General features: G+C 72.0%; 57 protein-coding genes (2 of these 57 only partly in view). 33 read left to right on the top strand and 24 right to left on the bottom strand.

Features of this window, described 5'->3' with window-relative positions; genetic code table 11:
* The 8 genes from AB0B35_RS28210 to AB0B35_RS28175 form a co-directional block, all read left to right on the top strand.
* Positions 1-250: the 3' portion of a CTP synthase gene (locus AB0B35_RS28210; protein ID WP_360534992.1), read on the top strand. It extends 1,454 nt beyond the left edge of the window; only the last 250 of its 1,704 coding nucleotides appear in the window; the start codon falls outside the window, past its left edge; it ends in the stop codon at positions 248-250.
* 81 nt (positions 251-331) lie between these two features.
* On the top strand, positions 332-922 hold the full coding sequence (locus AB0B35_RS28205; RefSeq protein WP_361050681.1) for an NUDIX hydrolase: 591 nt from the start codon (positions 332-334) through the stop codon (positions 920-922).
* A gap of 235 nt (positions 923-1,157) precedes the next feature.
* Complete coding sequence (gene ald / locus AB0B35_RS28200) at positions 1,158-2,270, top strand: alanine dehydrogenase (RefSeq protein ID WP_360534988.1); 1,113 nt, start codon at positions 1,158-1,160, stop codon at positions 2,268-2,270.
* A 254-nt stretch (positions 2,271-2,524) separates the two neighbouring features.
* Positions 2,525-3,454 (top strand): AAA family ATPase, encoded by a 930-nt coding sequence (locus AB0B35_RS28195; protein WP_203697899.1) that lies wholly within the window; start codon positions 2,525-2,527, stop codon positions 3,452-3,454.
* A 64-nt stretch (positions 3,455-3,518) separates the two neighbouring features.
* Positions 3,519-4,550 carry a segregation/condensation protein A gene (locus tag AB0B35_RS28190; protein WP_361050720.1) on the top strand — a complete coding sequence of 344 codons (1,032 nt, stop codon included), beginning with the start codon at positions 3,519-3,521 and terminating at the stop codon, positions 4,548-4,550.
* A gap of 142 nt (positions 4,551-4,692) precedes the next feature.
* Complete coding sequence (gene scpB, locus AB0B35_RS28185) at positions 4,693-5,691, top strand: SMC-Scp complex subunit ScpB (RefSeq protein ID WP_361050678.1); 999 nt, start codon at positions 4,693-4,695, stop codon at positions 5,689-5,691.
* Positions 5,678-6,484 (top strand): pseudouridine synthase, encoded by an 807-nt coding sequence (locus AB0B35_RS28180; protein WP_360534984.1) that lies wholly within the window; start codon positions 5,678-5,680, stop codon positions 6,482-6,484. The genes scpB and AB0B35_RS28180 overlap by 14 nt, the downstream gene beginning before the upstream one ends.
* A gap of 79 nt (positions 6,485-6,563) precedes the next feature.
* Positions 6,564-7,337: a TIGR03089 family protein gene (locus tag AB0B35_RS28175; RefSeq protein WP_361050676.1), complete on the top strand. Its 774-nt coding sequence runs from the start codon at positions 6,564-6,566 to the stop codon at positions 7,335-7,337.
* A 4-nt stretch (positions 7,338-7,341) separates the two neighbouring features.
* On the opposite strand, the gene AB0B35_RS28170 is transcribed toward AB0B35_RS28175, so the two are convergent.
* Both AB0B35_RS28170 and AB0B35_RS28165 read right to left on the bottom strand, forming a co-directional pair.
* On the bottom strand, positions 7,342-7,707 hold the full coding sequence (locus tag AB0B35_RS28170) for a nuclear transport factor 2 family protein (protein ID WP_361050673.1): 366 nt from the start codon (positions 7,705-7,707) through the stop codon (positions 7,342-7,344).
* A gap of 133 nt (positions 7,708-7,840) precedes the next feature.
* Entirely contained in the window at positions 7,841-8,701 is an 861-nt protein-coding gene (locus AB0B35_RS28165) for a hypothetical protein (protein ID WP_361050670.1), read from the bottom strand.
* A gap of 208 nt (positions 8,702-8,909) precedes the next feature.
* On the opposite strand from AB0B35_RS28165, the gene AB0B35_RS28160 reads away from it, so the two are divergent.
* Positions 8,910-9,452: an NUDIX domain-containing protein gene (locus AB0B35_RS28160; RefSeq protein ID WP_360534976.1), complete on the top strand. Its 543-nt coding sequence runs from the start codon at positions 8,910-8,912 to the stop codon at positions 9,450-9,452.
* Positions 9,453-9,520: 68 nt separating this feature from the next.
* On the top strand, positions 9,521-10,141 hold the full coding sequence (locus tag AB0B35_RS28155) for an endonuclease V (RefSeq protein ID WP_361050718.1): 621 nt from the start codon (positions 9,521-9,523) through the stop codon (positions 10,139-10,141).
* 23 nt (positions 10,142-10,164) lie between these two features.
* On the opposite strand, the gene AB0B35_RS28150 is transcribed toward AB0B35_RS28155, so the two are convergent.
* Positions 10,165-10,326, bottom strand: coding sequence for a hypothetical protein (locus tag AB0B35_RS28150; protein ID WP_361050667.1), 162 nt, complete (start codon positions 10,324-10,326; stop codon positions 10,165-10,167).
* Between the two features lie 25 nt (positions 10,327-10,351).
* Between AB0B35_RS28150 and cmk the strand changes: the two genes are divergently transcribed.
* The 6 genes from cmk (at position 10,352) to mscL (ending at position 15,830) form a co-directional block, all read left to right on the top strand.
* Positions 10,352-11,020 (top strand): (d)CMP kinase, encoded by a 669-nt coding sequence (cmk, locus tag AB0B35_RS28145; RefSeq protein WP_361050664.1) that lies wholly within the window; start codon positions 10,352-10,354, stop codon positions 11,018-11,020.
* Entirely contained in the window at positions 11,017-12,441 is a 1,425-nt protein-coding gene (gene der / locus AB0B35_RS28140) for a ribosome biogenesis GTPase Der (RefSeq protein ID WP_361050662.1), read from the top strand. Before cmk ends, der begins: the two co-directional genes overlap by 4 nt.
* A 172-nt stretch (positions 12,442-12,613) precedes the next feature.
* Entirely contained in the window at positions 12,614-13,696 is a 1,083-nt protein-coding gene (locus tag AB0B35_RS28135) for a 3-oxoacyl-[acyl-carrier-protein] synthase III C-terminal domain-containing protein (RefSeq protein WP_361050659.1), read from the top strand.
* Between the two features lie 4 nt (positions 13,697-13,700).
* Positions 13,701-14,213: an isoprenylcysteine carboxyl methyltransferase family protein gene (locus tag AB0B35_RS28130; RefSeq protein ID WP_361050657.1), complete on the top strand. Its 513-nt coding sequence runs from the start codon at positions 13,701-13,703 to the stop codon at positions 14,211-14,213.
* Between the two features lie 87 nt (positions 14,214-14,300).
* Positions 14,301-15,332 (top strand): NAD(P)/FAD-dependent oxidoreductase, encoded by a 1,032-nt coding sequence (locus AB0B35_RS28125; protein WP_361050654.1) that lies wholly within the window; start codon positions 14,301-14,303, stop codon positions 15,330-15,332.
* Positions 15,333-15,392: 60 nt separating this feature from the next.
* Entirely contained in the window at positions 15,393-15,830 is a 438-nt protein-coding gene (gene mscL / locus AB0B35_RS28120; RefSeq protein ID WP_361050651.1) for a large conductance mechanosensitive channel protein MscL, read from the top strand.
* A 42-nt stretch (positions 15,831-15,872) separates the two neighbouring features.
* Here mscL and AB0B35_RS28115 read toward each other — a convergent pair whose 3' ends face one another.
* Positions 15,873-18,017, bottom strand: coding sequence for a protein kinase (locus tag AB0B35_RS28115; protein WP_361050648.1), 2,145 nt, complete (start codon positions 18,015-18,017; stop codon positions 15,873-15,875).
* 222 nt (positions 18,018-18,239) lie between these two features.
* Between AB0B35_RS28115 and AB0B35_RS28110 the strand changes: the two genes are divergently transcribed.
* Positions 18,240-18,872: an alpha-ketoglutarate-dependent dioxygenase AlkB gene (locus AB0B35_RS28110; protein ID WP_361050645.1), complete on the top strand. Its 633-nt coding sequence runs from the start codon at positions 18,240-18,242 to the stop codon at positions 18,870-18,872.
* 14 nt (positions 18,873-18,886) lie between these two features.
* Here AB0B35_RS28110 and AB0B35_RS28105 read toward each other — a convergent pair whose 3' ends face one another.
* Positions 18,887-19,126: a hypothetical protein gene (locus AB0B35_RS28105; protein WP_361050642.1), complete on the bottom strand. Its 240-nt coding sequence runs from the start codon at positions 19,124-19,126 to the stop codon at positions 18,887-18,889.
* Between the two features lie 317 nt (positions 19,127-19,443).
* Positions 19,444-20,235: an alpha/beta hydrolase gene (locus AB0B35_RS28100; protein WP_361050639.1), complete on the bottom strand. Its 792-nt coding sequence runs from the start codon at positions 20,233-20,235 to the stop codon at positions 19,444-19,446.
* 75 nt (positions 20,236-20,310) lie between these two features.
* Between AB0B35_RS28100 and AB0B35_RS28095 the strand changes: the two genes are divergently transcribed.
* Positions 20,311-21,540: a threonine/serine exporter family protein gene (locus AB0B35_RS28095; RefSeq protein ID WP_360535018.1), complete on the top strand. Its 1,230-nt coding sequence runs from the start codon at positions 20,311-20,313 to the stop codon at positions 21,538-21,540.
* A 31-nt stretch (positions 21,541-21,571) separates the two neighbouring features.
* Complete coding sequence (locus AB0B35_RS28090) at positions 21,572-21,958, top strand: RidA family protein (RefSeq protein WP_361050636.1); 387 nt, start codon at positions 21,572-21,574, stop codon at positions 21,956-21,958.
* Positions 21,959-21,964: 6 nt separating this feature from the next.
* On the opposite strand, the gene AB0B35_RS28085 is transcribed toward AB0B35_RS28090, so the two are convergent.
* The 5 genes from AB0B35_RS28085 to AB0B35_RS28065 all read right to left on the bottom strand — a co-directional run bounded on the left by AB0B35_RS28085 (position 21,965) and on the right by AB0B35_RS28065 (position 29,609).
* On the bottom strand, positions 21,965-24,445 hold the full coding sequence (locus AB0B35_RS28085) for a DUF3516 domain-containing protein (RefSeq protein ID WP_361050633.1): 2,481 nt from the start codon (positions 24,443-24,445) through the stop codon (positions 21,965-21,967).
* A gap of 394 nt (positions 24,446-24,839) precedes the next feature.
* A complete protein-coding gene (locus tag AB0B35_RS28080; protein ID WP_361050631.1) occupies positions 24,840-25,103 on the bottom strand; it encodes a hypothetical protein in 264 nt (87 codons plus the stop codon).
* Between the two features lie 123 nt (positions 25,104-25,226).
* Positions 25,227-25,799, bottom strand: a complete 573-nt coding sequence (locus tag AB0B35_RS28075) for a TIGR03086 family metal-binding protein (RefSeq protein ID WP_361050628.1) — start codon at positions 25,797-25,799, stop codon at positions 25,227-25,229.
* Positions 25,800-25,828: 29 nt separating this feature from the next.
* The gene (locus tag AB0B35_RS28070; RefSeq protein WP_361050625.1) at positions 25,829-27,844 is read right to left on the bottom strand and encodes a PIG-L family deacetylase; all 2,016 of its coding nucleotides are present in this window, start codon (positions 27,842-27,844) and stop codon (positions 25,829-25,831) included.
* Between the two features lies 1 nt (position 27,845).
* Positions 27,846-29,609: a stealth family protein gene (locus AB0B35_RS28065; RefSeq protein WP_361050623.1), complete on the bottom strand. Its 1,764-nt coding sequence runs from the start codon at positions 29,607-29,609 to the stop codon at positions 27,846-27,848.
* Between the two features lie 25 nt (positions 29,610-29,634).
* Between AB0B35_RS28065 and AB0B35_RS28060 the strand changes: the two genes are divergently transcribed.
* Positions 29,635-30,474, top strand: a complete 840-nt coding sequence (locus AB0B35_RS28060) for an inositol monophosphatase (protein WP_361050620.1) — start codon at positions 29,635-29,637, stop codon at positions 30,472-30,474.
* A 93-nt stretch (positions 30,475-30,567) separates the two neighbouring features.
* On the opposite strand, the gene AB0B35_RS28055 is transcribed toward AB0B35_RS28060, so the two are convergent.
* On the bottom strand, positions 30,568-31,737 hold the full coding sequence (locus tag AB0B35_RS28055) for a nucleoside 2-deoxyribosyltransferase domain-containing protein (protein WP_361050617.1): 1,170 nt from the start codon (positions 31,735-31,737) through the stop codon (positions 30,568-30,570).
* A gap of 56 nt (positions 31,738-31,793) precedes the next feature.
* On the opposite strand from AB0B35_RS28055, the gene AB0B35_RS28050 reads away from it, so the two are divergent.
* Positions 31,794-32,426, top strand: a complete 633-nt coding sequence (locus AB0B35_RS28050; protein WP_361050614.1) for a uridine kinase — start codon at positions 31,794-31,796, stop codon at positions 32,424-32,426.
* A gap of 64 nt (positions 32,427-32,490) precedes the next feature.
* Positions 32,491-32,922, top strand: a complete 432-nt coding sequence (locus AB0B35_RS28045) for a CBS domain-containing protein (RefSeq protein ID WP_203699204.1) — start codon at positions 32,491-32,493, stop codon at positions 32,920-32,922.
* A 51-nt stretch (positions 32,923-32,973) separates the two neighbouring features.
* Here the strand turns inward: AB0B35_RS28045 and AB0B35_RS28040 are convergent, their stop codons facing one another.
* From AB0B35_RS28040 to AB0B35_RS28030, 3 genes are all read right to left on the bottom strand, one after another.
* A complete protein-coding gene (locus AB0B35_RS28040) occupies positions 32,974-34,617 on the bottom strand; it encodes a cation acetate symporter (RefSeq protein WP_361050611.1) in 1,644 nt (547 codons plus the stop codon).
* Positions 34,614-34,970, bottom strand: a complete 357-nt coding sequence (locus AB0B35_RS28035) for a DUF485 domain-containing protein (RefSeq protein WP_203699202.1) — start codon at positions 34,968-34,970, stop codon at positions 34,614-34,616. Before AB0B35_RS28035 ends, AB0B35_RS28040 begins: the two co-directional genes overlap by 4 nt.
* Positions 34,971-35,201: 231 nt before the next feature.
* Positions 35,202-36,083 (bottom strand): LysR family transcriptional regulator, encoded by an 882-nt coding sequence (locus tag AB0B35_RS28030; protein WP_361050608.1) that lies wholly within the window; start codon positions 36,081-36,083, stop codon positions 35,202-35,204.
* Positions 36,084-36,263: 180 nt separating this feature from the next.
* Between AB0B35_RS28030 and AB0B35_RS28025 the strand changes: the two genes are divergently transcribed.
* The 4 genes from AB0B35_RS28025 (at position 36,264) to AB0B35_RS28010 (ending at position 39,379) form a co-directional block, all read left to right on the top strand.
* Positions 36,264-37,055, top strand: coding sequence for a GNAT family N-acetyltransferase (locus AB0B35_RS28025; RefSeq protein ID WP_361050605.1), 792 nt, complete (start codon positions 36,264-36,266; stop codon positions 37,053-37,055).
* Positions 37,056-37,269: 214 nt separating this feature from the next.
* The gene (locus AB0B35_RS28020; RefSeq protein ID WP_361050602.1) at positions 37,270-37,698 is read left to right on the top strand and encodes a hypothetical protein; all 429 of its coding nucleotides are present in this window, start codon (positions 37,270-37,272) and stop codon (positions 37,696-37,698) included.
* Positions 37,695-38,633 (top strand): ATP-binding cassette domain-containing protein, encoded by a 939-nt coding sequence (locus AB0B35_RS28015; RefSeq protein ID WP_361050599.1) that lies wholly within the window; start codon positions 37,695-37,697, stop codon positions 38,631-38,633. The genes AB0B35_RS28020 and AB0B35_RS28015 overlap by 4 nt, the downstream gene beginning before the upstream one ends.
* Positions 38,630-39,379 carry an ABC transporter permease gene (locus AB0B35_RS28010; RefSeq protein WP_361050596.1) on the top strand — a complete coding sequence of 250 codons (750 nt, stop codon included), beginning with the start codon at positions 38,630-38,632 and terminating at the stop codon, positions 39,377-39,379. Before AB0B35_RS28015 ends, AB0B35_RS28010 begins: the two co-directional genes overlap by 4 nt.
* Positions 39,380-39,511: 132 nt before the next feature.
* Here AB0B35_RS28010 and AB0B35_RS28005 read toward each other — a convergent pair whose 3' ends face one another.
* The 8 genes from AB0B35_RS28005 to AB0B35_RS27970 all read right to left on the bottom strand — a co-directional run bounded on the left by AB0B35_RS28005 (position 39,512) and on the right by AB0B35_RS27970 (position 47,699).
* Positions 39,512-39,853, bottom strand: a complete 342-nt coding sequence (locus AB0B35_RS28005; RefSeq protein ID WP_361050593.1) for a hypothetical protein — start codon at positions 39,851-39,853, stop codon at positions 39,512-39,514.
* Positions 39,854-39,914: 61 nt separating this feature from the next.
* Positions 39,915-40,487 (bottom strand): hypothetical protein, encoded by a 573-nt coding sequence (locus tag AB0B35_RS28000; protein WP_361050590.1) that lies wholly within the window; start codon positions 40,485-40,487, stop codon positions 39,915-39,917.
* Complete coding sequence (locus AB0B35_RS27995) at positions 40,484-42,295, bottom strand: M91 family zinc metallopeptidase (protein WP_361050587.1); 1,812 nt, start codon at positions 42,293-42,295, stop codon at positions 40,484-40,486. The genes AB0B35_RS28000 and AB0B35_RS27995 overlap by 4 nt, the downstream gene beginning before the upstream one ends.
* Positions 42,296-42,312: 17 nt before the next feature.
* Positions 42,313-42,642 (bottom strand): hypothetical protein, encoded by a 330-nt coding sequence (locus AB0B35_RS27990; RefSeq protein ID WP_361050584.1) that lies wholly within the window; start codon positions 42,640-42,642, stop codon positions 42,313-42,315.
* 221 nt (positions 42,643-42,863) lie between these two features.
* Positions 42,864-44,258: a hypothetical protein gene (locus tag AB0B35_RS27985; RefSeq protein ID WP_361050581.1), complete on the bottom strand. Its 1,395-nt coding sequence runs from the start codon at positions 44,256-44,258 to the stop codon at positions 42,864-42,866.
* Positions 44,248-45,525 (bottom strand): TerB family tellurite resistance protein, encoded by a 1,278-nt coding sequence (locus AB0B35_RS27980; protein WP_361050579.1) that lies wholly within the window; start codon positions 45,523-45,525, stop codon positions 44,248-44,250. The genes AB0B35_RS27985 and AB0B35_RS27980 overlap by 11 nt, the downstream gene beginning before the upstream one ends.
* A 153-nt stretch (positions 45,526-45,678) precedes the next feature.
* Complete coding sequence (locus AB0B35_RS27975) at positions 45,679-46,461, bottom strand: LytTR family DNA-binding domain-containing protein (protein WP_361050576.1); 783 nt, start codon at positions 46,459-46,461, stop codon at positions 45,679-45,681.
* On the bottom strand, positions 46,458-47,699 hold the full coding sequence (locus tag AB0B35_RS27970) for a histidine kinase (RefSeq protein WP_361050574.1): 1,242 nt from the start codon (positions 47,697-47,699) through the stop codon (positions 46,458-46,460). Before AB0B35_RS27970 ends, AB0B35_RS27975 begins: the two co-directional genes overlap by 4 nt.
* A 212-nt stretch (positions 47,700-47,911) precedes the next feature.
* On the opposite strand from AB0B35_RS27970, the gene AB0B35_RS27965 reads away from it, so the two are divergent.
* The 5 genes from AB0B35_RS27965 (at position 47,912) to AB0B35_RS27945 (ending at position 54,110) form a co-directional block, all read left to right on the top strand.
* Entirely contained in the window at positions 47,912-48,850 is a 939-nt protein-coding gene (locus tag AB0B35_RS27965) for an aminoglycoside phosphotransferase family protein (RefSeq protein ID WP_361050571.1), read from the top strand.
* 134 nt (positions 48,851-48,984) lie between these two features.
* Entirely contained in the window at positions 48,985-50,496 is a 1,512-nt protein-coding gene (locus AB0B35_RS27960) for a cation acetate symporter (RefSeq protein WP_361050568.1), read from the top strand.
* A 10-nt stretch (positions 50,497-50,506) separates the two neighbouring features.
* Positions 50,507-50,902 (top strand): hypothetical protein, encoded by a 396-nt coding sequence (locus AB0B35_RS27955; RefSeq protein WP_360534900.1) that lies wholly within the window; start codon positions 50,507-50,509, stop codon positions 50,900-50,902.
* A 74-nt stretch (positions 50,903-50,976) separates the two neighbouring features.
* Positions 50,977-52,539: an AMP-binding protein gene (locus AB0B35_RS27950; protein WP_361050565.1), complete on the top strand. Its 1,563-nt coding sequence runs from the start codon at positions 50,977-50,979 to the stop codon at positions 52,537-52,539.
* Complete coding sequence (locus AB0B35_RS27945; RefSeq protein ID WP_361050562.1) at positions 52,536-54,110, top strand: MFS transporter; 1,575 nt, start codon at positions 52,536-52,538, stop codon at positions 54,108-54,110. Before AB0B35_RS27950 ends, AB0B35_RS27945 begins: the two co-directional genes overlap by 4 nt.
* Here AB0B35_RS27945 and AB0B35_RS27940 read toward each other — a convergent pair.
* Positions 54,073-54,363: a hypothetical protein gene (locus AB0B35_RS27940; protein ID WP_361050559.1), complete on the bottom strand. Its 291-nt coding sequence runs from the start codon at positions 54,361-54,363 to the stop codon at positions 54,073-54,075. The genes AB0B35_RS27945 and AB0B35_RS27940 overlap by 38 nt on opposite strands.
* A 235-nt stretch (positions 54,364-54,598) precedes the next feature.
* Between AB0B35_RS27940 and AB0B35_RS27935 the strand changes: the two genes are divergently transcribed.
* Together AB0B35_RS27935 and AB0B35_RS27930 are read left to right on the top strand one after the other, a co-directional pair.
* The gene (locus tag AB0B35_RS27935; protein WP_360534892.1) at positions 54,599-54,820 is read left to right on the top strand and encodes a hypothetical protein; all 222 of its coding nucleotides are present in this window, start codon (positions 54,599-54,601) and stop codon (positions 54,818-54,820) included.
* A gap of 99 nt (positions 54,821-54,919) precedes the next feature.
* A protein-coding gene (locus AB0B35_RS27930; protein ID WP_361050556.1) for a Clp protease N-terminal domain-containing protein crosses the window boundary here: on the top strand, positions 54,920-56,083 show its 5' portion. Its footprint extends 90 nt past the window's final position; only the first 1,164 of its 1,254 coding nucleotides appear in the window; it begins with the start codon at positions 54,920-54,922; its stop codon lies beyond the right edge, outside the window.

Below are 56,083 nucleotides of genomic sequence, written 5' to 3'. Positions count from 1 at the left end.
GGCGCTGACCAAGGCCGGCCTGCACATCTCGGGCACCTCGCCGGACGGCAAGCTGGTCGAGTTCGTGGAGCTGGACCGGGAGCTGCACCCGTACTTCGTGGCCACGCAGGCGCACCCGGAGCTGAAGAGCCGCCCGACACACCCGCACCCGCTGTTCTCGGGTCTGGTGGGAGCGGCGATCGCCTATGCTCAGGCCGACCAGCTGCCCGGCGTGGCGGAGGCGGCCGAGCCGGTGGCCGCCAAGCGCTGACCCGGGCCGGACAACCGAACAAGCACGCTGGTCGCAGGCTCTTTGCCTGCGACCAGCGTCGTTTGAAGGACAGGAGCCCGTGTGTACGAGGTCGTCGGCAGCACCGAGCGGTTCAAGGGGCACATCTTCCGGGTGGTCACCGACCAGGTGACCATGCCCGGGGGAGCGGTCGCGGGGCGGGACGTGGTGCGCCACGTCGGCGCGGTGGGCGTGGTCGCGCTGGACGATGCCGGCCGGGTGGTCCTGGTCCGCCAGTACCGGCACCCGGTGGGCCGCTACCTGTGGGAGCTGCCCGCGGGCCTGATCGACGTGCAGGGCGAGGGCCTGGCCGCCGCGGCGCTGCGCGAGCTGGCCGAGGAGGCCGACCTCGCCGCGGGCCGGGTCGACCTGCTGGTGGACATGTTCACCACGCCCGGCTGCAGCGACGAGATGATCCGCGTCTTCCTGGCCCGCGACCTGTCCGAGATCCCCGAGCACGAGCGCCACGCCCGCGCCGACGAGGAGGCCGACATGCAGGTCGATCTCGTCCCCTTGGACGAGGCCGTGGCCATGGTCTTCGACGGCCGCATCACCAACGGCCCGGCCGTCGGCGGCCTGCTCGCCGCCGCCCGCGCCCGCGACGAGGGCTTCAAGAATCTCCGCCCCGCCGACGCCCCGCTCCCGCCCCGCTGACGCCCGCCGGGCGGGCGGTAAGCGGTAAATATCCGATTCAGCACTATCCTTGGGTTGATCGCAGGGCGGCAGGTCTGCCGTGTTGACACCATGTCAAGCCGGCAAGGCATCAGCTTGCATCCTGTCAAGCGCTTCGGGCTGTTTTCCGGGCCTAGACTGCCGCCGCGGGGGGTAGACCTGGGGCAACGGTGCCGTCGGGCCCTCCCGCAAGCGCAGGATCGAGGAAGGTGCAGTCGTGAAGGTCGGTATCCCCCGCGAGGTCAAGAACCACGAGTACCGGGTGGCGATCACCCCGGCGGGCGTACACGAGTTCGTCCGCAACGGACACGACGTCGTCATCGAGACCGGCGCCGGTCTGGGCTCCTCCATCACCGACGAGGAGTACGTGGCGGCCGGCGCACGCATCCTGCCCACCGCTGACGAGGTGTGGGCCGAGGGCGAGCTGATCCTGAAGGTCAAGGAGCCCATCGCCGAGGAGTACCACCGCATGCGCGAGGGGCAGGTGCTGTTCACCTACCTGCACCTGGCCGCGTCCAAGGAGTGCACCGACGCGCTGATGACGCAGAAGGTCACCGGCATCGCGTACGAGACGGTCGAGACCGCCGACCGCGCCCTGCCGCTGCTCGCCCCGATGAGCGAGGTGGCCGGCCGGCTCGCCCCGCAGGTCGGCGCGTACCACCTGATGCGCTTCGCGGGCGGCCGGGGCGTGCTGCCCGGCGGCGTGCCCGGCGTGCGCCCGGCCAAGGCCGTCGTCATCGGCGCGGGCGTGTCCGGCATGAACGCCGCGACCATCGCCCACGGCCTGGCCTTCGAGGTCACCGTGCTGGACAAGAACATCAAGAAGCTGCGCGAGGTCGACCAGCAGTTCCACGGCCAGGTCCGCACCGTCATGTCGAACGCGTTCGAGCTGGAGAAGGCGGTGCTGGAGGCCGACCTGGTCATCGGCGCGGTGCTGGTGCCCGGCGCGAAGGCCCCGACGCTGGTCAGCAACGAGCTGGTGAGCCGCATGAAGCCGGGCAGCGTGCTCGTCGACATCTCGATCGACCAGGGCGGCTGCTTCGAGGACTCGCACCCGACCACCCACGCCAACCCGGTGTACAAGGTGCACGAGTCGGTCTTCTACTGCGTGGCGAACATGCCCGGCGCGGTCCCGCACACCAGCACCTACGCGCTGACCAACGTGACCCTGCCGTACGCCGTCGAGCTGGCCAACTACGGGTGGCAGGAGGCGCTGCGCCGTGACCCCGCCCTGAAGCTGGGCCTGAACACCCACGCGGGCGAGATCACCTACGGCCCGGTGGCCGAGGCGCACGGCCTCACCGCCGTGGACGTCGACTCGCTGCTCTGACCAGTGTTTTCCTGAGGCCGGTGGCGCTTGCGCGCCGCCGGCCTCATGCTGTTCACGTCGCGCGGGGACCAGCGCCGGGTGCACGGTCGGCCGGGATCGTGAAGACACGCCGAGCCGTGGCGGTACGCCGAGGTGGTCGGTGACGTACAGTCGGACGACGACGACACGCATGCGGCCGGTCGGGGAGCTGATGGCCCACTCACGACGGTGCCTCATCCGGCCGGACGGATGTCGTCGGGAAGGGCGTAGCGGAGATGGCAGGCAACGGGCGCGCGGAGGCATGGACCTCGACGCTGCGGGCGGAACAGTCCCGCATGGACCTCGGTGCTGACCTGGGTCCGGCTGATCCGTCGGCCTACACCGCCCGCAAGGAGATCCCCGAACCGATGCCGACCGATCGGCACGGCCCGGCGCGGATCATCGCGATGGCGAACCAGAAGGGCGGCGTGGGCAAGACCACGACCACCATCAACCTGGGCGCGGCCCTGGCCGAGTACGGCCGCAAGGTGCTGCTCGTCGACTTCGACCCGCAGGGCGCGCTGTCAGTGGGCCTGGGCGTCAACCCGCACAACCTCGACCTGTCCGTCTACAACCTGCTCATGCAGGACGACGTGACCGCCGAGGACGTCATCATCAAGACCGACGTCGCCGGGCTGCACCTGCTGCCCGCCAACATCGACCTGTCGGCCGCCGAGATCCAGCTCGTCAACGAGGTCGCCCGCGAGATGGCGCTGGCCCGCGTGCTGAAGACGGTGCGCAAGGAGTACGACTACATCCTCATCGACTGCCAGCCGTCGCTGGGCCTGCTGGCCATCAACGCGCTGACCGTCGCCCACGGCGTGCTCATCCCGCTGGAGTGCGAGTTCTTCAGCCTGCGCGGTGTCGCGCTGCTGCTGGACACCATCGACAAGGTGCGCGAGCGGCTCAACTTCGACCTGGAACTCGAAGGCATCCTGGCCACCATGTACGACAGCCGCACCACGCACTGCCGACAGGTGCTGCAGCGCGTCGTCGAGGCGTTCGGCGACAAGGTGTACCAGACCGTGATCACCAAGACGGTCAAGTTCCCGGAGTCGACCGTGGCCGGCGCCCCGATCACGTCCCTGGATCCCGCCTCGTCGGGCGCGCGCAACTACCGGCAGCTCGCGCGCGAGGTCATCGCCGCCGAGGCCGCCCGCCGGTGATCGGGGCCCACCGGCCTGCACCCGCGAACTGACCTGCTGGGATACTTGCGGCGTGAGCGATCCCGTGGTGACGGCCGACCCGGCCGGAGAGCAGTCGGCTGAACCGTCCGGTTCAGGCCGCTTCACCGTGCGGCTCACCAACTTCGAGGGTCCGTTCGACCTGCTCCTGCAGCTCATCGGCAAGCACAAACTCGACGTCACCGAGGTCGCGCTGCACCGGGTGACCGACGACTTCATCGCCCACATCCGCGCCATGGGCAAGGAGTGGGACCTCGACGAGGCCAGCGAGTTCCTCGTCATCGCGGCGACCCTGCTCGACCTGAAGGCCGCCCGGCTGCTGCCCGCCGCGCAGGTGGAGAACGAGGAGGACCTCGCCCTGCTGGAGGCCCGCGACCTGCTGTTCGCGCGGCTGCTGCAGTACCGCGCGTTCAAGCAGGCCGCCGCGTTCATCGCCGACCTGGAGGCCCACGGCGGGCGGCGCTGGCCGCGCTCGGTCGCGCTGGAGGAGCGGTACGCCGAGGCGCTGCCCGACCTGGTGCTCGGCATCGGGGCGGACCGGCTGGCCAAGCTCGCGCTCAAGGCGTTCACGCCCAAGGCGGCCCCGCCGCTGGTCTCCGTCGCGCACATCCACCAGGTCCGGGTCAGCGTGCGCGAGCACGCCGAGCTGCTGCGCACCCGCCTGTTCGAGCTGGGCACCGCCACCTTCTCCACCCTCACCGAGGACTGCGAGAACACCCTGGAGGTCGTCGCCCGCTTCCTGGCCCTGCTGGAGCTGTACCGGGAGGGCCTGGTCGGCTTCGACCAGGAACTGGCGCTCGGTGAGCTGACGGTGCACTGGACCGGCGGCGAGACGGCCGCCGGCGACCTCGCGGTCGACGACTACGACGGCGACGACGAGGCCAAACAGGCCCTGGCCGCCGAGTCGCGAAACCGGCCCGACGGCGACGAGCCCGACGACGATCTTGACGACGACGAGCCGGACGACGAGCCGGCCGACCCGGAGTCGGACGCGAGCGATCCGGGTACGCAGGAGGCGGCGGCCGAGCCCGCAGCGCAACAGCCCGGCAAGGGCGGGGGAGCAGAAGACGATGACTGACAACGAGTCCCTCGAACAGCAAGCAGCCTCCTGGGTCCCCCCATGGGCCCGCACCCCCACCCCCGAGGAAAGCAAGGGCACCTTCCCATCGGATTCCGTAGAGGAAGGGCACCTTCCCATCGCGGAGCCGGAGGCTGCGCCGGTGGCGGAGCCGGCTGCGGCTGAACCGGGCGACCTCGCGGAACCCGAGCCGCAGGAGGCTCCCGAGCCGCAGGATGTCATCGAGGCGGAGGACGCGGTCGAGCCGGAGGACGCCTTCGAGACGCGCGATGCGGTCGAGGCGTTGGACGCTGTCGAGGACGTCCCGGAGCACGAGGCGGCGGACACCGGGGGGCAGGCCGACGCGTTCGACGCGCAGCCCGCAGACCCGGCCGAAGAGGCGGCCACTGCCGCGGACGAACCGGTGGCGCAGCCGGCACCGGACGCGCCGGACGAGGACGACGTGGCGGAGATCGTCGCCGTCGACGACCTCGCCGCCGCCCTCGGCCTGGACGAGCCGACCATGCCGCGCTTCGACGTGGACGGGCCGGACGACAGCGGCGAGGCCGCCGTCGGGTACGCCGGAGCCAAGCTCGCCACCCCGCCGCCCGGCCTGGCCGAGGCCGACCTCGTGCCGACCCTGGAGGCGATCCTGCTGGTCGTCGACGAGCCGGTCAGCGAGCTGACCCTCGCCGAGGTGCTGGAGGTGCCCGCCGAGCTGATCGCGGGCACGCTGATCGACCTGTCGGCGTCGTACACCCGCCAGAACCGCGGCTTCGACCTGCGCCGCGCCGCCGGCGGCTGGCGGCTGTACACCCGGGCCGAGTACGCGCCCTACGTGGAGCGCTTCGTGCTCGACGGGCAGCAGCTGCGGCTCACCCAGGCGTCCCTGGAGACCCTGGCCGTGGTCGCGTACAAGCAGCCGGTGACCCGCTCGCGGATCTCGGCGATCCGCGGCGTCAACTGCGACGGCGTCATCCGTACCCTGGTGACCCGGGGCATGATCGAAGAGTGCGGCACCGAGCCCGAGTCGGGCGCCTTCCTCTACCGCACCACCAGCCTGTTCCTGGAGAAGCTGGGCCTCGACTCCGTCGACCAGCTCCCGCCGCTGGCCCCGTTCCTACCTGACAACGTCGAGGAGATCGCTGATGAGCAGCGCTGAAGTACGAACTGAAGGCGCTGAGAGGCTGCAGAAGATCCTGGCCCAGGCCGGTGTCGCCTCCCGCAGAGCCAGCGAGGACCTGATCGCCGCGCGGCGGGTCACCGTCAACGGCAAGGTCGCCAAGCTCGGCGACAAGGCCGACCCGATCGCCGACGTCATCCACGTCGACGGCCAGCGCATCGTCACCGACGCGAACCTGGTCTACCTGGCGATGAACAAGCCGCGCGGCGTGGTCTCGACGATGGCCGACGACAAGGGCCGCGAGGCCGTCGCCGACTACATCGGCAACATCTCGACCCGGGTGTACCACGTGGGCCGGCTCGACGCCGACTCCGAGGGCCTGCTGCTGCTCACCAACGACGGCACCCTCGCGCACAAGCTGATGCACCCGTCGTACGAGGTGCCCAAGACGTACCTGGTCGAGGTCGTCGGGCCGCTGCCGCGGGTGGTCGGCCGGGAGCTGATGGCGGGCGTGGAACTGGAGGACGGCCCAGCGCGGCTGGACGACTACCGGCTCAAGCAGGCCATCGACAAGCAGGCGCTGATCGAGGTGGTGCTGCACGAGGGCCGCAACCGCATCGTGCGGCGCATGTTCGACCACGTCGGCTTCCCGGTGCAGCGGCTGGTGCGCACGGCGATCGGCCCGATCAAGCTCGGCGACCTGAAGGCCGGCCGGCACCGCCGCCTCAACGCCGGCGAGGTGGCCGCCCTGTTCAAGATCACGGATCGCAAGGGCCGCGGCGCGGCGCAGGAGGAGACGATCCGCGAGATCCCCGAGGTGTACGAGGACTAGGCCGCGTCGCCGGTCAGGGTCCCCCCGCGTGGGTATGGTGGTCGGGATCGCCGCACGCCAACCGCCAGGGAGCCGCCCGATGCAGCCGACGACCGTCACCGACCTGCCCGCCCTGCTCGCAGGGGACGCGGTGGCCGGCGCCGACCGGCCGCTGCTGACCTATTGCGACGACGCCACCGGCGAACGCGTCGAGCTCACCGCGGTCGAACTGGGCGGCCTGGCCGCGCGTACGGCCGGGCTGCTGCGCGAGGACTGCGGGCTCGACACCGGTTCCCGGGTCGCGGTGCTGCTGCCGCCGCACTGGCAGACGGCCGCCGTGCTGCTGGGCGCGTGGTCGATCGGGGCCGCCGTGTCGTTCCGGCCCTGGGCCACCGCGGGGCTCGCCCCGGTCGGCCAGGGCGAGAACGATCCACTGGACGCGCTGTTCGTCAGCCGTCAGCGGCTGGACAGCTGGCTGGAGCAGGTCCCGCAGGCGCGGCACCGCTACGTGCTCGGTCTCGCGCCCGGCGGTGCACCGCTCGACGAGGTGCCGGACGGCTACCGGGACTTCGCCGCCGACGCCTCCCGCCACCCGGCGAACCTGCCCGCGTACGGGTCGTTCGGCAGCACCGACGCCGCGAGCCCCGACGGCACCACCTACCGGCAGTGGGGCGGCCTGGCGCAGGGCGTCGCCGACCAGCTCGGCCTGCGCGCGGGCGACCGGCTGCTGGTAGACGTCGCCAAGCACGAGCAGCCCGTGATGTGGCTGCTGACCCCGCTGGCGGCGGGCGCGTCGGTGGTGCTGTGCGCGAACCTCGACCGGGCCAACCTCGACGCCCGGATCGCCGCCGAGGGCGTCACCCGGGTCATCTGAGCGGTCAGGCGTCCTGGCGCAGGTAGGTGGCGTGGCCTTCGCGGACGAGGCCGCCGTCGAAGACGAGGACCTCGTTGACCAGCTGGCCGCGGTGGTTGCGGTAGTTGATGACGACGGTGTCGATGCCGGCGTACACGGCCTCCACCGTGAAATGAAGGCCCGGCAGCCGCTTCAGGCCTTCGCCCCAGTACTCCCGCAGCGCGTCCTTGCCGCGCACGACCCCGCCGGTCTCCGGGAACAGCTGGGCCGCCAGCGGTGAGGAGAACACGACGTCGTCGTGGAAGTGCGCCAGCACCGCCGCCACGTCGTGCGCGTTCCACGCCGCGACCCAGCGTCGGCTGAACTCCGTCGCATCCAGTTCACTCGGCACAGGCGGCCCCGTCCACGCAGTGGACCCCGCCCGCCGGGACCCGACGCCTGAAACTAACCCGGTCCGGCGGCCGTACCCGGGCAGTGTCCGCTCCGTGGAACAGGCCGCGCTGCGGTCCGGTGATCCGCCGGGCTCAGTTCAGCAGTGCGTTGACGATCAGGGTCGCGTTGTCCTCGTGCTTGGCGTACGCGTCGGGGAACGCCGAGATCTGCACCGACTGCGCGGCGCGGGTCAGTGACATGTCCTCCCAGCCGTCGATCTGCACGAGGCGGCGGTAGAACGCCCCGGCCGCGTACGACGGCTGCATGATCTCCTCGACGGAGCCCCAGCTGCCGCTGGCGCGCTGCTGGAACAGGCCGATCGAGTCGTGGTCGGAACCGGTGCCCTGGTGCGGGTAGTTCAGCGACTCGGGCACGACGTGGCTGGCCACGTTGTAGAGGCGGCTCTCCTGCATGGCGGTGGCCACGCCGACGATCATCGCCCACTTGGTCAGGCCCATGGACTGGGCCTTCTTGACGATCGCGGCGGCGTTGTCCATCTGCTGGCGGTCCATGCCGGCGACCAGCTTCACGACCCGTACCACCGGCTTGGGTTTCGGCTTGGGCTTGGGTTTCGGCTTGGGCTTCGGCTTGACCGCGGGCGTGCCTGGCTTGGCGGCCCGCAGCTGCGGCAGACGGTGCAGCAGCGCGCTGCTGGTCACGTCGCCGGCGGCGAGCATGGCGGGGGAGGCCACGGCATTGCCGGGCAGCAGCCCGGCGGCGGTCGGCGGCTCGACGACGGCGGGGCCGCCGACACCGGAAAGGATCGCGACGGCGCCGACTCCGGCGAGCGCGGCTGTGGTGAGCAGGGGAGCGAGCAGGCGTTGCGCCCGGGACCGCTCGCGGCGGTGCCGAGCTTGCCAGCCGTCGTCACGGCGGTGCCGACCGGAGGCGGGGGAGCCTTCGGTGTGGGCGGTGCGGCGGTCTTGCTGATCACGGGGGGTATGCGGGGGCATTGGCCGATATTAGGAAGGCATAAGCCCAGGTAAAAGGGGGTGCTACCAGATTTCTCCCAGGGTGGTGCTGATTTAGCCCGAATTGCTCGGACTTATTCTCAAGATTGTTTCTGACCTGGGGTTTTGTGAAGCACTCTCGCGCTTCGGGCGCGCCGTAGACCGCGAGCCTGTGCCCGCGCCGGGAGCGCCGGGCACTAGCATCGGGCGGGTGACACAGACCCTGCATGCCGACGCCGTACGCCTGCTGACCGGCTGGCGCCCGCCCGCCGACGCGGCGGCCGACTGGACCGAGACGATGGCGCTGCTGGAGCAGGGTCCCCGGGTGATGGGCAAGCCGCACCCCGACGGCCACGTCACCGCCAGCGCGATCATCGTCTCCCACGACCGCACCCGCATCCTGCTCTGCCTGCACGGCAGGCACGACATCTGGTGCCAGCTCGGCGGGCACCTCGAACCCGAGGACGGCGACCTCGCCGCGGCCGCCCTGCGCGAGGCCACCGAGGAGAGCGGCATCGCGGGCCTGGTCGTCGACCCGGTGCCGGTCGACGTGGACGTGCACCACGTGAACTGCGCGGGCAGCCCCAACCGGCACCACGACGTGATCTTCCTGGTGCACGCGCCGGCGGACGCGGTGGCGCAGGTCAGCGAGGAGTCGCACGAGCTCGGCTGGTTCTCCCCGGACGCGCTGCCCAGCCCGCTGGGCACCGACACCGCCCGCGTGGTGCGCAACGCCATGGCCCGGCTGGGCTGAGCCACGTGAGGGTGCCGCACGAGCCCTGGCCGGCCGACGAGGCCGAGGCGCTGCGCCAGCAGCTCGCCCTGCGCGAGCGGGTCGAGCCGGCCGGGCCGCTGCCCGCCGTGCGGACCGCGGCCGGGCTGGACGTGTCGTACGACGAGGAGACCGGGCGGGCCGTGGCCGCCGTCGTCGTGCTGGACCTGGCCACGCTGACCGTCGTCGAGGCGGCCACCGCGACCGGCGAGGTGAGCTTCCCGTACGTGCCGGGCCTGCTGGCGTTCCGGGAGCTGCCCACGCTGGCCGACGCGCTGGAGCGGCTCGCGGTCACCCCGGACGTGCTGGTGTGCGACGGCTACGGGGTCGCCCATCCGCGCCGCTTCGGGCTGGCCTGCCACGTCGGCGTGCTCACCGGGCTGCCCGCCTTCGGGGTGGCCAAGACGCCGTTCACCGCTGCGCACGCGCAGCCGGGGCCGGGCCGGGGCGACTGGTCTCCGCTGACCGAGGACGGCGAGGTGCTCGGCCGCGTGCTGCGCACCCAGCCGAAGGTCAAGCCGGTGTTCGTCTCCGTCGGGCACCGCGTCGACCTCGACACGGCCACCGCGCTCACGCTGGCGCTGTCGCCGCGCTTCCGGCTCCCCGAGACCACCCGGCACGCCGACCAGCTCTCCCGCCGCCTGCTCGGCGGGCTGCCCGCCGCACGCTGACGGCCGGCGGGGAGTGACACGGCTCACCAGGCCGGGATGAGCACGTCGGCGCAGCCGAGCAGGCTGGGTTCGGCCAGGTCAGGGTGGGAGGGGCGGGCCGGATGTGACGCGTGGGACGTGTTCTGCGCCGCCTGGAGCCCCTCTGCCTGATCGGTGTCCGGACGGACCGGGCAGAATGGGAGCATCAAACCTAGGGGCGGAGGATGGGTCGTGGCTGAATTGCGCTGCGTGGTCGCGGTGGACGGGCCCTCGGGCTCGGGCAAGTCGACGGTGTCGCGCCGGCTGGCGCAGCGCCTGGACGCACGCTACCTCGACACCGGCGCGATGTACCGGGCGCTGACCTGGGCCGTGCTGCAGGCCGGGGTGGACCTCGGCGACCCCGACGGCATCGCCAAGGTGGCCGTCGACTGCGAGCTGATCATCACGACCGACCCCGAGCGGCCCTCGATCAGCGTGAACGGCGAGAACGTGGACGGCCCGATCCGCGGCGGCGAGGTCACCTCCGCCGTCTCCGCGGTCTCGGCGGTGCCGTTCGTCCGCCAGGTGCTCACCTCCCGCCAGCGCGCGATCATCGAGGAGTCGGCCCGGATCGTCGTCGAGGGCCGCGACATCGGCACCGTCGTCGCGCCCGACGCCGACCTGAAGGTCTTCCTGACCGCCTCCTCCGCCGAACGGGCGCGCCGGCGCAGTGCCGAGAACGCCGTCGACCACGCTGCGACCGAGGCCGACCTGGCCCGTCGCGATCACCTGGACTCCACCCGCAAGGTCAACCCGTTGCAGCAGGCCGCCGACGCGGTCGTGCTCGACTCGACCGAGCTGGGCATCGATGAAGTCGTCAGCGAGCTGCACCGGCTGCTGACGGCAAGGAAGGCAGTATGAGCAACGCAGAGTGGACCGAGCTGGAAGTAGTCGACCAGCCTGTGCCGGAGGCCGCTCCGGTCACGGCGGTCGTCACGCCGCAGCCGGTCCTGGCGGTGGTGGGCCGCCCCAACGTGGGCAAGTCCACCCTCGTCAACCGCATCATCGGCCGCCGCCAGGCGGTGGTCGAGGACATCCCCGGCGTGACCCGGGACCGGGTGGCGTACGACGCGACGTGGTCGGGTCGCAAGTTCACCGTCGTGGACACCGGCGGCTGGGAGCCCGACGCCAAGGACCGGGCCGCGGCCATCGCCGCGCAGGCCGAGGCCGCCATCGCCGCCGCCGACGTGGTGCTGTTCGTGGTCGACTCGTCCATCGGCGCGACCGACGAGGACGCGGCCGCGGTGAAGATGCTGCGCCGCAGCTCCAAGCCCGTGCTGCTGGTGGCGAACAAGGCCGACAACCAGAACATGGAGTACGAGACGCACGCCCTGTGGTCGCTCGGACTGGGCCAGCCGTGGCCCGTGTCCGCGCTGCACGGGCGCGGCTCCGGTGACCTGCTCGACGCGGTGCTGGAGGCGTTCCCGGAGCAGGCTCCGCTGGAGGACCACGTGCCGGGTCCGCGCGGCCCGCGCCGCGTGGCGCTGGTCGGCCGCCCCAACGTCGGCAAGTCCAGCCTGCTCAACCGGCTCGCCCGGGAGGAGCGTTCGGTCGTCGACTCGGTCGCCGGCACCACCGTCGACCCGGTCGACTCCCTGGTCGTCATCGGCGGCCAGACCTGGCAGTTCGTCGACACCGCCGGCCTGCGCAAGCGCGTCGGCAAGGCCAGCGGCACCGAGTACTTCGCCTCGCTGCGCACCGCCGCCGCGATCGAGACCTCCGAGGTCACGGTCGTGCTGCTGGACGCCAGCGAGGTCATCAGCGAGCAGGACCAGCGCCTGCTGTCGATGGTGTCGGAGGCCGGCCGCGGCGTGGTGCTCGCCTTCAACAAGTGGGACCTGGTCGACGCCGACCGGCGGCACTACCTGGACAAGGAGATCGACCGGGAGCTCAAGCGCATTCCGTGGGCGCTGCGCGTCAACATCTCCGCGCTGACCGGCCGCGCCGTGGAGAAGCTCGCCCCGGCGCTGCGCACCGCGCTGGCCAGCTGGGAGAAGCGCATCCCGACCGGCCAGCTCAACCAGTGGCTGACCGCTCTGGTGCAGGCGACCCCGCACCCGGTGCGTGGCGGCCGGGCCCCGCGCATCCTGTTCGCGACCCAGCCCAGCGTCTCGCCGCCGAAGTTCGTGCTGTTCACGACGCAGCCGCTGGACCCGGGCTACGTCCGGTTCGTGGAGCGCAAGCTGCGCGAGGAGTTCGGCTTCGAGGGCAGCCCGATCGACATCGCGGTCAAGCCCCGCAAGGAGAAGGGCCCCGGCGGTCGGGGCCGGACCCACGGCTGACCGTCCACGAAGCTCCGCCCGCCTTCCCGGCGCGCGGAGCTTCGTCGTATCCGGCCACCACTGCTGATCGCGGCCGTGGTCGACCGGCAGCGCCGAGTCCACTCCGGATGGCGGCGGCGCGGCCCTCGCGGCGTTCGTGGGCAGACGGACCTGCGAACGGTACTGTCGGTACATGATTCACATCGATGCGTCGGTGCCGCAGGTGGCGGCGGTACGGTTGGCGTTCCCGGCGCATCGTTACCGCCAGGAGGAGATCGTCGCCGAGTTCACCGCGATGTGCCTGCCCGGCGAGCATCCCGGGCGGGAGGTGTTCGCCCGGTTCGGACGGACCACCGGCGTGCAGACCCGCCACCTGGCGCTGCCGCTGGACCAGTACGCCGGGCTGACCGGGTTCACCCAGGCCAACGACGCGTTCATCGAGGTGGCCCAGGAACTGGGCGAGGCCGCGCTGCGGGCGGCGCTGGACGCCGCCGGAGTGCGGCCGGACGAGGTCGACCTCGTCGCGACCACGAGTGTCACCGGCCTGGCCGTGCCGTCGTTGGACGCGCGGCTGGCGGCACGGGTCGGCCTGCGACCGGACGTGAAGCGGCTGCCGCTGTTCGGCCTGGGCTGCGTCGCCGGCGCGGCGGGCGTGGCCCGGCTGCACGACTACCTGCGCGCGTTTCCGGACCAGGTCGCGGTGCTGCTGGCGGTCGAGCTGTGCTCGCTGACGGTGCAGCAGGAGGACACCACGCCCGCCAACCTGGTCGCGTCCAGCCTGTTCGGCGACGGCGCGGCCGCGGTGGTGATGGTCGGCGGGCAGCGGGCCGAGCCGGTGCCGGGCCGGCCCCGGGTGGCGGCCACCCGCAGCCGCCTCTACCCGGACACCGAACAGGTGATGGGCTGGCGGATCGGCTCCAGCGGCTTCCGGATCGTGCTGTCCAACGAGGTCGCCCCGATCGCCGAGCGTTTCCTCGGCGGTGACGTGCGCGGCTTCCTGAGCGACCACGGCCTGGACTCCGCGGACATCGCGACGTGGATCTGCCATCCCGGCGGGCCGAAGGTCATCGACACCATCGAGAAGGTGCTCGGCCTGCCCGGCGACGCGCTGACGCCGACCCGCCGGTCGCTGGCCGGCCGGGGCAACCTGTCGTCGGTGTCGGTGCTGGACGTGCTGCACGCGGCGATGGCCGGCCCGCCGCCCGAAGACCAGCCCGGACTCATGATCGCCATGGGGCCGGGGTTCTGCTCCGAACTCGTCCTGCTGAGGTGGTGACAGCGTGCTCGCGTACACCCTGCTGATCCTGGCGGTGGCCGTCGAACGGCTGGTGGAGCTGGTGGTGTCCAAGCGCCACGCGGCCTGGGCGCTGGCCAACGGCGGCCGCGAGTACGGCCGCGGCCACTACCCGTACATGGTGGCCCTGCACACCGCCCTGCTGGCCGGGTGCCTGGCCGAGGTCTGGCTGCTGGACCGCCCGTTCCTGCCCGCACTCGGCTGGACCATGCTGGCCCTGGTCGCGGCCAGCCAGGCGCTGCGCTGGTGGTGCGTGACGACGCTGGGCCGCCGCTGGAACACCCTGGTCATCGTGGTCCCCGGCCTGCCCCTGGTGGACCGCGGCCCCTACCGCTGGCTCAAACACCCCAACTACCTGGCCGTGGTCGTCGAAGGCTTCGCCCTTCCCCTGGTCCACACGGCCTGGCTCACCGCCCTCGCCTTCACCCTGCTCAACTTCGCCATGCTGGCTGTGCGCATCCGCGTGGAAGACGCCGCCCTCGCCGAGGCCACCGCATGAACGGCGTCGATCATGAGCTTGCGGACGTGTTCACGGGCGTGTCCCTACCCTGCGGCCGTGATCATCCGATGAGGCCGGGGCGGCGGCGTGGGGTTTGACGCCGACCTTCTGATCGCGGGTGGGGGGCCGGCGGGGCTGGCGACCGCGCTGCTGGCGCGGCGGGCGGGGCTGTCGGTGGTGGTGGTCGAGCCGCGCGCCGACCCGATCGACAAGGCCTGCGGCGAAGGGCTGATGCCGGGTGGGCTGGCCCGGCTGCTGGCCCTCGGCGTCGACCCGGCGGGGGTGTCGTTCCACGGCATCGCGTACCGGGCGGGGGAGCGTTGCGCCCGTGCCCGCTTCGCGGCCGGGCCGGGCCGCGGGGTCCGGCGCACCACGCTGCAGGGGGCGCTGCGCGAGCGCGCCGCGTCGGCCGGGATCGAGTGGTCGTGCGGGCGCGTCGCCGCGTTGCGGCAGGACTCCCACGGCGTCGAAGCGGCGGGGGTACGCGCGCGCTGGCTGGTCGGCGCCGACGGACTGCACTCGCGGGTACGCCGGGAGGCGGGCATCGCCTCGACGGCGGGCACCCCGGCGCGGTTCGGGCAGCGGCGGCACTACGCCGTCGCGCCCTGGTCGGACCTGGTCGAGGTGTGGTGGTCGGCGCACGCCGAGGCGTACGTGACCCCGGTCGCGCCCGACCTGGTCGGGATCGCGATCCTGCACCGGCGGGCCGGGCTGGGCTACGACTCGCTGCTCGACGGGTTCCCCGAGCTGAGGGCACGCCTGCGCGGCGCGGAGCCGGCCGGTCCGGTACGCGGGGCGGGCCCGCTGCGCCGCACCGTGCGGGCCCGGGTCCGGGGCCGGGTGCTGCTCGTCGGCGACGCCGCCGGGTACGAGGACGCGCTGACCGGCGAAGGTGTCAGCCTGGCCCTCGACCAGGCCGAGGCCGCGGTGTCCGCGCTGGTCAGCGGCGACCTCGCCGGGTACGAGGCGCAGTGGCGACGCCGCACCCGCACCTACCGCCTGCTCACCCGGGGACTGGTGCTGCTCACCGCCGCCCGGCCGGTGCGCGGCGCGGTCGTGCCCCTGTGCGTCGCGGTCCCGCCGCTGTTCCGCGGAGCGGTGAACGTGCTGGCGGGATAGGCGTCAGATCACGGTGTCGCGTCCGTGGCGCGGGCCGCGCCCTCGGATACGGTGTGGGACATGCTGAACGGCTTCAAGAACTTCATCATGCGCGGCAACGTCGTCGACCTGGCGGTCGGTGTGGTCATCGGCGCGGCGTTCACGTCACTGGTCAACCAGTTCACCGCGTCGTTCCTGAATCCGCTGATCAACCTGGTCGGCGCCAAGGACGGCAAGAGTGGCGGCTCCTTCGATCTCGTGAACGACGGCAACGCGGTGGCGTGGGGCGCGTTCCTCAACGCGGTCATCACCTTCGTGATGACCGCCGCGGTACTGTACTTCCTGGTCGTGCTGCCGATGAACAAGCTGGCCGAGCGGCGCAACAAGGGCAAGGAGCCCGAGCCCGCGCCGGTGACCGAGGACATCCGCCTGCTCACCGAGATCCGCGACGCGCTGGTCGCCGCCCGGGTGCCCGCACAGGCCACCCGCCAGGAGACCGAGCACTCGGCCGAGCGCTGAGCCGCACGGCCGCCGCGCCGTCCGCCGTCACCGTGTCGGCCCCTATCGCGGCCCGGCGGTGAGCGCGATCGCGAGCACGTCGGGCACCTCGGTGTCCTGGAACGGCGGCGGCCGCAACATGATGAACGCGGTCGGGTGCCGCACCACCAGCCCGCTGACGTTCTCCTCCCGCGCGACCGGCGGCAGCGCCTTGGACCAGGCGCTGCCGCCGGTCACCGGATCGATCGCGGCGAAGTTCTGCTGGGCGACGGCGTAGCAGTGCTTGCCGTCCGGCGACGCCGCCAGGCGCGCACCGCGCGCGGGGACCTTCCATTTCTCCACGCCCGTGTCGATACGGAACCCGTAGATGCCGTCGGCGGCCATCACCACGGTGTCGCCGATCATCTCGATGGCGGAGACCGGTTTCTGCCAGGGTTTGTACCATCGCCTACTGCCATTCGACAGTCGGAGCAGGCGCAACTCGCCACCCTCGCGCAGCAGCAGATGCTCGGTGCTCAGCCGGGCCTCGACCGCCTCCCAGGCGTCGTCGGGCGGCCCTCCGCCGGGTCCGCCGGGGCCTCCCCCCTGCGGTGGGCCGCCGCGTCCCTGGTCGGGGGGTGGCGGCGCGAGCTGGTACGACACCTGCCACTGCTGTTCACCGGTGGCCGCATCACGCAGCGTGATCCGCACCGTGCCGTTGCGCTCCTGCCTGGTGACCAGCCAGGTCATGTCGGCGATCAGCGGAGACTCGATCACGTCCTGCCGCCACACCAGCGCGCCGACCCGGTTGTACGCCCGCACCGAGGACGGCAGCCCGACGAACGCCCGGTCGGTGGCCAGCGCCACGTCGCCGATCGTGCCGCCGGCGTCGACGCCCTCGAAGCCCACCCGGCCGGTCGCGTTCTCCACCCGCCACAGTCGGCTGTCCGCGGTGACCAGCACGGCCGGGCCCCAGTCGCGGACGCTGAGCGGCCCGGCGTCGATGCGAACGCTCCAGGCCTGGTTCTGGCCCGGGCCGGGCGGGTCGGTCGCGAACACGCGCCCGTCGTCCGTGGCGATCAGCCGCCCGCTGTCGCCCACCACCAGGTGCAGCGGTCCGGGGTCGGCCGTCGAGTTGACCTGCCAGCGCACCGATCCGGGCTGGGCGGGGCCGGTCGGGCTCGGTGAGGCCGGCGGTCCGGTGGTGGCCGGGCCCGAGCCGCCGGGCGGGCTGGTGCCGCCGCCGCGGGTCGCCGCCCACACGCCGCCCGCCGTGAGGCCGAGCGCGCCCAGCACGGCGCCGGCCAGGACGGGCCGCCGCTGCCACAGCTTCGGGGTGCCCCAGGTCGGCGCGGGGGGCTCGAGCGGCTGCGGTTCGCCGCTCGGCAGCGCGATCAGCGGCTGGAACCAGCCCGGCGACGGGGTCGACACGCCGGTGCCGATGAGGATGCGCGACAACTCCTTGGCGGTGGGCCGGTCCTGCGGGCGCAGGCTGATGCACCGCACCACGAACGGGCGCAGCTGGATCGGCAGGACGCTCAGGTCGAACCGGCCCTGGGTCACCTGGTTGATCTGCTCGAACATGCTGCCGCCACTGATCAGCGTGCGGCCTGTCGCGGCGAAGTACAGGGTGGCGCCGAGGGCGAAGATGTCGCCCGGGGCGCCGGCGTCCTCGCCCTGGATGCGCTCGGGAGCCATGTACGACGGGGTGCCGACGTTGACGCCGGTGGTCATGCGCTCGGCGTCGGTGGCCAGCGCGATGCCGAAGTCGATGATGTGCGGGCCGGTGTCGTCGAGCAGGATGTTGGCCGGTTTGAGGTCGCGGTGCACCAGCCCGGCCCGGTGGATCGACGCCAGCGCCTCGGCCAGGCCGGTGGCCAGGGTCAGCGCGGCGGTCACCGACAGCGGGCCGCTGGAGCGCACCCGCTGCTCCACGCTCGGGCCCTCGATGTAGGTGGTCGCCAGCCACGGCGACTCGGTCTCGGTGTCGGCGTCGACGACCGCGGCCGTGAACAGCGGGTTCACCAGGCGCGCCGCGGCCACCTCACGGGTGAACCGGCGGCGGAACATCGGGTCGGCGGCCAGCTCCGGGCGGATCACCTTGATCGCGACGTAGCGCCCACTCGGCGACTGCCCGAGGTAGACCCGCCCCATGCCGCCGCCGCCGAGCACGCCGACCAGCCGGTACGTTGCTACGGAGTGCGGGTCGGTGGTTCCCAGCGGCCTCATACGACACCCTCAGTCGGCTCCCAGTTGCGCTCCCGCGCGGCATACTATCCCCGTCTATCCGCGACGGGCGGTTCGACACCACATACGACAGTCGTGATCGGATATGCCGTCTGGGAGCGCTTCGGCAGTCATCATGCCCTGCCGTCCGGCTGGCCGCCGACCCAGGGTAGCGAGTCCCATGGATTGGTACCCCTGTTCGAAGCGGGTATAGAATCCCTGCTCATGGCGCACGCACACCAACCATCGATGTTCGATCTTGATGAGCGGGCGACCCTGGGCCCGCTGGCCGGGGCGGTGAACCGGCACCCGCTCACCCGCGGCGCCTGGGTCGACCACCTGCCCGGCTGGGTGCACGGCTCCGAGCAGATCCTCGACGTGCTGCTCGAACAGGTCGACTGGCGGGCCGAACGGCGCGAGATGTACGAGCGCGAGGTCGACGTGCCCCGCCTGCTGCGGTGGTACGGCCCCGACGAGACGCTGCCGCACCCGGTGCTCGACCAGGCCCGCACCGCACTGTCGGATTTCTATGCCGAGGAGCTGGGCGAGCCGTTCGTGTCCGCGGGCATGTGCCTGTACCGCGACGGCCGCGACAGCGTGGCCTGGCACGGCGACACCATCGGCCGCGGCAGGCACACCGACACCATGGTCGCCATCGTGTCGTTCGGCGAGCCCCGGCCGCTGCTGCTGCGCCCGCGCGGCGGCGGCGAGCCGAGCATCCGGTTCCCGCTCGGCCACGGCGACCTGGTCGTCATGGGCGGCTCCTGCCAGCGCACCTGGGAGCACGCCATCCCGAAGACGGCCCGCCACGTCGGGCCACGGGTGAGCGTGCAGTTCCGCCCGGTCAACGTGGCTTGAGCGCCGGCGGCCGGCTAGCCCTCCGCGCCCAGGCCGAGACGTTCGCGGAGCTTGCCGCGCCGGTCCTCCAGCACGGCGACCAGCGCTTCCTGCTCCTCCGCGCTGCTGATCAGCAGGGTGGTGTCGCCGGGGTCGCCGGGACCGTCCTCGCGGTTGCCGACCTCCTGCCGGATCTGGTCCGCCTGGCTGCGCAGTTCGGCGATCATCGCATCGACCTGCTCCAGCTCACGCCGCATCGCATGCTCGTCCGTCATGGGTACATTGTCGGCTTCGTCGCGCCCGGCTCGTCCGAGTTCCGCCCAACGGGCGACATGGCGTGCGGCCTCGCCTCGCCTCGCCTCGCCTCGCCTCGCCTCGTGAGGGTAGGACCGAGCCGGTCTACATCTATTTTGATGTGGCCACATCAAAATAGATGTAGACCGGCGGACAGGGATGCCGCCAAGCCGGCCATGCCGCACCAATGCGACGACCGGCCGACCGCGACGACGGGCTGCCCGCGACGACGGGCTGACCGGGACCACGACCGGGACGGCGACCGGGCCGGGTGCCGGGCCGGGTGCCGGGCCGCGGACTACGCGACGGGCGTCCGGCCGTCCAGGTAGGCGCTGATCGCCGCCGCCGTCGCCGCAGGCTGGTCCAGGTGCACGTCGTGGCCCGCGTCGAGCACGGTCACCAGGGTGGTGTCCGGGCGCGCCGCCATTCGCGCCACCTCGGCGTCGGTCATGATGCCCCGCTCGCCGCGCACCACCAGCACCGGCCCGGTGAGGCACTCCCAGGCGGTCCAGGAGGGCGCGCCGACGAGCGTGGCGATCGAGTCCACCATGGCGTCGCGGGTGAACCTCGGCCACAGCCCGCCGTCGCGCTCGACGAGCCCGGCGGCCCAGCCCGCGCCGACCGGCCCGCCACCGAAGAACTCCGCGGCCTGCTCGCGGGACGCGAACGGGACCGGCCACGAGTCGAGCCAGCCGCCGATCTCCGCGGGCAGGTCGGGGCCGTCGGCCGCCGGCCCGGCCTCGATCATCACGAGACCGCGCACCAGGTCCGGCCGTGCGGCGGCGGCCAGCATCGCGGTGTGCCCGCCCAGTGACTGCCCGACCAGCACCGCCGGCGCCAGGCCCAGGTGCTCGATCAGGAACACGACGTCCTGGGCGTACGCCGCCCGCGACAGGTCCGCGGGCACCGGCTCGCCGGGCACGTGCGCGCGCTGGTCCACCGCCACGCACCGCAGGCCGGCCGGCAGCGAGCGCTGCAGCCCGGTGAACTCCCCGGCGTGGCCCGCCAGGCCGTGCAGCAGCACGATCGCCGGGCCGCCGCCACCCGAGTCGTGGCAGTCGATCCGGACTCCGTCGCGTACCACCCGCATGTGCTTGCCCCCGTCCCACGGTCCGCAACGGGCCTTCTCCCACGCGCCGCGGTGATCCATACTGCCGCAGTGACCATGCCGCCCGACAACCTGCTCGAGTTCCTCCGCAAGTGCGGGGTCGCCCTGTGCCTGGCCGGGGAGACCGCCAACCGCATCCCGGACGAGCTGGTCGCCATCGCCGACGCGTACGGCGTGGGCGATGTGGAGTTCCTGGTCGTGCCGACCGGGGTGTTCGTCCGGGCCGGTGCGGAGGGCGGTGTGACCGTCGACTTCGCCAACGCCGACGGGCCGCCGCTGCGGCTGGACCAGGTCGATCGGCTGTACAAGCTGTTCGAGCAGGTCAAGGCCGATCCGATTCCGCCCGCCGAGGGCATCGAGCGGGTGCAGGACATCCTCGACGCGCCGCCGCGTTTCGGCGCGGTCGTCACGGTGCTCGGCCACGGCGTGCTGACCGTCGGCATCGGGCTGCTGTTCGTCCGCGACGGCCGGGCGCTGCTCAGCCTGGCCCTGCTCGGGCTGCTGGTCGGCGTGCTGCGGCTGCTGGCCGAGCGGGTGCAGGTGCTGTCGCTGGCGCTGCCGGTGGCGGCGGCGATGCTGGTCACGGTGCTGGCCTACCGGTACAGCCCGGAACTGGGCGCGGACCCGGCGAGCCTGCTGATCCCGCCGCTGGCCACGTTCCTGCCCGGGGCGGCGCTGACACTGGGCGCGCAGGAGATGGTCACCCGGTCCATCATCAGCGGCGCGAGCCGCCTGGTCTCCAGCGTGTACGTGCTGCTCCTGCTCACCTTCGGCATCTATGCCGGGATGCAGATCGCCGGGCCCGCGCAGGCGGTCGCGCCGAGCGAGCCGCTGGGCGTGTGGGCGCCCTGGGTCGGCGTGCTGGTGTTCGGCTTCGGCATCTACCTCAACAGCTCCGCGCCGTCGCGCTCGCTGCCGTGGCTGCTGGTCACCCTCCTGCTGGCGTACGGGGGCCAGTATCTGGCCGGCCAGGTCGGCGGCGGCGTCTTCGCGGCGTTCGTCGGCGGGCTGCTGATCGTGCCGCTGGCCAACGCGGTGCAGCGGCTGCACGGCCCGCCCGCGCAGGTCGTGTTCCTGCCGTCGTTCTGGCTGCTGGTGCCCGGCGCGCTCAGCCTGGTCGGGGTGACCGGCCTGACCGGGCTGGTGGAGCTGTCCGGCACCGGCCGGTCCAACCTGGTCACCGCGTTCCTGACCGTGGTCGCGGTGTCCCTGGGCGTGCTGGTCGGCTCCAGCCTGCTGTCCAACGTCACCGCGAGCTCCCGCCTGCTGACCTCCCGCTCCGCCTGAACCCGGTCCGGGCCGCGGTTAGGATGCGGCGGTGACGGTGCGGCGGGTGGTTCTCAGCGGGTCGACCTTCGAGGAGCAGATCGGGTATGCCCGGGCCGTGGTCGACGGCGACCGGGTGTACGTGTCCGGGACCACCGGATTCGACTACGCCACGATGGCGATCTCCGACGACGTGGTGGAGCAGGCCGAGCAGTGCCTGCGCAACATCGGGACGGCGCTGGCCGAGGCCGGCTGCGGCTTCGCCGACGTGGTGCGGGTGCGTTACCTGCTGCCCGACCGGGCGGACTTCGAACCGTGCTGGCCGGTGCTGCGCCGCCGCTTCGGCGACGTCCGCCCGGCCGCCACGATGCTCGTCTGCGGCCTCGCCGACCCCCGCATGAAGATCGAGATCGAGGTCGACGCCCACCTCCCCCCGTAGGAGGGGTCAGGCGCCGAGCTGGCCGACGTCGGTGACGGTGATGACGGCCTGGCCGTGTTCGTCGGAGGCGGCCAGGTCGACCTCGGCGGAGATGCCCCAGTCGTGGTGGCCGTCGGGGTCGTCGAGGATCTGGCGCACCTTCCAGACGTCCTTGCCCTGCTCGATGATGATCCGGGCGGGGCCGCGGGCGTCGGGGCCGATGCCGATCTCGTCGTACAGCTCGAAGTACGGCTCCAGCGCGTCGCGCCAGGCCTCGCTGTCCCAGCCGTCGGCGGCGTCCAGCTCGCCGAGCGCCTCCCAGCGCCTGCGGGCGGCCAGCTCGACGCGGCGGAACAGGGCGTTGCGCACCTGCACCCGGAACGCGCGCACGTTGCGGGTGACCGCGGGCGGGGCGGCCTCGACCGGGGCGTCGCCGGGGTTGCTGAGCTGCTCCCACTCGTCGAGCAGGCTGGAGTCGACCTGGCGGACCAGCTCGCCGAGCCACTCGATGACGTCGTGCAGCTCCTCGGTCTTGCTGTCCTCGGGCACGGTCTGGCGCAGCGTGCGGTACGCGTCGGCCAGGTAGCGCAGCACCAGGCCCTCGGACCGGGTCAGGCCGTAGAAGCTGATGTACTCGGTGAAGGTCATGCCCTGCTCGAACATGTCCCGGACCACGGACTTCGGGGACAGCCGCTGGTCGTCGACCCACGGGTGGCCCTTGCGGTAGGACTCGAACGCGACCTCCAGCAGCTCCTCGAGCGGCTTGGGCCAGGTGACGCCTTCGAGCAGCGCCATGCGCTCCTCGTACTCGATGCCGTCGGCCTTCATCTGCGCGACGGCCTCGCCCTTGGCCCGGTCCTGCTGCGCGTAGAGGATCTGCCGCGGGTCCTCCAACACCGCCTCGATGATCGACACCACGTCCAGGGCGTATCCGGGGGACTGCGCGTCGAGCAGTTCGATCGCGGCGACGGCGAACGGCGACAGCGGCTGGTTGAGCGCGAAGCCGAGTTGCAACTCGTCGGTGACCCGGATGCGGCCGTCCTCGGTCTGCTCGACGATGCCCGCCGTGCGCAGCGCCCGGTAGATCATGACCGCTCGGCGGATGTGCTTGCGGCGCGCGGCCGGTGTCTCGTGGTTGTCGGTGAGCAGGTGGCGCATGTTGGCGAAGGCGTTGCCGCCGCGCTCGATCACGTTGAGCACCATGGCGTGGCTGACGTTGAAGCTGGAGGTCAGCGGTTCGGGCTCGGCGGAGACCAGGCGCTCGAAGGTCGGCTGCGCCCAGCCGACGAAACCCTCCGGCGGCTTCTTGCGCACCAGCTTCTTCAACTTCTTCGGATCGCCCGCGGCCTTCGCGACGGCTTTCTCGTTCTCGACCACGTGCTCGGGGGCCTGCACGATCACGGTGCCGAGGGTGTCGTATCCGGCCCGGCCCGCGCGGCCCGCGATCTGGTGGAACTCGCGCGCCTTGAGCAGCCGCATGCGCTGCCCGTCGAACTTGTTCAGGCCGGTGAACAGCACCGTGCGGATCGGCAGGTTGATGCCGACGCCCAGGGTGTCCGTGCCGCAGATGACCTTCAGCAGGCCGGCCTGGGCGAGCTGCTCGACCAGGCGGCGGTACTTGGGCAGCATGCCCGCGTGGTGCACGCCGATGCCGTGGCGGACCAGCCGGGACAGGGTCTTGCCGAAGCCCGCGGTGAACCGGAACGTGCCGATCAGCTCGGCGATGGCGTCCTTCTCCGCGCGCGTGCACATGTTGATGCTCATCAGCGCACTGGCCTGCTCCAGGGCCGCGGCCTGGGTGAAGTGCACGATGTAGATCGGGGCCTGCTTGGTGGACAGCAGCTCTTCGATGGTCTCGTGCAGCGGCGTGGTGACGTACGAGTGGATCAGCGGGACTGGCCGCTCGCCGGAGCTGACCACGGCGGTCGCGCGCCCGGTGCGCCGGGTCAGGTCGTCGACGAACCGGGTGACGTCGCCCAAAGTGGCCGACATGAGCACGAACTGCACGTCGGGCAGCTCGATGATCGGGACCTGCCAGGCCCAGCCCCGGTCGGGCTCGCTGTAGAAGTGGAACTCGTCCATGACGACCTGGCCGACGTCGGCGTCCGCGCCGTCGCGCAGGGCCAGGTTGGCCAGGATCTCGGCGGTGCAGCAGATGATGGGCGCGTCCGGGTTGACCGCGGCGTCGCCGGTCATCATGCCGACGTTGTCCGGCCCGAAGGCCGCGCACAGGGCGAAGAACTTCTCCGACACCAGCGCCTTGATCGGCGCGGTGTAGAAGGTGCGCCGGTTGTCGGCCATCGCGGCGAAGTGCGCGCCGAGCGCGACCATGCTCTTGCCCGAGCCGGTCGGGGTGCTCAGGATCAGGTTCGCCCCGGAGACGATCTCGATGAGCGCTTCCTGCTGCGCCGGGTACAGCGAGAAGCCCTGCTCGGCGACCCAGCCGGAGAAGGCGTCGAAGAGGGAGTCGGGATCGGTGTCGCGGGGGAGGTGATCAGTGAGCGTCATGGTCCGTAAATAGTCTCACGTCGCCGACCCGCGACCCGCCTCCCGTGCCCACGGCCCCCACCCGCGCGTGGCGCACCCCACACCCCGCTCGCCCCTCGCCCGCTCGAGCCTCCCGGCGCCCCGCTCCCGCCCGCGCGCTCCCGCCCGCGCGCTTCGCGCGCTGGATGATCGTCTGGGCGCTCGCCGCACCATGATCGCTCGACTTGCCTGGCAGGTGGGCGAAAGCGGCTGCAAGATACGCACGTTTGCCAGGCAAGTCGAGCGATCAAGAGCCGCCCCGCGCGACGATCATGAAGTTAGGGCGGCGACACGCCGTCGAACCCTGCCATAAGTTCATGATCAACGCGAAAAGGGACGGCGGGCCGCTGGTGGCGGCCCGCCGTCGTGCCCGGGGCTAGCGCTTGGGCTGGTTGTGCTTGGGCTGGTTGCCCTTCTTGGACTTCATGGAGGTCGGCGAGTTGCCCGCCTGCTCCTTCTTTTGCTGCTGCTGCTGCTGCATGGTCGCCGTGGACGCCGCATGTTCATGGTCGGCCTCGGCGTGGTTCGTGGAATGCGCGTTCATGCCGCCGGCCGCATGGTTCTGCTGGCTGCCCGCGTGCTGGGCGTCCTCGTGACGGGCTGCGCGCGGGTCGCGGTCGGGTCGGTTGTTCTTCGCCATGCTGACGTGCCTCCTCGGGCCTGGGCTTCAGCTCCCTGCTGACGCCCACGGCCCACGCTAGAAGAGCGACGGCCGACCCTGCGGCAGAATGGACAATCTAGGCATACCGGCCGGTAACGAAGGTCAACCTGCATCCCGCCCCAGGTACGCGGCCAGCCGGTCGGCCTCGGTCGCGCCCGCCGGGGCCGGCTGCTCGGGGCCGAACGGGTCGCCGTCGCGGGGCAGACCGTCCAGAAAGGACCGCCAGCTCGCCAGCACTCGCGAGGCCAGGCCGGGTGCGATGTCGGTGCTCGTGCCGAGCGCGCGGGCCAGGTCCCAGCCGTGCGTGGTCAGCTCGTTGACGACGTGCTGCACGGTGACCGCGCCGGGCTGCGGGCCGATCGGCGTCGGCGCGATCTCGGTCAGGTAACCCGGCCGGCCGAACGCGGCGCGGGCCCGCGCCGCGTGCTCGCCGAACGCGGCCACCGGGTCGGCGTAGCCGGGCTCGTCCTCGGGTATCGGCGCGCCCTCGGCCAGGGTGGCGTAGCGGTCGTTGACGAACGCGAGGTGGCACAGCAGCCGCCGCACCGTCCAGCCCTCGCACGGGGTCGGGCCGCCCAGCCGCTGCGGGGTGACCGTGCGCGCCAGCGTCGCGACCTCGGCGACGATCGTGTCGTACGCGGCCAGGGGGTCGTCCAGCGTCAGGTAACCGTCCATGCCCTGATCCTGCCCGCGCCCGGTGACATTCACGCCCGCGCGGGTCGCGGCGTGCTCGGGGCGGGCGCGTTCTGCCAGCGCGTCTCCTTGGCGGTGCCGTCCAGGGCGCACGCCCAGAGCCGCCCGTCCGCGCCGACGACCGCCGCGTACGCCCGCCCGCGCGCGTCCACGGCCACCGCGGGCGCGCCGGTGAACAGCGCCCCCGACGCCGTCCACACCGGAGTCTCGCCGGGTGGGTGCGCGCCGGTGATGCCGACCCGGCCGGCGTCGTCGCGGCGCAGCAACCGCAGGCGGCCGTCGCGGAACAGCCCGGCCATCGCGCCGGTGCCACCGCCCGCCGGGACCGTGGTCGCGGCCCCGTCCAGCAGCACCGTCATTGTCGCCCCGTCGGCGTGCCCGACCAGCACCGGTCCATGGCCGCCCGCGGCGGTGCGGGCGGCCGACAGGGTGCCGTCCATCGCCTCGCGCAGCAGCGCCCGCGGCTCGCCGAAGCGGCCCGCCGGGCTGTCCCGGGTCCAGCACAGCAACTCGTCGTCGGTCACCGCGTAAAGCTCGGTGCGCGGGCCGGCCGACACCGCGACCAGCGCGTCGCGGATGCCCTTGCCGCCCAGCCGGATCCACGGCCCCCAGTGCCCGCCCGCGGGACGGGTGCGCATCGCGGCCCCGCGGTCGAAGTCACGGGTGAACACGCTCAGCCCGCCGTCGGCGTCGGCGACCGCGACCGGCATGCCGAGTTCCCGGGCCCGCAGCGGGTCGCCGCCCGCGTCCGGGTTGCCCAGCTCCGCCCACGTGACCGGGCCGCCGGGCACGGCCTGCTCGCCGTGCACCACCGCCAGGCGCGGACCCGCGACCGCCAGATCCTGGCGTACGCCGAACAGGTGCACCCGCCCGTCCGGCGTGGACACCACCGACAGGCACGGCAGCAGGTTCTCGCCGCCGACCGGCTCCGGAGCGGACCACGCGCCGGGGTCCGTGCCCCGCCGCCACCTCACCGCGGTGCCGCCGAACACCGCGTACGCGGCCAGCCCGTTCGCGTGCGGGATCAGCCACGTGGTGCCGCCCGGGTGCCGGGGGGTCTGGCTGCGGCCGTAGCGCTTGGCCCGCGCGCGGGTGCCGACCTGCAGGTCCCCGCAGCCGTAGGGGACCGCGCAGGGATGCCCGTCGGCCCAGCCGTAGATGTCCAGGTAGGAGAACTTGCGCTCGTACACGGCCGGGCTGAGGTTGCGCGGCCAGTACTTGTTGAAGTAGCCGCGGTAGCTCTGCACCTGCACCGCCTCGCCGGTTCGCCGGTGGCGGCGCACCGCCTCGAACGCGAACCACGCCGCGTACAGGTGGTCGGTGTGGTCGGAGTACTCGACGTCGCCCTCGGCGTATTTCAGGTGCTCCGGGGCGGGATCCAGGGTGCGCACCACCGTCGGCTCGGCGGTGTCCAGCAGCGACGCCAGGATGCCGAGCACCTCGTCGCGGGTCAGCCGGCCGGCCGCGGGCAGGGGGCTGTCGGTGGGCCGCAGGTAGGGCTGGGCGTCGCGGCGGCCGTCCCAGAGCCACTCCAGCCGGTTGGCGCCGGGGCCGTCGACCGGTGCGCGCAGGTTGAGGAACGCCAGTGTGACGTGCGGGGCGGCGGCGAGCGTGGCGGTCTCGTACACCGCGTCGCCGAGGCGGCGGACCTCGCGCCGCCACGCGCTGTCGGGGTCGCCGGTCGCCATCGCCGCGTACGCCGAGCGGATGCCGTACTGCCGCGCCGCGGCGTACCCCTCGAAGTCAGGTTTCGGTTTGCGGCCCCCGCCGAGCTGCGCGTTGACGCCGTTGGCCTCCCCGGCGGTGAGGTAGACGCTGGTCACCGCGTTGCCGCCGTCGAGGGCCTGCATCACGTCGGGGTTGAGGAAGTACAGGTCGTCGTCGGGGTGGGCGCAGATGTTGAGGAATGCCGCGGCGCGCGGCGGCGCGCCCGCCGACCAGACCCGTTCCCATGGCCGGGTCAGGCCCAGTCCGATCACCCCACCGCCGGCCAGCAGCAGGGCGCTGAGCGCCGTGCGCCGGTGCAAGTCAGCCGTCCTGTCGCGCGGCGTCCGGCCCCGTCAGCTCCCACGGCGCCGCCACCGGGAAGTACGCCGTCAGGAAGTCCCGCAGCAGCTCTTGCCGGCCCTGCCGCTGCTCGGGTGTGCCGTCCTCGTCGTTGACGCAGAACACGTCCTGGTCACGGCGGGCGAGCACCCCTGCGAGCTGCCGTTTCGTGTCGGGTGCGGCCAGGCTCACATACGTGCTGGTGATCCGGTCGATGGCGGCCCGCCCGGTGGCCAGCGCGTAGTAGTGGTACGCCGACGACACCAGCGAGACGTCGGACGAGTCCCGGAACCGGTTGCCGGCGGTGCGCTCCAGCTCCTGGGCGTACCGGTCGGACATCTCGGCGAGCACGTCGCGGCGCAGCGCGTGCGGGACGTGTTTCATCTTGTAGGTCAGGTGGCGGCCGAAGTCGCGGGCGATCAGCGCGCGGTTGTTCTTGCCCGCCGCGGTCGGCGCCAGGTCGGCGGCGTCGGCCGGGCCCAGGGCGACCTTGCCTTTCGACGGGAACAGCTTAGACAGCCCGTTGGGCTGGAAGAACTTCAACGCGTTGACCGGCCGGCCGACGAACACGTCGTCGTTGAAGTAGACGAAGTGCTCGCTGAGCCCGTCGACGTGGTGCAGGCGGCTCTCGATGGCGTGGGAGTTGAACGTCGGCAGGCGGCCGTGGTCGCCGAACAGCTCCTTGTGCGCGACCACCCGCACCCGGTCGTGGCAGGTGTCCAGCCACGACGGCACCTGGTCGTCGGTGACCAGCCAGATCCGGCGCACCCACGGCGCGTACAGGTGCAGCGAGCGCATCGAGTAGCGCAGCTCGTCGTGGTTGGCGAACCGCGACGTCCCCGTGGCGTGGCCTGCCGGCGGCCGGTCCTGCCCGGCAAGCACGGCGTCGCGGCGGGCCTGCCAGGCCGGGTCCTCGTCGTCGACCCAGGTGTAGACGACGTCGACGGGGAAGGTGATGTCGTCGAGCAGGGTGCCGGCGAACTCTGCCCGGGTGGGGCGCTGCGCCTGGCCCGGCACGTGCGCCGACGTCATCCGGGTGAAGACCGCCTCGTCGAGCTGGACCACAGGGCCGGTGGCCGGGACCAGGTCGGCGGCCCGGTTGGGCCGGGGCGCGTGCAGCGGCCCCTGCGGGGTGCGCGACCACACCTCCAGATCGCAGCCGTGGGCCGTGCCGAGCAGCAGCGAGCCCGACGGGTCGCAGACGTACTGGATCAGCCGGATCACCCGGTGCCCGGCCAGCGTGCGCCAGGCGTGGTGGGAGGTGGCGGGCATCGGCGTCTGCACGCCCTGGTCGGTGACGGCCGCGACGAACAGCGGCCGCCGCAGCGCCTCGCGCCGCAGCGCCTTCCACGCCTCACGCCGCCCGCCGGACCCGATGGCGACCGCCGACGCCTTGTCGTCATAACCGCGCACGCAGAAGTGTTCGACTCCCGCGTCGCGCAGCACCGTCAGCACCGTCTCCAGGTTGAGCCGCCGCGCGGCCAGCGGCGTCGCCTCGGTCAGCGGCCGGGCCAGCGCCGGGCCGTGCGCCGTCGGCACCAGCCGCAGCTCGCTGGTGTCGTACCGGCTGGTCAGATGCCACCGCACCGCCGAACGCGCCCACCGCTCGGCCGGCCCACCGGCCCGTCTGACACGCGGCAGAAGCAGGTCCACCGACCTGCGGGACAGCGCGGCCATCGCAGCGGAGCGGCCCGGCACCTGGAAGATCACGCCGTAATAACGATCCAGCCCCGGAAAAGGCGACACCTCGGTGTGGTGGCAGGCTGGGTGGGTGCTGGACGCGACAGAGGTGGCCGAGGTCGAGCGGGCGGTACGCCGCGTCGCCGAGGAGCAGATCCTGCCCAGGTTCGGCCGCCTGGCCGCGGCCGACATCGGCTACAAGTCCTCCGAGACCGACTACGTGACCGTCGCCGACCGGGCCGCCGAGGAGGAGCTGGCCAAGCACCTGACCGCGCTGGTGCCCGGCTCGGTCATGGTCGGCGAGGAGGCGGTCGCGGCCGACCCGGGACTGCTCGCCGCGATCGACGGCGACGCCCCGGTGTGGATCGTCGACCCGATCGACGGCACGCACAACTTCGTCAGCGGCAGCCCCCGGTTCACCACCCTGGTGGCGCTGGCCCATCGCGGGCGGCTGCTCGCGTCGTGGACGTACGCCCCGGTGATGGACCTGATGGCGGTGGCCACCGCGGGCGGTGGGGCGTACGTCGACGGGCAGCGGGTGCGGGTGCGGCCCGTCGAGCCGACCCTGCGCCACCTCGACGTCAGCGTCTCGCCGCCGATCTGGTGGAAGCCCTCGGAGCGCGCCGGGTTCCACGAGCTCAGCAGGCACGGTGTGGCGCTGTCCTTCTTCGACACCTCGGGCCTGGAGTACATCCAGCTCGCCAGCGGGCGGCGCACCGCGATGGTGCTGACCTGGGAGCTGCCCTGGGACCACGCGGCCGGGCTGCTGCTGCACGCCGAGGCCGGGGGAGTGGCCATGGCCGCCGACGGCAGCCCGTTCCGTATCGGTGGCGGCAACCCGATGCCCTTCCTGGTCGCCCCCGACGCCGAGACCGCCCGCCTGGTCCTCTCGGCCCTCCACCCCGCCGAGGACATCCCGCCGGCGGCCTGACCCACGCAGCTTCCGCGTGCACTTTTCCAGGGAACTGCACGATCCCGCCGTCCGATGGCTGCAGTTTCCACGAAAGTGCGGCAGGCGCGGGCGTCAGTCGGCGGACAGGGCGGCGGCGACCAGGCCGACGGTGGTCCAGTCGACGTCGGGGTCGGCCAGCAGGCGGGAGTAGGTGGTGAACTCCAGGGTCGTCTGCTCGCCGTCGGCGGCGACGCCGTGGCGCTGGGGGCCGGTCTCCAGCGCGTCAAGTTCCTCCTCGGTCAACTCCAGGCTGAACAGGTGCACCCGGTGGGCCGACACGGTCGCGGCGGGCTGGCGTACGCCGTGCGAGCGCAGCCGGGCCGCGTCCACCTCCAGGCCGGTCTCCTCGGCCAGCTCCGCCAGCGCGACGAGCCGCGGGTCGGCCGCACCCGGCTGGGAGCCGCCCGGCAGCTCGTGCACGTACCCGTCGGTGGTGACGGCGCTGGACCGGAACTCGCGCACCAGCACGATCCGGGTCTCGGGCAGGCTGCCGCCGGGCAGGTAGGCGACCACCGCGCTGACGTCCGGGCGGCCGATGACGACCTCGTTGTCCTTGACCCGGCCCTCGGCGGCGACCTCCACGCCGACGTGCGCCGCCCACCAGAACGCCCGCCCGTCCGGGCCCGGCCAGGTCCAGGCCACCCGCGCCGAGCGCAGCCGGTGGCCGGCCGCCTCCTGCCCGGCCAGCCACGTCCGCACGCCTTCGACGTGCCACAGCGCCAGGGGCAGCTCGCGGTGCGCGCCCGCCCGGCGGGCCCCGGCGCCGAGCAGCGCCAGCGCGGCGGACAGGGTGTCGGCGAGGGTGTCGGCGACCGGCGCGCCGTGCAGTTGCGCGTAGTGGGACAGGTAGCGCAGCCCCGGGGCGTCCGGCGGCGCGCCGAGCACCACCCGGCCGCTGGACTCCCAGCGCCCCCACTCGACGTTGGTGGTGAACCCGGGCAGGGTGGCCAGGTCGCGCGGCACCCAGAAGACGACCGCGTCCGACAGGTGCAGGCAGGTGTCCTCCCACTGCACCTGGCGCAGCCAGCCGTGCGGCATACCGCCCTCGGGGCGTTCGGGCACGAACACCACCAGCCGGCCGGGGCCGGTCCAGAGCCGGTCGAGCAGGTCCAGGGCCTGCGGCCGCCAGGACAAGACGTCGGGCGTACGGGGCGTCGGCCCGGCCAGGAACAGGGCCGCGTCCCAGGAGTCCGGGGGCTGCTCGCCGGCGTACACGGTGACGACCTCGCGCGGGCTCTCCATGCCGATGATCGTCGCACGGTGGCCGCGCTCACGGCGGGCGTCGGTAGGGTGGGTGGATGCGAGTGCGGCCGGTGACGCCCGAGGGACTGGTGAGCGAGCTGGTCGAGCGGATCGGCAAGGTCGCCGACCCGGACGGGTGGACCCGCGTGGCGTTGGACGGCGCGCCCGCCGCCGGGCCGGACCGGCTCGCCGAGGCGCTGGTGGACCCGCTGCGCGAACTCGGCCACGAGGTGCTGCACGTGCGGACCGCCGACTTCCTGCGCCCGAAGTCGGTGCGGTGGGAGTTCGGCCGCACCAACCCCGACGCGTACTACGAGGGCTGGGCCGACGAGGCCGGGCTGCGCCGGGAGGTGCTCGACCCGCTCGGGCCGGGCGGCACCGGCCGGGTGCTGCCGACGCTGCGCGACCCGGTGCGCGACCGGGCCACCCGAGCCGCCTACCTGACCCTGCCGCCCGGCGCGGTGCTGCTGGTCAGCGGAGATCTGCTGCTCGGCTCGGGGCTGCCGTTCGAGCTGGCCGTGCACCTGGTGATGTCACCCGCGGCGCTGGCCCGGCACACCCCGCCGGAGGAGGCGTGGGTGCTGCCCGCGTACGCCCGCTACGCGGACGAGGTGGCCCCGCAGACGTTCGCCGACCTGGTGGTGAAGGTCGACGACGCCCGCCATCCGGCGATCATGTCCATCGATTAGGGCGCGCGGCCGGTGGCCGGAGGCGCACGATGACCCCAGGGGACTGGCTACAGGGGGGTTGATCATGACTACGGCCAAGCAGATCATGCACCTGGGCGCGCAGTGCGTGCCCGAGAACGAGACACTGGCCCGCGCCGCGCAGCTGATGCGCGACATGGGCGTCGGCTCGCTGCCGATCTGCGGCAGCGACGACAAGCTGCGGGGCATCATCACCGACCGCGACATCGTCATCAAGTGCATCGCGGCGGGCGGCGACCCGAACACGACGACCTGCATGGAGATGGCCAAGGGCACGCCGATCTGGGTCGACGCGAAGGCCGACGAGGACGAGGTGCTCAAGACCATGGAGCAGCACAAGATCCGCCGGGTACCGGTGATCGAGGACCACCAGATCATCGGCATGATCAGCGAGGCGGACCTGGCCCAGCACCTGTCGAACGAGAAGCTGGCCCACTTCGTCTCCACGATCACGGCCGCTCCGCCGACGCGGGGCTGAACACACGGGAAGGGGCGCCCCAGCCGGGGCGCCCCTTCTTTCGTGCCTTGATCAGTGGGCGCCGACACCCGTCAGCGACCGCACCTCCAGCTCGGCGTACTTCTTCGGGTCCGCGGGCTCGCGGGACAGGATCGTGCCCAGCCAACCGCAGAGGAAGCCGACCGGGATCGAGATGATGCCCGGGTTCGACAGCGGGAACCAGTGCCAGTCCGAGTTCGGGAACATCGCGGTCGGGCTGCCGGACACCACCGGCGAGAAGAACACCAGCACCACGGCGGTGATCAGGCCGCCGTAGATCGCCGCCGTGGCGCCGGCGGTGGTGAACCTCTTCCAGAACAGCGAGTACAGGATCGCGGGCAGGTTGCCCGAGGCCGCCACCGCGAACGCCAGCGCGACGAGGAACGCCACGTTGAGGCTCTGCGCGAAGATGGCCAGCACGATCGCGACCGCGCCGATCGCGAACGCCGAGATGCGGGCCACCCGCACCTCGCTGCCCTCACTGACCTGGCCCTTGCGGATGACGCTGGCGTAGATGTCGTGCGCCAGCGAGCTGGACGAGGCCAGGGTGAGACCGGCGACCACCGCCAGGATCGTGGCGAACGCGACCGCCGCGATGATCGCCAGCATCGCCGCGCCGCCGTTCGCGCCGCCGAGGAACCTCTCGCCGAGCACCTGGGCCAGCTGCGGGGCGGCGGTGTTGCCGCCCTTGTCCTGGGCGGTGATCGCCTCGCTGCCGACCAGCGCCGCCGCGCCGAAGCCCAACGCCAGCGTCATCAGGTAGAACGTGCCGATGATGCCGATCGCCCACAGCACGCTCTTGCGGGCGGCCTTGGAGTTGGGCACGGTGTAGAAGCGGATCAGGATGTGCGGCAGTCCGGCGGTGCCCAGCACCAGAGCGATGCCCAGCGACAGCAGGTCCATCTTGTTGTAGAAGGTCTGCGCCGCGTCCCCGGCCACTTCCTTGCCGTAGCGCAGGCCGGGTTCGAGGAACGCCGCGCCCTTGCCGGACTTCGCCGCGGCCTCGCCGAGCAGGCCGGACAGGTTGAACTTGAACGCCGCCAGCACCAGCAGGGTCATCACCGCGGCGCCGACCATCAGCAGGAACGCCTTGACGATCTGGACGTACGTGGTGCCCTTCATGCCGCCGACGGTCACGTACACGATCATCAGGATGCCGATGAAGATGATCGTGGCGATCTTCGCGGTGCCGGCGTCCATGCCCAGGAAGTGCGCCCCGGGCTTGATGCCCAGCAGCAGCGCCACCAGCGCGCCCGCGCCGACCATCTGCGCCAGCAGGTAGAAGATCGACACCACGATGGTGGAGATCGACGCGGCCACGCGTACCGGGGTCTGGCGCATCCGGAACGCGAGCACGTCGGCCATCGTGTACTTGCCGGAGTTGCGCAGCAGCTCCGCGACCAGCAGCAGGGCCACCAGCCAGGCGACCAGGAAGCCGATCGAGTACAGGAAGCCGTCGTAGCCCGACAGCGCGATGATGCCGGCGATGCCGAGGAAGCTCGCCGCCGACATGTAGTCGCCGCCGATCGCCATGCCGTTGGAGAAGCCGGAGAACGACCGGCCGCCGGCGTAGAAGTCCGTCGCGGTCTTCGTCTGCCGGCTGGCCCAGATCGTGATCGCCAGCGTGAACAGCACGAAGACCACGAACAGCACGATCGTCAAGGTGCGTGCGCTCATGCCACGACCTCCTTGGGCTGCTCGTCGGCGTCGAACTCGCCGGCCTGGATGCGGGCGTTGAGGTCCTCGGCGACCGGGTCGAGCTTGCGGTCGGCGTAGCGGGCGTACAGCCAGGCGATCAGGAACGTGGTCACGAACTGCAGCAGCCCGAAGACCAGCGCCACGTTGATGTTGCCGAACAGGACCGTTCCCATGAAGTCGCGCGCGTACGCCGACAGGATCACGTACAGGGCGTACCAGCTGAAGAACGCGATCGTCATGGGGAACACGAATCGCCGCAGCGCGCGGCGCAGCCCCGCGAACTCGGGGTTGTCCGCGATGCGCTCGTAGCGGTCCGGAGCGTCGGTGCTCATGAATCACCAGCCTCGGTGGGGAGAGGGAGCAACGTGGCACGTCGCCGGTGTGTGCGACGGGTCACAGTGCGGTTGCCCGCAGGCTAGGGACCGGCATGTCGATCTGTGAACCAGCCGAAGCGGACATGCGCGGCGTACGCGCCGAGCGGTCGCCAGTACGCGCCCAGCGGCGCATGCCCGCGCGCCGAACGGCAGCGCTCCCACTCGCGGCGGGTGATCGGGCGCCGCCCGTCAGAGCCGGTGGGTCCGAGCCAGCTGGACGAAGGCGCGGACCAGGGGAGTCTCCCCGTCACTGCGCCACACCGGGGCGTACCGCATCACCGGTCCGTCGGTGATGGGCAGGAAGGCGATGTCACCTCGCTGCCGGGTGGCGGCCACGTCCGACCCGATCGGGGACACGACGCCGCCGGCGGCGATCGCCCTGAAGGCCTCCTCCAGGGTGGCCACCAGCAATCCGCGCGGGACGGGCCGGCCGGCCGGTGTCACGGCCGGGGTGTGCGCTTCCCACACGTAGCCGGGGATGGGGCCGTCCGGAACCACCACCGGATGATCGCCGAGGTCCTCCATCTCGACGCTGTCCCGGTCGGCCAGCCGATGGCCGGCGGCGACGGCCAGCACCAGCTTCTCGGTGTGCAGCACCGGCCCGACGACCAGGTCGGGCTCGCGGATGGGCAGCCAGAGCATGCCGATGTCGACCTGGCCCGCACGCAGCGCGGTGAGCGGGTCGGTGGGCAGGATCTCGCGCAGGCGCAGTTCGCATTGCGGATGCCGCTGCCGGAACAGGTCGAGTACGGCGGTGATCGACTGGTAGTGGGTGGCCATCGTGCCGACCGTCAGCACACCGGTATGCCCGCGCGCTACGGCGGCGGCCTCGTCGATGCCCGACATGATCTCGGCGTAGCCGGTGCGGAGCCGGTCGCGCAGCCGCTCACCGAGCGGAGTGAGCCGGACGCTGCGGCTGGTCCGCTCGAACAGGGCGCCACCGATCCGGCGCTCCTGCTGTTTGATCGACTGGCTCACCCGCGCCTGGGACACGTGCAGGCGCTCGGCCGTGCGCCCGAAATGGAGCTCCTCGGCCAGCGTCAGGAAGATCTCGATATCACGCAGCTCCACCAGGCTGTCCCTCCCGTCGCCGGCCTTCCGAATCCGGCAGTCTACGGCCGTGGCCAGGGTTCGCCGCACGGGCGTTGTCCTATCGCAGGGGCGCTCGCCGTCGAACGATAACCAATGGCTTATGCGGCGGTGCGTTCTTCGGCGTTGTTCGGCCGTGGACGGCTGAGCGATCGTGATGCCATGAGCGAACGCTTGATCGACATCGTGGCGGTACCGGACCATCCCGGGATCGCGCGGTGGCAGGCCGTGGCACCACCCGGCTTGGTGGCCGGGGTGGCCGGATTGCGTCCGATCATCTCGTTCGAGCACGGCCCACAGCCGTCGGAGCCGGATGCCGTAGAGCTGAGCCTGTACGTGGAGCCGCAGTGGCGGCGGCGCGGGATCGGCTCGCGGCTGCTGGCCGCCGTCGGCGCGCACGCGGAACGGCTGCGCCTGGTCGTCGAGGTCGAGGCGGGTTCTGCCGGGGAGGCCTTCTGTGCCCGGCACGGCTTCCGGCGCACCGGATCCAGGCGGCATGACCTGCTCACCTACTGCGATGTGCACCATGCGTGGCTGGGTGAGCTGGTCGATGTCGAACACCCCGGATACCGGCTGAGCCACTGGACCGGCGAGCTGTCCCACGCGACCCGGGTCGAGGAGCTGCTGCGACACCCGAGCCGCCCTGGCAACACGGTGCTGAGCGCCGCACAAGCCGACGGCGGCCTGGTGGCGTACGCCGTGGCGGCCGTGGGCGGGCTGCCGAAGCGCCGTGCCCGGCAGTACGGACCGTCCGTGCTCGCCGGCCATCGCGGGCAGGGACTGGGGCTGTGGGTCAGCGCCGCCCTGATCCAGCGACTGCGCGAGATCCACCCGCACGTCGACGAGATCGAGGCACGCACGGGCGAGGACGACCCCGGCCTGCTCGCCTTGCACCGCCACCTCGGCTTCCGCCACCTTCGGCGAACCCGGCTCTACGAACTCGCCCTGCCGTAGACGCCGACCCGCCCCATCGACCAGGCGCCACCCGGAGCCAACCCGTGCCACTACAGGGAGGTTTGTGATGAAAAGTCAGGTAGGTCGGCGAATCTGCCGCACTCCGGCCGGAGCCAGGGGTCCTCCGGACAGGACCCGCTCGCCATGGAGGCGACCACCCATCGAACTGTTGCGCTCAGTCCTGTTCCCACATGTGTCCAAGGAGTCCACCCCCATGTCCATCACTTTCTCTGACCAGGACAAACTCACGTTGCGGACCGCCGCGTACGGTGCCGTCACGCTGCTGTCGGCGGCCGGGGCCGCCGGCGGCTCGCCCCACCGGATCGCCACCGACGGGTCCATCGCCCTGTCCTCGGCCACCGGCCTGATCGGGCACGTGCTCGCCGAGAAGTCCGGCGGCGTCGACCTGGGCGGCAAGTCGGTGGCCGAGATCGCCGACCGGGTGCTGCCCGCGCTGACGGAGGCGATGCGCCTGCTGGAGAAGCAGGCTCCGGCCGAGGCCGGCAACTTCCGCCGTACGGTCGTCGTCGCCCTCGAAGCGGCCGTCCGGCGTGGTGGGCCCAGCCCCACCGTGTCCGACATGACCAACAAGATCATCGCAGCGCTCGACGCCGCTCCGGCCGCATCGGAGGTGACCGCATGACCACCCCGGCGATCGAGGCCTCGGGACTGCGAAAGGCGTACCAGGACAAGGTCGTGCTCGAAGGCATCGGCTTCGAGGTCGGTGCGGGCACGGTGTTCTCGCTGCTCGGCCCGAACGGGGCGGGCAAGACCACCACGGTCAACGTGCTGACCACGCTGATGCGGGCCGACGGCGGCACGGTCCGCGTCGCCGGCCACGACATCGCCACCGAGGCCAAGGCGGTGCGCGCCGCGATCGGCGTCACCGGCCAGTTCGCCGCCGTGGACGAACTGCTGACCGGGCAGGAGAACCTGCGGCTCATGGCGGACCTCCACCGTGCGGTCAACGGCGACGGCGAGCGGATCGTCGCGGAGCTGCTGGAGCGGTTCGAGCTGGCGGAGTCGGCGGACAAGCCCGCCGCGACCTACTCCGGCGGTATGCGCCGCAAGCTCGACCTGGCGATGACCCTGGTCGGCAACCCGAGCATCATCTTCCTCGACGAGCCGACCACCGGCCTGGACCCGCGCAGCCGCCGCACGATGTGGTCGATCGTGCGGGACCTGGTCGCCGACGGTGTCACCGTCTTCCTCACCACGCAGTACCTGGAGGAGGCCGACCAGCTCGCCGACCGCGTCGCGGTGCTCGACCAGGGCCGCCTGGTCGCCCAGGGCACGCCCGACGAGCTCAAGCGCCAGATCCCCGGCACCCACATCCGGCTGCGGTTCACCACCGTCACCGAACTCGACGCCGCCGCGCGGGCCTTCCCCGACGCGACCCGCGACGACGAAGCCCTGGCCCTGCGGGTGCCCGGCGACGGCGGCACCAAGTCGCTGCGAGTCCTGCTGGACCGCCTCGACGACCACTCCCTCAGCGCCGAGGAGTGCACCGTGCACACCCCGGACCTCGATGACGTCTTCCTCGCCCTGACGGGCCACACCGCGGAGGACGCGAAATGAGCGCCAAACCGCAGTCGCTGGTCATGCTGCGCCGCAACTTCAAGCACATCACCAGGAATCCGACGTCGGTGTTCAACGCCGTGCTGATGCCGATCATCATCATGCTGATGTTCGTGTACATGTTCGGCGACGCCTTCGACGTCGGGGTCGACTACATCGACTACGCGACACCGGGCCTGATGCTGCTGGCCGTCTGCTACGGGCTGGGCGGCACCGCGACGTCGGTGAACTCGGACATGACCAAGGGCATCATCAACCGCTTCAAGGTCATGGACGTGTCCCGCGGCGCGGTGCTGACCGGTCACGTCGTGGCCAGCGTGCTCACCAACCTGATCGCCATCGCGGCCCTGGTCGGGGTCGCGTTCCTGCTCGGCTTCAGCCCGGCGGCGAGCCCGCTGGACTGGCTCGGCGTGGCCGGGGTCGCCGTGCTGCTCGCGTTCGCGGCGGGCTGGTTCACGGTCGCGCTGGGGCTGTCGGCGAAGTCGCCGGAGACCGCGGGCATGGCCGCCGTGCCGCTGGTCATGCTGCCGTTCTTCAGCAGCGCGATCGTCCCGGCCGAGAAGATGGGCCCCGGCCTGCGGCAGTTCGCCGAGTACCAGCCGTTCACGCCGATCATCGAGACCATGCGCGGGCTGCTCAACAGCGCACCCGACACCACCGACGCGGCCGTCGCCGTCGCCTGGTGCGTGGCGATCGCGCTAGTCGGCTACCTGTGGGCGCGCTCCACGTTCACCAAGCGCGCCTGACCTGGACGGGGCACCCGACCGGCTGACCCCGGTCGGTCCGGGTGCCCGGCCCGACGCCGCCTCGGCAAGGTCGCCGAGGCGGCGTCACGGGTCTGCTGGAGTGGAGCGGATCCGAGCGGCGAGGGCGGGCGCTCACTGACGCTGCAGCACGGTCCCCACGCTGTCGGCCGCCGCCTCGCGTTCGCGCCGCCGCGCACGCGTCCCCAGCACGATGAACAGCGTCGCGACGAAGCCGAGCACCGCGCTGGCGATGACGGCTTGGAGCAGCTGCGCGGAAGTCTGCTCGACGGCGGCCGCGTGTGCCGCAGCCACGGCGGGGGTTGCGTCCTGCGGCGGGATGGACGTGCCCGCGTGATCGGCGAAAGCCAACAGGATCAGCGCCACCGCGGTGAGGTCCAGCCCGACGGCGGCGGCGAAGAACAGGTGAAAGCGGCGCACGCCGCGAGTGTGCCAGCCGCCGTCCAGCCGCGCCACAGCACGGCCACCGGTCCCGGCCCGTCAGCGGTGACGTGCCGCCCGGCGCGTCACCGCGATCTCACGGCACCGTGAACGGCTCGCCGCAGACGACGGTCTGCGGGCTGGCGGGCGGGTAGAGCCCGTCGGCCGCGGGCGGGTCGTCGTCGGTCACCTCGGTGAACCCGACGCAGAAGACCACGGTCCGGCCGCTCAGCGCGATCGGCGTGCCCTGGGCGGACGCCGGATGATCGGGCTCCACCTGGAGCGGCACCCGGAAACTGTCCGACCTGTCGGCACCCGGTTCGACCACGGAGCCGCGAATCCGCACGGTGGGCACGCGTACGCCGCCGCAGTCGCTGGTGTCCGGGGTCTGGCAGGGGTGGATGATGCGCTTCGACAGCTCGATCACCCCGTCCTCGCGGACACTGACCTCCACCGGCCCTCGCGACCACCCGGGCCGCTCCGGATCGGTCCAACCCCCGTCGTAGACCACCATCGGCGTATCGGACCGGTTGGCCAGCGTGTACTCGACCGCGACGTCGCCGCCCGCGACCGAGGTCCGCGCCGTCAGATCCAGGTCCGGGTCACCCGAGCAGGCGGCCAGCGCCGCGGTGACGAGCAGCAGCCCGGCGACACGGCGCGGTCCCGTCACCAGCCGTCCCCGGAGTAGGTGGCGTAGGTGTCGCGCTCGCGCATGCCCATCTCCCGGCGCAGCCCGTTCTCGGTGTACTGGATCGGGTGGTCGGGGTCGAGCTGGTCCGGCGTCGAGGAGTCGTCGTCGTGGTCGAAGGGCAGTCCTGTCGCCTGCCGCTCGCCCTTCCTGATGCCGTCGTCCGGCCCGCCCGCGATCAGGTCGGATTCGAAGGTGTCGTTCCAGTAGTCGTACACGTGCCCGAGCTCGTGGTAGAGCACCACCGACGGTCGGCCGCGCTCGGCGTCGAAGGTGAAGGCAGGGTTGTACTGGATGACCGAGTCCGAGTTGGCGAGTTTGTGGCCCTCGCTGGCGTAGCCGTTCTCGTCGTCGAGCTCCTTGATGGTCAGCGTGTTCTCGCCGAGCCAGAAGTTCGGGTCGCGCTTGTCCTGGAGGTTGTCCAGCATCTGCTGGCCGGTCGGCGAGGCGCGGTACATGTCGAGGTCGGCGAGCACCCGCTCCTTGAACTCGTCGGAGCCCTCGATCTTGATGAACTGCGCCTTGTCGCTGATCTCCACCTTGACGTCGGCGGCCACGCCGTCGACGGTGTCCTCGTCCTGCCGGTACGCGGTGTCCCGGCCGCCGCCCGCGGTGATGCTGTCCTTGCCGTGCCCGCCGTAGTAGACGTCGTCGCCGGTGCCTCCGGCGAGCTTGTCGTCGCCGTGGCCACCGGACACGACATCGTTGCCCGCGCCGCCGTGCAGCGAGTCGTTACCCTTCGCGCCTTCGAGGTAGTCGTCGTCCTCGCCGCCGGACAGTTGGTCGTCACCGCCCAGGCCGTACAGCGTGTCCTGGCCCGCGCCGCCGGACAGCACGTCATTGCCGTCCTGGCCGTCGATGTAGTCGATGCCGGCGCCGCCGGAGACGTAGTCGTCGTTGCGGCCGCCGTAGAGGTCGTCCGTCCCGCGCCCGCCGAAGATCTGCTCGGCGCCGTCACCGCCGCGGATGGTGTCGTCGCCCGCGCCGCCCAGCAGCGTCACGCGGATGTTGGAGCCCTTCGGCACCTCGATGGTGTCGTTGCCCTCACCGCCGCGGACGGTGACCGGGGTGCCCGGCGGGTACCAGTAGTCCGCGCCGTTGACCGAGACGATGACGTCGCCGGTCTTCGGGTCGATCCTGACCTTGACGTCGTCGTTTCCGGTGCCGGTGTTCACGACCGCCCGGCCGTCCACCATGATCACCGAAACGCCGTCGGTCGCCTCCGCGGGAAGCGTGAACGGGTCGGTGGTGCCCGTCGCGATCGCGCCCCAGTCGGCGGCGACGGCGTCCCAGCCCGACTTGTCGAAGCCGCTGAGTTGCTGGGCGAGCGCCTGCTCCAGCTCCTTGCGCAGCGTCGCGGCCTCGGCGACGGCGCCGTTGATCAGCTTCTGCTCCTGCTCGCTGCGGGGGTAGAACGTGCCGGCGACATCCCGGAACCGCACCTTGTCGTACTCGGCGTCGAGCAGCCCCTGGTAGCGCCGCAGCAGATCGGCGACGCCCTCGAGCTGGCCGGCGAGCTTGTCCGCGTTCGCCTGCAGCGCGTCCACGCCGGCCGTCAGCTTCGTCTTGTGGTTGACGTAGCTGTCGCGGGCCGGGCCCGACCACTGGGAGCCGACCAGCTTCTTGGCGTCGGCGTCGATGTCGTCGCCGAGAGCCGTGGCCGACTTGGCGAACCGCCGCCACGCCGACGCGGCGCTGTCGATCCGCCCCGGGTTGGCGTGCAGCTTCCAGGTCGATTCGGCCGCCGTGATCGGCGGGAAGTGCTCCTGGTCCTCCGGTGGAATCCCCATCGGCGACCTCCCCCTGGTCAGATCGGAATGTTGCGGTGTTTCTGCCGCAGCTTGCGCTCGGCTTCCTCGTCCGCCTGCTGGTAGGCGAAGGCCACCCGGAGCAGGCTCTCGTTGTCCACCTCGAGCACCGTGACCAGCCGCTCCGTCGCCGTGCCCGCGCTGCCCTCGACGCCGTGGTAGGCCTCGGTCTGCTTGCCGGCGTTCGACACGTTGCCGAAGTCGGACGTGGACAGCACCGCGTCGGCCCTGACGGCGCGCAGCGCCGCCGCGAGATCCTGCGAACCGTCCAGACAGGACTGCGCGACCCGCGCCAGCTCGACGGGATCGGCCCGTACCTCCCCGCTCATGGATGGCACCCTACAACGCGACGCCACCACGCTCCACCCGAGCTTTCTCGAGAAGCCGCTGCGGCTCGATCGATGACTGAGATCGCGACGATCTTGCATGAACTGTGGGTATGACACGCCCGTAACGGAAATATTTCAACAGTTCACGCAAGATCGTCGCGATCTTGGGGGTCAGCGAGGGTTGGGCCCACCGGTGCTCACGTCATGGCGCTAGGGGGTGATCACTGTTGCCCGGCGGGTTCGGCGAGGAGCAGCTCCCACTCCTTCTCCAGGGCCTTGTTGATGCGGTGGTCGCGAGCGACGGCCTCCTTGAACCAGGCCATGGTGGCGGGCGCCATGGCGAGGATCTGGTTGTAGTTGAGGGCCGCCGGGTTCATGCCGAACACCAGGCCGGTCTTGAGCAGCGTTCCCGAGGTGGCGATCGTGTGCCCGAGCAGCAGCATCGACGTGAGTTTGGCGTGCTCCAGCTTCCGCTGCGCCGCGCTGCCACCGGTGGCGTAGCTTCTGAGGAGCCAGTACCCGCGGATGACCGCGGACACGACGCCGGGCGTGATGCCCATGGTGAAGAAATGGCGCAGGTCGTAGCCGTTCCGGTACATCCAGCGGGCGACGTCGGTCCAGGGCAGCTTCTCGCCGGAGGTGCTCAACGCGAACGGGGAGCCGATCTGGCCGAGCTGGAGCAGGCTGAACAGCGGGGGAGGCAGGCCGGCGGGGGTGTAGACGTCCGAGAGCAGATGACGCGCCTGTTTGAGGAAGGCGCTGATCGGGCCGATCGGGTCGGCGACGTCGGGGACCTGGATCAGTTTGCCGAACTTGTCGATGTAGGTGCCGGTGCCATGCATCAGATCCGCCACGCCGAAGATGAAACCCAGCAGCGGGTCGTGGCCCAGGCTCTGGAGCCGGTGGGTACGCGTGCTCATGCCGCTGACCAGATCTCCGGTCGCCTTGGTGTGAGCGGCGTCGTAGGGCACCTTGGCCAGCTTCTCGAACTTCTTGAAGAAGCGCTGGTGAATGGCGTCTGCGCGTTCCTTGTCCTGGAGCCACTTGGTGAGCGGCGATCCCGTCTGCTCCTTGTCGAGGAACTTCATGTCCTTGGGGATGCGGACGAGGACGATGTCGAGGAGGGTCGCCAGGAAGCCGGCGGTCAGGACGACCGCCCAGTCGGCCTCGTCCCAGCTGATGTCGCCGTGTTCCTCGGCATAGCGGCGCAGGCTGCTTGCCAGCCGGCTCGCGGGCAGGACCTGTTGGAGCGGGTCGCGGGTCAGATCGACGCCCAGCAGGTCCAGCCGGGCTTGGGCAAGCGTGACGAGCTGATCGAAGTCGCCGTCATCGGGGACGATGGGCACGGCGTAACGGGGACGGCCCGGTGCCTCGACGATCGCGGGTGTCACGGGGCTCGGCTGGGCCGGTACGGCGATGCCCATCGCCCGGAGCTGGGCGCGCACCGCGTCGAACTCGGATTCGACCGAATCCAGGGAGTCGCTGACGCGGCGTTCCCGTTCGAGGACATCCCTGAGGTCGAAGTCCACCTGGTCGAACAGGCTGCGCAGCTCGGTCAGCGTGACGTCCTGGTATGCCACGACCGCGGCAGCGGCCGAAAGCTGGTCACCCGACACGCAGCGGCTCCCGCCGCTCGAATGCGTCCTGGCTGGTCTGCAGATTCGTCAGGGCCAGCTGGAAGGCGGCCAGTTCGGCTCGGAGCACGAGGAGCCGCTCCTCGTTCCTCGTGGTCTGGGCGAGGGACGCCTCCATCCGGTGCGCGAGCCCCGCGATGTCGTCGGTGAGCTCGGCCATCGCCTGCTGGTGGTTCTTGATGACCTGCTGGATCAGGTGCTCGCGCCGCTTCTCGCGCTCACGTTCGTTGACGGACAGCACGTAACGCGCGCCCTGGTGCACCGCGACCCCGAGGATCACCACCGTGCCGATCCCGGTGGCCATCGCGCTCAGGCCCAGCAGGCCGCCGAATCCCAGGGCTGCCAGGCCCGAGGTGATCCCCGCCCCGCTCAGACCGGACACGCTGCCGGCGAGGCTGATGGCGGTGATCGGGGCGCCGAACGCGGCCGCCTTCGCCGCGATGTCCTTGGTGGTGGTCTCCAGCTGGCTGGTCGTGATCTTGCCGGAGGCGAACTCCTCCTCGGTGGTCACGAGCCGTTCGGTCGCCTGCACGACCTTGTCCGCAGACCCCGGGAACACGAGTCCTGCCACCAGCGCGATGCGCTCACGCTCGACGTCCGCGGCGTGCCTGTCGGCGCGCGAGATCCGCACCAGATCGCGCACCAGCAAAGTGAAGATCGGCTCACGCTGCTCCTCTTCGAGCAGGTCGTGCAATTGCCGGGACAGCTCCACCGTGATGTCGGTGAATGCCGCGTCGCGCGCCGCGTCGCGTTGCGCCCCGGTGATTTCCGCGCGCAGCTCCGATCGCGCTTCGCCGGCCAAGCCGATCGTCGATGCGAACAGGTACAGATTCGCGATCTCGCGCGGGTCGAGTAGGGAGTCGACCAGCGCCAGGCTCACCAATACCCGGCAATAGAGCAGCTTCGCGTCGACGCTGAGGGCGGACAGGTCGGCGGGAGTGTCGCGGCCGCGTGCCGTACGCGCCGCCAGGCCGTCCTTGACCTCCACGACCTTGGCCTTCACCTGCTCGGCGGATTGCTTCGCCTTGTCCTGGGCATCGCCGGCGACCTCGGCGACACGCTGCCGTGCGGCGCTGGTGCTGTCGGCGAGCTTGCGTCCGGCCGCACCGGCCACGTCCTTCAGACGTCCGAGCCCAAGCTCGCGAGGATCCATTGCCGTCCCTTTCGCGTCACCATTCGAGATCGATCTCCGCGTAGGCCACACGTCGATCCTGCGGATCTGGGCTGCACCATTTCCGGCCTCGCCCATCGCGCAACAATACGGATGATCGGAGCTTCGGCGATGCCGCCGGTGATCTATAAACCGGTCATCCGAATGGACTGGCGCACCTCGACGGTGCGCGACGAGCAGGCGGGTTCGGCGACCCGATCGTCGGGCGGCGCGCGGCACTGCCGCGAACTGTCAGCCCCAGTGCTGCTTGGCCGGGCGGATGAGGCGGTCCTTGAGCACGCGGGTATGCCGGCGGGCCACCGGCAACTGGTGCCCGCCGACGGAGACGACGTAGCCGGAACCGGTCAGGCGCAGCTCGGTGACCAGGTCCAGGCGTACCAGGTAGGAGCGGTGGATGCGCAGGAAACCGGCGTCGGTCCAGCGCTCCTCGAGCTGGGTCAGCGACACGCGCACCAGGTGCGAGCCGTCGGTGGTGTGCAGGCGGGCGTAGTCGCCCTGCGCCTCCACCCAGCACACCGACGAGCGGGGCAGCAGCCGCACCACGCCGCCCAGCTCCACCGGGATCATCGGGTCCCCGCCCGCGGGGGTGGCCTCGGGCGGCGCGGCGGGCCGGTCCTCGACGGCGGCGCGTTCGGACAGCACCCGGCGCAGCGATTCGGCGATGCGCTCGGCGCGCACCGGCTTGCGCACGTAGTCGACCACGCCCAGGTCGAAGGCGTCGGCGGCCCGGTCGTCGTACGCGGTGACGAAGACGACGGCGGGGGAGCGGGCGAATCGTTGCAGGACCCGGGCCAGGTCCATGCCGTCCAAGCCGGGCATTCGGATGTCGAGGAACGCCACGTCGACGTCGTTCTCGTGCAGCACCCGCAGGGCTTCGGCGGCGTCGGCGGCGCTGTGCACGTACTCGACACGCGGGTCGTTGCGCAGCAGGTAGAGCAGTTCGTCGAGGGCCGGGGGCTCGTCGTCGACGGCCAGCACCCGCAGCCGCGGCGGAGTCGCGGGCCGGCCGGTCATGTCCGCCTCCCGTCGCGCCCGCCGGCGGGCCGGCCGCCCGGCGCGATCGTCGGCTCGCTCATCACGGCACCGCCGCGGAACTTCGGGATGCGCAGGCTGACCCGGGTGCCGGCCTGCGGCGCGGTCTCGACGACCAGGCCGTACGCGTCGCCGAACACCGCGCGCAGCCGGTCGTCGACGTTGCCCAGGCCGACGTGCTGGCCGCCGTCGCCGTCGGCGGTGCCGTCGCCGTCGAGCAGCACCGCCGGGTCCATGCCCACGCCGTCGTCCTCCACGATGATCTCGCAGTCCGCGCCCGCGTCCGCGGCGATGATCCGGATCGTGCCCACCCCGGGCTTGGGGTGCAGCCCGTGCCGGACCGCGTTCTCCACCAGCGGCTGCAGGCACAGGAACGGCACCTCCACCGGCAGCACCTCGGGCGCGACCCGCAGCCGCACCTGGAGGCGTTCGCCGAAGCGTGCGCGTTCGATGGTCAGGTAGCGGTCGATCGAGCGCAGCTCCTCGGCCAGGGTGGTGAACTCGCCGTGCGCGCGGAAGGAGTAGCGGGTGAACTCGGCGAACTCCAGGATCAGCTCGCGGGCCCGCTCGGGGTCGGTGCGGACGAACGAGGCGATCGCGGTCAGCGCGTTGTAGACGAAGTGCGGGCTGATCTGCGCCCGCAGCGCCCGCACCTCGGCGCGGGCGGACCGGGCCCGCTCCTCCTGCAGTTCGGCCAGTTCCAGTTGCAGCCCGGCCCAGTGCGCGGTTTCGAGGACCACGCGGACCAGGCCGGGCGTGGGTCGCGCCTCGGTGACGGCGATCAGCGCCGCACCCGTACCCCCGTCGGGTTTGGAGACCGGGGCGGCGACCGCACCGCGCACCGGGCAGTCCAGGCGCACGCACGTCAGCTCCTGGGGCCGCAGCAGCACCGGCCGGCCGCTGGACAGGGCCCGCTGCGCCGCGGCCAGCAGCGCCTCGCGGTGGTGGCCGCCCGCGCCGTCGTGGGCCAGGAAACCGCTGCCGTCGGCCAGTGCCAGCCCGGCCGCGCCGACCAGGGTGCGCAGGTGCCGCAGCGCGGCGGCGGCCGTCTCGTCGCGCAGGCCCTGCCGCAGCGGCTCGCTGGCCAGCGTCGCCAGGTGCAGCACCTGGTACGTGGCGCGCTCCTCCGGGGTGACGACTCGGCGCCGCCCGCGCATCATCACCACCGCGGTCGCGGCGATGACGGCCGCCACGGCGGCGGCGCCCAGCGCGGGGTACATGGCAGCGATCGTGCCACGCCCCGCCGCCGCGCTCCACCCCCGGCCCGACGCCCGCTCGATCATCCGACTTGCCGGGCACCCGTGCGTATCTTGGACCGCGATACGCCCGTATGCCTGGCAAGTCGAGTGATCTTGAGAGGTGATCAGCCGCCGTCCACCGACCGAGGGATAACGGGCTGCGGCCGTGGACTCGCCGATGCGACGATCCAGCGATGGTGGTGGCGAGCGGAGTGCGTATCGGCTGGGCGGACGTGCCGGAGCACGTTCAGGCGCGGGTGGAGTCGATCCTCGGCGACCGAGTCGTGTCCGCGTACTCGCAGCGCGGCGGGTTCTCGCCCGGCACCGCCGACCGGGTGCGCACCGCGTCCGGCGGCCGGGCCTTCGTGAAGGCCGTCAGCCCTGCGCAGAACGAGCGCTCGGTGCAGCTGCTGCGTCGGGAGGCGCTGGTCGCCGGGGCGCTGCCCGCGGGCATACCCGCTCCGCGCCTGCTCGGCTGGCATGACGACGGTGAATGGGTCGCGCTGGTGCTGCAGGACGTCGAAGGCAGGCACCCGGTCACCCCGTGGACGGCGGCCGAACTCGACGCCGTGCTCGGCACGCTGCGGATGCTGGCCGACGGCACGACCCCGTGCCCGATGCCCGAGTTGCCGACGGCGGCGGTATCGCTGGGCAAGGACCTGTCCGGCTGGGAGCGGCTCGCGGCCGACCGGCCCGACGACCTCGACCCGTGGGCCGCGGCGCGCCTGCCGGAACTGGTCGCACTCGGGGCCGCGGGGGTGGCGGCACTGGCGGGCGACACCGTCGCGCACACCGACCTGCGCGCCGACAACCTGCTGGTTGGCCCGGACGGCGCGGTCACCGTGGTCGACTGGCCGTGGGCGTGTGTCGGCCCGGCCTGGCTGGACACCGCGATGCTCATGGTGAACGTGAACCTGTTCGGCGGCCACGACGTCGACGCGCTGCTGACCGCGTACGCCGTGCCGCTCGGCGCGGACCCGGCCGAGGTGACCGCGCTGCTGGCCGGGATGACCGGCTACTTCCTCGACGCCTGCCGCCAACCCCCACCGCCCGGCCTGCCGACGGTCCGCGCCTTCCAGCGCGCTCAGGGCGAGGCCACGCTGCGCTGGCTACGCACCCGCCTTTCCTCTTGATCCCGGCATACCCGCAGCTCAAACGGCCGCAGCGTTAAGAAGGTGCCCTTCCTCTACGTATCTGGTTTGTAAGGTGCCCTTCCTTCGTTCCGGAGCTGGTGGGTTGGGGTGGGGGTCGGTAGGATCATGCGGCTGTGAATGCCTATGCGCTGTTCGCGATCGCGACCGTCACCGTGGCGACGGTCGCCATCGGCGCGTGGGGGATACGGCTGGTGCGGGGCACGTCGGATCTGCTCGTGGCGTCGCGCATGGTGAGTCCGACGCAGAACGCGGCAGCCATCGGCGGGGAGTACCTGTCGGCGGCGAGCTTCCTCGGGGTCGCGGGGCTGATCCTGGCGTACGGCGCGCAGATGCTCTGGTATCCGGTCGGGTTCGCGGCGGGGTATCTGGCGCTGCTGCTGTTCGTGGCCGCGCCGCTGCGGCGGTCGGGGGCGTTCACGCTGCCGGACTTCTGCGAGGCGCGGCTCGCCTCGCCCCGGCTGCGGCGGCTGGCGACGGCGTTCGTGCTGTTCATCGGGTGGTTCTACCTGCTGCCGCAGTTGCAGGGCGCGGGGCTCACGTTCCGGATCGTGACCGGTGCGCCGAGCTGGGTCGGGGTGGTGCTGGTCGGGGCGGTGGTGACCGGCAACGTCGCGTTCGGCGGGATGCGCTCGGCGACGTACGTGCAGGCGTTCCAGTACTGGCTGAAGCTGACGGCGATCGCGGTGCCCGCGTTCTTCCTGCTGGCCCGGTGGGACGACGACGGGAGGCCGGCGATCCCGGTCGACGACGCGTGGCTGGCCCCGTCCGGCGGCATGGTCGCCACGTACTCGCTGATCCTGGCGACGTTCCTGGGCACCATGGGCTTGCCGCACGTGCTGGCCCGGTTCTACACCAACCCCGACGGCGGCTCTGCCCGGCGCACCACCACCATCGTGCTCGGCCTCGTGGGGCTGTTCTACCTGTTCCCGACCGTGTACGGGGTGCTCGGCCGGGTCTACACGCCCGAGCTGGCCACCGGGCGCAACGACACGGTCGTGCTGCTGCTTCCGGCGGCCGCGCTCGGGCCGGGTCTGGCTGCCGACGTGCTCGGCGCGCTGGTCGCGGCGGGCGCGTTCGCCGCCTTCCTGTCCACCTCGAACGGGCTGCTCACCAGCGTCGCCGGGGTGCTCGCCAACGACGTGCTGGGGCGGGGGCGGCTGGCCGTCTGGGGGCCGCTGCCGCTGTTCCGGGCCGCGGCGCTGTTCGCGGGCGCGGTGCCGATGGGCCTGGCGCTGGCGGTGCACGGGCTGAACGTGTCGCAGGTCGTCGGGCTGGCGTTCGCCGTGGCCGCGTCGAGTTTCTGCCCGATGCTGGTGCTCGGCATCTGGTGGCGGGGGCTGACCGCGGCGGGTGCGGCCGCGGGCATCCTGGCCGGGGGCGGCAGTGCCGTCGTCGCCGTACTGTGGACGATCTTCCTGCCGCCCGCGCCGGGCCTGGCCGCGGACCTGCTGGCGCAGCCCGCCGCGTGGACGGTGCCGCTGGCGTTCGCGGTGATGGTGTCGGTGTCGCTGGCGACCCGGCGGCGGGTGCCCGGGGCGGTCGGCGCGATGCTGCTGCGCCTGCACGCGCCGGAGACCCTGCACACCCCGCAGACGCAGCGCGAATCCGAAACATCGCGGTTGTAGCGTGGCTGCCGTGGGTGATCGGGTACGGGTCGACCTCGCCGCGCACCGCCGCGTCCGGCCGCGCCCCGGGGCGCACGACGAGCTGGTCGAGCAGACGCCGATGGGCGACGCGCTGGTGCGGGAACTGATGCGGGTGCAGCTCGGCCTAGCGCTGCGGCTGGCCGCGGTCGTCGCGGTCGCGCTCGGCGGGCTGCCGCTGCTGTTCAGCCTGTGGCCCGCCGGCACGCACGTGTCCGTGGCCGGGATGCCGCTGCCCTGGCTGCTGCTGGGCGTCGTGTCGTTTCCGTTCCTCGCCGGGGCCGGCCTGGTCTACACCCGGCTCGCCGAACGCAACGAGGCCGACTTCGCCGCGCTCGTCGGCCGCCCGGTCGATCGGGCCACCGGCTCCGAGCTGTCGTCGCCGTGACATCGAAAGATCTAGACGCGCTGACTCACCGCCGCTAGTGTGACCTTTCTGACCTCTCAGAAGGGGCCTCGGCTGTGGACAACGACGTGGCAGCCCGCAGTTATGTGTGGCGTGCGCTGGACCAGTTCGCCGGTTACTCAGACGCCGAGGCCATCCGCGCCCCCGGCCGCACCCTGACCTATCAGGAGCTGCGCACCGCGGTGCTGACCATGGCGAACGCCCTGCACGAGCAGGGGGTGCACGCGGGCACGTCGGTGGCGATCCTGGTCGGCAACCCGCACGAGGCGATCTTCCTGCAGCTGGGTCTGCATCTGCTGGGCTGCCGTTCGGTGTGGATGATCCCGTCGGCGCCGCACCGGCACCGGGTCGAGTTCCTGCGCCTGGCCGAGGCGGACGTGTTCGTCTACGACGCCCGCACCCACGACCAGCTCGGCCGCGAGCTGCTGGCCGAGGTGCCGCACCTGTCGGTGCTGTGCTTCGGCGGCGGTGGGCTCGGGCCCGACCTGCTCGCCCGCCCGCTGTCCGACGAGCCGCCGATCGGCCGGGACGGCCCGGACGCCGAGCCGCACTCGCTGTTCCAGACCGGCGGCACCACCGGCACGCCGAAGCTGGTGCTGCACCGGCACTCGTTCTTCCGGACCCTGATGCTGTTCTCCGACCACTGGACCGCCTCCGGCGGGCACCACCTGCGCCACCTCGCCGTGTCGGCGTTCTGGCACGTCAGCGCGCAGGTGCCGGTGCTGATGACGCTGTTCACCGGCGGCACCCTGGTCATGCACGACCGGTACGACACGCAGCCGTTCCTCGACGCGATCGCCCAGGACCGGATCACCAGCATCCTGCTCCCGCCGCCGCTGCTCTACCAGCTGCTCGACGACCCGCGCCTGGCCGACACCGACACCAGCACCCTGCAGATGATCTCGTGTGGCGGCAGCGCCGCCGCGCCCGCCCGGCTCGCCCAGGCCGTCGAGCGCTTCGGGCCGGTCCTGCGCCCGGTGTACGGCATGACCGAGGCGCCTTTCATCACCGCCCAGCCCAACCTCACCGTCGACCCCGCGCACCCGGAACGGCTCGGCTCCTGCGGGCTGCCGTTCGGCGACATGCGGGTCGAGATCCGCGCCGCCGACGGCAGTGTCCTGCCCGCCGGGGAGACCGGCGAGGTGTGGATCAGCGGCAGCCTGATGATGGACGGCTACTTCGGTGAGCCCGGCCTGACCGCGCAGACCCTGTCCGGCGGCTGGCTGCGCACCGGCGACGTCGGCCGCCTCGACGCCGACGGCTACCTGTTCCTGGTCGACCGCCTCAAAGACATGATCATCACCGGGTACGGGTCCACGAACATCTACACCCGCCCCGTCGAGGACGCGCTCGTCGCGCACCCGCAGGTCCGCGCGGCGGCCGTCATCGGCGTGCCGGCCGACGACACCGGCGAGGCCGTGCACGCGTACGCCGTCGTCGAACCCGGCTCCGGCGTCACCCCCGACGAGGTGCGTGACTTCGTCATCGGCGAGCTCAACGAGATGTGGGCGCCACGCACCGTCGAATTCGTCGACAGCCTGCCACTGACCGCCATGGGCAAGATCGACAAGAAGGAGCTGCGGGCCCGTTACCTGGCCACGGCCCCGGCGACGGCGTGACCGCCGAGGCCGTCCCGCGCCGCCGCGGCGGCCTCGTCGGCGTCCTGCTCGCCGAGACGATCTCGCAGGTCGGCACGAAGATGACCTTCGTGGCGCTGCCGTGGCTCGTGCTCGTCGAGACCGGCAGCCCCACCATGATGGGCCTGGTCGCCGCCGCCGAGATGGTGCCGTACGTGGCCGTCGGCGTGCTCGGCGCGCCGTGGATCGACCGGCTCGGCGCGTGGCGGGTCACCGTCGACGCCGACCTGCTCAGCGCCGTCGCGCTGATGGGCCTCGTGCTCGGCTACCGCGACCTCGGGTTCGCGGCGCTGCTGGCGCTCGTCGCCGTCGCGGGCGGGCTGCGCGGGCTCAGCGACCGGGCGCGGGCCGTGCTGCTGCGGCCGATGATCAAGCAGGCGGGGGCTGAGACGACCCGGATCACCGGACTGTACGACGGCATCGGCCGGTTGACCACGCTGATCGGGGCGCCGGTCGGCGGGCTGCTCATCGCGTGGACGGACCCGCTGACCGTGATGGGCGTGGACGCGGCCACGTTCGCGGCGTCGGGGCTGATCGTCGCGGCGCTGGTGCGGATGCCGCCGCCGGCGGTCGCATCGGACGAACCCGCCCCGCGCGAGCCGTACCTGGAGTCGCTGCGGGGCGGGTTCGGCTACCTCAGGCACGACCGGCTGATCCTGGGCGTGCTGGTGATGCTGTTCGTCAGCAACCTGGCCACGCAGGCGCACCAGGTGGTGTTCGTGCCGCTGTGGGTCAGCCAGCGGCTGGGCACACCGGCCGGGCTGGGCGTGGTGTTCGGGTCGTTCGCGCTGGGGGCGGTGGTCGGCAACGTCGCGTTCACCGCGATGGCGAAGCGGCTGCCCCGGTATCTGACGCTGACGGCGGGATACCTGGTCGGCGGTGCGCCGCGGATGCTGGTGCTGGCGTTCGCCGACGAGTTGCCCGTGGTGGTGACGGTGCTGTTCCTGTCGGGCGTCGGGCTGGCGGCGGTGAACCCGATCATCGGGGCGGTGCTGTACCAGCGGGTGCCGGTGGCCTACCAGGCACGGGTGTTCGGGCTGGCGGCGGCGTTCGCGTACGCGGGACTGCCGGTCGGGAGCCTGGTCGGCGGTTGGCTGGCGCAGGGGGTGGGGCTGACCGCCGGCTTGGTGGTGTGCGGACTGGTGCTGCTGGCCGCGACGCTGAGCCCGGTGTTCGGGTATCGGACGTGGAAGCAGCTCGACGACACCAGCACCGCGTTCGACGTGCCGGAGACGGTGCCGCCGTTGACGGTGACGCTGGCATACGCCGACGGGACCTGGCGGCTCCTGGCGACCCGAGGGCGGACTGAGCTGGCCGCGCCGCGCGAGCTCGACACGGCCGCGGCGCTGCGTACCGTGGGCGCGCTGGAGGTCCCCGAGGCGTACGCCGCCGCGGAGCGCATCGTCGCCGGCGAGCGCGAGCAGGCCAAGGCGGAAACCGACCGGCTGCGGGCACTGCTCGCCGACGCGCAGGCGAGACTCGCCAGGCTGGACGTCGGGTATCCGGCCCCCGAGCTCACTGCGCCCGGTGAGCCACGACCTCCCCAGCGCTGATCTGGGGCGGGTTCGGCAGCAGCGCCGCCAGGTTGTCCTTCACCCAGTCCGCCGCCATCCGGTTCGACTCGTCCGCGCCGTCCCGGCTCGCGAAGACGCTCGTCGACACCATCACGCCGTTTCCGGCATCGACCCAGTAGTAGGCGAGCAGACCCGGAACGGCGCTGATGATCGGGACGAACCCCTCCGCCACGCGTCGTGCCGCCTCACGGGGGTCGGTCACTCCTTCGTAACGACGTACGGTCGCATACATATGAACCTCCCTCCTGAGTTCGATTCTGGCATGGTGTGGTCCCGGATTCTGCTGCATAGACGCTTGTCAGATCGTGGCTGTCTGCCGTTTCGGCAGGTCAAGGGGTTGCGTCGCATCGCCTTGCACCGCGGTGCGCCATCCGTTCCGGGCCGATCGGCAGCGCCCGCGACGGTGGTGAAAGGATCTCGGGGTGGGTCCGGCTCCCCATCGGACCACTGACGACGAAGGAGTTGCCATGCCGGTTTCCGCCGACCTCGCCAAGCTGCTGGACAAGGAGTACCAGGACAAGCCCCTGGAGGAGATCGTCAACGCGCCGGTCGCCGCGCTCGCGGGTGTGAGCGAGCGTGCCGCCGCCGCGATCAAGGACGCGCTGGGCGTCAAGACGATCGGCGAGCTGGGCCGCAGCCCGTACTTCCGCGCTGCCCGGGCCATCGTCGACCTGACCGACGCCAAGTAGTCGCGTCGCGGGCCGGCCACCGGTGACGGTGGCCGGCCCACGCCTACCCCCCGGCCTTTCGCGACTGTGGCAGGATGCGCGGGACCCAGGGGAGGGGCCATGCTCAACCGGTTGACCGAGGAGGCGCGACAGGCGCTGGTGATGGCGCAGCAGGCGGCACGCGGCCTGCGTTACGACAGCCTCGACAGCGGCACACTGCTCCTCGGCCTGCTCACCGACCACGCCGACGCCGCGATCCGGGCACTGGCGCAGCAGGGCATCACCTTCGAGGCGGTACGCGGCGAGCTGCAGTCCCGCCGTCCGCCGAGCCACCCGGCCGAACGCAAGGGCGCGGTGCCCTACACCGCCGAGGCGAAGGCGTTGCTCGACGCGGCCTTCGGGCACTCTCATCGGCTCAAGCACGACGGCGTGCTGCGCACCGGGCACCTCGTGCTGGCGATGGCCCGCCGGCCGGAATGCGCGGCGGCGCAGATCATGCGAGCTCTGGGCGCCGACTTCGCCGTGATCGAACTGGCGGTGACCGCGAACCACGTGCCATCGCTTCCCGAGCCTGACCTGGAGCTTTCGGACGAATTCCGGGCGATGCTCGTCCATCAGGCCGGCCTCGCCTGGCCGAGGCCACGGATCCACCTGCTGTCGGGCCTCGTCACCATGCTCTGGTATCTGGGCACCCTGGCGCTGCTCGTCGCGGCGAGCCCCCCGTCGCTCGGCCCGGAACTCGTCATCGGTCTGACCGCCGTCATCCTGCTGCCGGTCTTGCTGGTGCACGCCATCCGCCTGCGGTGGACGCGCCGCTCGACGCCCGCCGGCGTCGGCGTGGCGCCGTGCCCGCCGGAGCTGACGGCGCTGGTGGCCACCTGGGGCATCACCGACTTCGCGATCTGGCTTCGCAACGACTACCGCCTCGACGACCACGCGATCCGCATCGGCTCCTGGGCGCGCATCGGCGTCTCGCGGGAGGTCTTCCACCGGCCCGCCGAGTCCGGCTACGTGATCGCCCACGAACTCGCCCACCTGCTGCGCCACGACCCGGCCCGGGGCGTGGCCGCCCGATGGCTGGAGCGCAGCCTCATCCTGCCCGCCGTCCTCACCTTCACGCCATGGATCTGGGGCGTCGCCGCCGCGAGCATCCTCCTGCACCGGGTGGTGAACAACTGGACGGCCGAACTCGGCAGCGACCACATCGCGGTGACGCTCCACGGTCCTGGTCAGATGGCGTCGTGGGTGAAACGTACCTTCACGTCGACCGCCTGGCCGTCGACC

Origin of the sequence: Catellatospora sp. NPDC049133 (assembly GCF_040648455.1) — a bacterium.
In the GTDB taxonomy this organism is placed as follows: domain Bacteria; phylum Actinomycetota; class Actinomycetes; order Mycobacteriales; family Micromonosporaceae; genus Catellatospora; species Catellatospora aurea.
This window is presented reverse-complemented; position numbering and strand designations above follow the sequence as displayed.

What these genes read in the sequence shown, in the direction of transcription:
- AB0B35_RS28195 (WP_203697899.1), top strand. Translation starts at nt 2,525, where the DNA reads ATGGCAGGCAACGGGCGCGCGGAGGCATGGACCTCGACGCTGCGGGCG.
- AB0B35_RS28180 (WP_360534984.1), top strand. Translation starts at nt 5,678, where the DNA reads ATGAGCAGCGCTGAAGTACGAACTGAAGGCGCTGAGAGGCTGCAGAAG.
- AB0B35_RS28175 (WP_361050676.1), top strand. Translation starts at nt 6,564, where the DNA reads ATGCAGCCGACGACCGTCACCGACCTGCCCGCCCTGCTCGCAGGGGAC.
- AB0B35_RS28165 (WP_361050670.1), bottom strand. Translation starts at nt 8,701, where the DNA reads ATGCCCCCGCATACCCCCCGTGATCAGCAAGACCGCCGCACCGCCCAC.
- AB0B35_RS28150 (WP_361050667.1), bottom strand. Translation starts at nt 10,326, where the DNA reads ATGCTCCCATTCTGCCCGGTCCGTCCGGACACCGATCAGGCAGAGGGG.
- der (WP_361050662.1), top strand. Translation starts at nt 11,017, where the DNA reads ATGAGCAACGCAGAGTGGACCGAGCTGGAAGTAGTCGACCAGCCTGTG.
- AB0B35_RS28135 (WP_361050659.1), top strand. Translation starts at nt 12,614, where the DNA reads ATGATTCACATCGATGCGTCGGTGCCGCAGGTGGCGGCGGTACGGTTG.
- mscL (WP_361050651.1), top strand. Translation starts at nt 15,393, where the DNA reads ATGCTGAACGGCTTCAAGAACTTCATCATGCGCGGCAACGTCGTCGAC.
- AB0B35_RS28115 (WP_361050648.1), bottom strand. Translation starts at nt 18,017, where the DNA reads ATGAGGCCGCTGGGAACCACCGACCCGCACTCCGTAGCAACGTACCGG.
- AB0B35_RS28110 (WP_361050645.1), top strand. Translation starts at nt 18,240, where the DNA reads ATGGCGCACGCACACCAACCATCGATGTTCGATCTTGATGAGCGGGCG.
- AB0B35_RS28105 (WP_361050642.1), bottom strand. Translation starts at nt 19,126, where the DNA reads ATGACGGACGAGCATGCGATGCGGCGTGAGCTGGAGCAGGTCGATGCG.
- AB0B35_RS28100 (WP_361050639.1), bottom strand. Translation starts at nt 20,235, where the DNA reads ATGCGGGTGGTACGCGACGGAGTCCGGATCGACTGCCACGACTCGGGT.
- AB0B35_RS28095 (WP_360535018.1), top strand. Translation starts at nt 20,311, where the DNA reads ATGCCGCCCGACAACCTGCTCGAGTTCCTCCGCAAGTGCGGGGTCGCC.
- AB0B35_RS28085 (WP_361050633.1), bottom strand. Translation starts at nt 24,445, where the DNA reads ATGACGCTCACTGATCACCTCCCCCGCGACACCGATCCCGACTCCCTC.
- AB0B35_RS28080 (WP_361050631.1), bottom strand. Translation starts at nt 25,103, where the DNA reads ATGGCGAAGAACAACCGACCCGACCGCGACCCGCGCGCAGCCCGTCAC.
- AB0B35_RS28075 (WP_361050628.1), bottom strand. Translation starts at nt 25,799, where the DNA reads ATGGACGGTTACCTGACGCTGGACGACCCCCTGGCCGCGTACGACACG.
- AB0B35_RS28055 (WP_361050617.1), bottom strand. Translation starts at nt 31,737, where the DNA reads ATGGAGAGCCCGCGCGAGGTCGTCACCGTGTACGCCGGCGAGCAGCCC.
- AB0B35_RS28050 (WP_361050614.1), top strand. Translation starts at nt 31,794, where the DNA reads ATGCGAGTGCGGCCGGTGACGCCCGAGGGACTGGTGAGCGAGCTGGTC.
- AB0B35_RS28045 (WP_203699204.1), top strand. Translation starts at nt 32,491, where the DNA reads ATGACTACGGCCAAGCAGATCATGCACCTGGGCGCGCAGTGCGTGCCC.
- AB0B35_RS28040 (WP_361050611.1), bottom strand. Translation starts at nt 34,617, where the DNA reads ATGAGCGCACGCACCTTGACGATCGTGCTGTTCGTGGTCTTCGTGCTG.
- AB0B35_RS28035 (WP_203699202.1), bottom strand. Translation starts at nt 34,970, where the DNA reads ATGAGCACCGACGCTCCGGACCGCTACGAGCGCATCGCGGACAACCCC.
- AB0B35_RS28025 (WP_361050605.1), top strand. Translation starts at nt 36,264, where the DNA reads ATGAGCGAACGCTTGATCGACATCGTGGCGGTACCGGACCATCCCGGG.
- AB0B35_RS28020 (WP_361050602.1), top strand. Translation starts at nt 37,270, where the DNA reads ATGTCCATCACTTTCTCTGACCAGGACAAACTCACGTTGCGGACCGCC.
- AB0B35_RS28015 (WP_361050599.1), top strand. Translation starts at nt 37,695, where the DNA reads ATGACCACCCCGGCGATCGAGGCCTCGGGACTGCGAAAGGCGTACCAG.
- AB0B35_RS28010 (WP_361050596.1), top strand. Translation starts at nt 38,630, where the DNA reads ATGAGCGCCAAACCGCAGTCGCTGGTCATGCTGCGCCGCAACTTCAAG.
- AB0B35_RS27995 (WP_361050587.1), bottom strand. Translation starts at nt 42,295, where the DNA reads ATGGGGATTCCACCGGAGGACCAGGAGCACTTCCCGCCGATCACGGCG.
- AB0B35_RS27990 (WP_361050584.1), bottom strand. Translation starts at nt 42,642, where the DNA reads ATGAGCGGGGAGGTACGGGCCGATCCCGTCGAGCTGGCGCGGGTCGCG.
- AB0B35_RS27980 (WP_361050579.1), bottom strand. Translation starts at nt 45,525, where the DNA reads ATGGGCGAGGCCGGAAATGGTGCAGCCCAGATCCGCAGGATCGACGTG.
- AB0B35_RS27975 (WP_361050576.1), bottom strand. Translation starts at nt 46,461, where the DNA reads ATGACCGGCCGGCCCGCGACTCCGCCGCGGCTGCGGGTGCTGGCCGTC.
- AB0B35_RS27970 (WP_361050574.1), bottom strand. Translation starts at nt 47,699, where the DNA reads ATGTACCCCGCGCTGGGCGCCGCCGCCGTGGCGGCCGTCATCGCCGCG.
- AB0B35_RS27965 (WP_361050571.1), top strand. Translation starts at nt 47,912, where the DNA reads ATGGTGGTGGCGAGCGGAGTGCGTATCGGCTGGGCGGACGTGCCGGAG.
- AB0B35_RS27940 (WP_361050559.1), bottom strand. Translation starts at nt 54,363, where the DNA reads ATGTATGCGACCGTACGTCGTTACGAAGGAGTGACCGACCCCCGTGAG.
- AB0B35_RS27935 (WP_360534892.1), top strand. Translation starts at nt 54,599, where the DNA reads ATGCCGGTTTCCGCCGACCTCGCCAAGCTGCTGGACAAGGAGTACCAG.